This window comes from Pseudomonas sp. LBUM1646 (assembly GCF_059716165.1).
The window spans coordinates 5,992,271-6,049,020 of sequence record NZ_CP166810.1; the positions used below are offsets into that span (position 1 = coordinate 5,992,271).

The window sequence follows — 56,750 nt, forward strand, 5'->3', positions numbered from 1 at the left end:
GGCATTTCTGCCGCATTTGCCAAAGAACCTCGGCACGGCGCGAGTGGCCGATCTCGGTTGCGGTAACGGCGTATTGGCAATCGCCAGCGCCCTGCAAAACCCTGAAGCCCACTACACGCTAGTGGACGAGTCATTCATGGCCGTGCAATCGGCCAGCGAAAACTGGCGCGCGGCGTTGGGTGAACGCGAGGTGATTGTGCGAGCCGGCGACGGCCTGGCCGGCCAAGAACCGCAATCCCTGGACGTAGTGCTGTGCAATCCGCCGTTTCACCAGCAACAGGTGGTCGGCGATTTCCTGGCCTGGCGGATGTTCCAGCAAGCCCGGGAAGCGTTGGTGGTCGGCGGCGCGCTGTACATCGTCGGCAACCGCCACCTGGGTTATCACAGCAAGCTGGCGCGACTGTTTCGCGGCGTCGAGCAAGTGGCGGCCACACCGAAATTCGTCATTCTCAAAGCCCGCAAGTAATCACGGTCAAAAAAAACCCTCCGTCAGGAGGGTTACAAAACCGTGCCGCGAGGCAACGGGATGGGAATGGCGGGGTGTTTCAGTGGGTGCTCAGGCCGGCGGCATTCATGAACATGCGCATCAGGCTGGCCACGATAAACAGTGCCACGACGCTGCCGGTCCAGATCATCGCCAACCATCCGAGCCGCTGCCACAGCGGCTTTTTTTCGGCCTGTTCGATGTCGTGCAGGGTAGGTTTTGTGGACATGGCTTAATCCTCTCTTGAAGTTGATGGCGCCTGTGATGACGCCATCGCGAGCAAGCTTTGCTCCTACTAGTGGTAACCATCTTCATGGGTGACCTTGCCGCGGAACACGTAGTAGCTCCAGAAGGTGTAGCCCAGGATGAACGGGATGATGAACAGCGTGCCCACCAGCATGAAGCCCTGGCTTTGCGGCGGTGCGGCGGCGTCCCAGATCGAGATCGACGGCGGCACGATGTTCGGCCACAGGCTGATGCCCAGGCCGCTGTAACCGAGGAAGATCAGCACCAGGGTCAGCAGGAACGGTGTGTAGTTCGCATTGCGAGCTACCGCGCGGATAAGGCCGTACATGGTCACCAGCACCAGGATCGGCACCGGCAGGAACCAGAACAAGTTCGGCAGGGTGAACCAGCGTGATGCGATCTCGGGATGGGCCAGCGGCGTCCAGATACTGACGATACCGATCACCGCCAACACCACGAATGCCAATGGCCGCGCCAGGTTGTGCATTTGTTCCTGCAACTTGCCTTCGGTCTTCATGATCAGCCAGGTGCAACCGAGCAATGCGTAGGCAATCACCAGCGCCAAACCGCAGAACATCGTGAACGGCGTCAGCCAGTCCAGTGAACCACCGGCAAACTGGCGGTTAACCACCGGCAGCCCATCGATGAACGCCCCCAGCGCTACACCCTGGAAGAACGTCGCGGCGATCGAGCCACCGATAAAGGCCTTGTCCCACAGATGGCGCTTGTCGTCCTTGGCCTTGAAGCGGAACTCGAACGCCACGCCACGGAAAATCAGCCCGATCAGCATGAAAATCAGCGGCAGGTACAACGCCGACAGCACCACCGAATAGGCCAGCGGGAACGCGCCGAACAACGCCGCGCCGCCCAGTACCAGCCAGGTTTCGTTACCGTCCCAGACGGGCGCGACGGTGTTCATCATTACGTCACGGTCGGTCTTGCCTGGAATGAACGGGAAAAGAATCCCGATGCCCAGGTCGAAACCGTCCATGACCACGTACATCATGATGCCGAAGATGATGATCACGGCCCAGATCAGCGGAAGATCGATACCCATGATTCAAATCTCCTTGGTCAGGCTGTGGCTGTGGTCACTGTCGGCGTCATCATCGTCAGCCGCGGAGAGCGGACGGGACGGCGTGCGTTTCTTGCCAGGGCCACCCTCGTTGGTTTCCTTGCCTTCGTCGATCTTCGGCCCTTTACGCACCAGGCGCATCATGTAGCCAAGACCGGCGCCGAACAGCGCGAAATACACCACCACAAACAGCACCAACGTGATGCTCATCTGCATGAAGCTGTGATTGGAGGACGCGTCCGCCGTGCGCATCAAGCCATAGACCACCCACGGCTGACGGCCGATTTCAGTGGTGAACCAGCCGGCAAGGATCGCAATCAGGCCGGACGGGCCCATCCACAACGCCAGGTACAGGAACGGTCGCGAGGTATACAACTTGTCGCTCTTGCGCAGCCACAGGCTGCACAAACCAGTGAAGATCATCAGGAAGCCCAGCCCGACCATGACCCGGAACGACCAGAACACGATGGTCGAATTCGGTCGGTCTTCAGGCGGGAAGTCCTTGAGCGCCGGCACCTGTTTGTCCAGGGAGTGCGTGAGGATCAGGCTGCCGAGATACGGAATCTCGACGGCGAATTTGGTCTTCTCGGCTTTCATGTCCGGCCAGCCGAACAGGATCAGCGGAGTCGGTTCATCACCGACGTTTTCCCAGTGGCCTTCGATCGCGGCGATTTTCGCCGGTTGATGCTTAAGCGTATTGAGGCCGTGGAAGTCACCGATGACGGCCTGGATCGGCGCCACGATCAATGCCATCCACATGGCCATCGAGAGCATGGTGCGAATCGCCGGGTTGTCTTTACCACGCAGCAAGTGCCACGCCGCCGAGGAACCGACGAAGAATGCGGTCGCCACGAATGCCGCCGTCGCCATGTGCATCAAGCGGTACGGGAACGACGGGTTGAAGATCACCGCCAGCCAGTCCACCGGAATCACTCGGCCGTCGATGATTTCAAAGCCTTGTGGCGTCTGCATCCAGCTGTTGGACGCGAGAATCCAGAACGTCGAAATCAGCGTGCCAATGGCCACCATGACGGTGGAGAAAAAGTGCAGGTTGCGCCCGACCTTGTTCCAGCCGAACAGCATGACGCCGAGGAACCCGGCTTCGAGGAAGAAGGCTGTGAGCACTTCATAGGTCAGCAGCGGCCCGGTGACGGCACCGGCGAAGTCCGAGAAACGGCTCCAGTTCGTGCCGAACTGATAGGCCATGACGAGGCCGGAGACCACGCCCATGCCGAAGTTCACGGCAAAGATCTTCGACCAGAAGTGGTACAGATCGCGGTAGGTATCGTTGTTGGTTTTCAGCCACAGGCCTTCGAGTACCGCCAGGTAACTCGCCAGGCCAATGGTGATGGCCGGGAACAGGATGTGGAACGAGATGGTGAACGCGAACTGCATCCGGGCGAGATCAAGTGCCTCCAAACCGAACATAAGTCTTCCTCTGTCAGGTAATACCGGCTGTAGGGCTTATGACCCTGCACCCACTCTGCCCCCACGGATATGGAGTGTGGCGAATTCCAATTCGTTCTTTTTTTAAAAACATCACAACGTAGGGAGTCTGGCCGTCTGGCCGCCGGATCAATTCCTTGTGGGGTATTGATCTGGATCAAGCAACGTTGAAAGAGTAGTCCCATTTTAGACGATGGACGGTGTGGTCTTTTGCCGCGTGACAGGTTGCCTCACGACCCTTATGTCGCAGCCGCCGCCCTCCTGTAGCAGCTGGCGAAGCCTGCGTTCGGCTGTGCAGCAGTCGTTAGTCCTGCCACCTCGGTCTAGCAGACGTACCGTGTTGTCTGGTTTTACGACTGCTGCGCAGCCGAACGCAGGCTTCGCCAGCTGCTACAAGGAATAGCATGCACCGGTGTCTTGATCGATGCTTAGCTACCTAAAATTCTTGTCAGCGCAACTTCTTGTTACAGCTTGGTGATAATCTCGACCTTCACCTCGCTCAAGACCTGCCTTCAGATGCCCAGCCAAGCGCCCCTGCTGTTACGTCATCACCGCCCTTTCATCGCGTTCTGGCTGGCCCGGGTATTTACCGCCAGCGGTTTCCAGATGCTCACCGTGGCCATCGGCTGGAATCTGTACCAATTGACCGGCAACGTGCTGGACCTGGGCCTGGTGGGGTTGGTCGAGTTCGCCCCGCGAGTGCTGTTCATGCTGCACACCGGGCATGTCGCGGACCGTTACGACCGGCGCAAGATCGCGGCGATCTGCCAGTCCCTGCAAGCCTTGATCGCCCTTTCCCTGGCCATCGGCAGCGCCACCGATCACGTCACCCGGGAAATGATCTTCATCCTCGCGTTCCTGCTCGGTGCCGCGCGCTCGTTCGAGATGCCGACCACCCAGGCCCTGCTGCCGAGCATCGTGCCCAGTGCACTGTTCCCCCGCGCGGTGGCCGCTGCCCAATCGGCGCAGCAATCGGCCACTATCGTCGCTCCGGCACTCGGCGGTTTGCTTTACGCGTTCGGCAGCGTCTGGGTCTATGGCCCCACGGTCGTTCTGTACATCATCGCCTGCTCGCTGATGCTCAACCTGCCAGCCCGGCAAACGCCGCTGAACAAGGGCAAGGCGACCATGGATTCGCTGCTGGCCGGCATTCGTTTCATCCGCAGCCGCCCGGACATTCTCGGGGCGATTTCCCTGGATCTGTTCGCCGTGCTGCTGGGTGGCGCGACGGCGTTGCTGCCGGTATTCGCCAAGGACATTCTGCTGACCGGCCCCTGGGGCCTCGGCCTGCTGCGTTCGGCGCCAGCGGTGGGCGCGCTGCTGATGTCGCTGTTCCTGGCGCGATTTGCCGTGGAGCGCAAGGTCGGACGGGTGATGTTCACCGCTGTCGGCATCTTCGGCGTGGCCACCATCGCGTTCGGCTTGTCCACGTCGTTCTGGTTCTCGCTGGCGGTGCTGGTGGTACTGGGCGCGGCGGACATGATCAGCATGGTGATCCGCGCCTCCTTCGTGCAACTGGAAACCCCGGATGAAATGCGCGGCCGGGTCAGCGCCGTGAACGGACTGTTTATCGGCGCTTCGAACCAGTTGGGCGAGTTCGAATCCGGCCTGACCGCCCACTGGTTCGGCACCGTGCCGGCCGTGGTCATGGGCGGCATCGGCACACTGGTGGTGACCGGGACCTGGATCAAACTGTTCCCGACCCTGGCCAACCGCGACCGCATGCATGTGGCGGTCGAAGAGGCGAAGGTCTAGAGCAACTTGTCCAGGGTGACGGGAAAGTCCCGCACCCGTTTGCCGGTGGCGTGATAAATCGCATTGGCCACCGCCGCTGCCACGCCGACGATGCCGATCTCGCCGACGCCCTTGGAACCCAGGGCGTTGACGATCTCATCGTTTTCTTCGACGAACAGCACTTCAATGTCGCCGATATCAGCGTTTACCGGAATGTGGTACTCGGCGAGGCTGTGATTCATGTGACGGCCCAGTGCATGGTCGGTTTGCGTCTCTTCGTGCAACGCCATGCCGATGCCCCACACCACGCCGCCGAGAATCTGGCTGCGGGCCATTTTCGGATTGACCACCCGGCCCGCAGCGATTGCGCTGACCACTCGGTTGACCTTCACCGTGCCTAAATCTTCATCCACCAACACTTCGACGAATACCGCCGAGTGGGTGGCTGTGGCGTAGGCCTCGCGTTTTTTGTCGGGTTCGGCGTCTATCTGAACATCCAGGGTTTCTTCGCCGCTGTCTCTTGCAAGTTCGGCCAGCGATACCCGCGCGTCACCGAAGGACAACTGCCCTTCTTCGAACGTCGCCTGTTCCAGAGTGACACCGCCGAAAGCCGGATAGGTCTGGCGTGCCACCGCTAACAGTTTTTCCTTTAATGCTTCGCAAGCCTGCTGCACGGCGGTTCCGACCGACGACACGGTAAACGAACCACCTTGCAACGGCGCCGTTGGTAATGAAGAGTCACCGAGGACAAAGGTGACGTCCTTGTGCGAAACGCCTGACGCCTGGGCGGCGATTTGCGTCATCACGGTGTAGGTTCCGGTGCCGATATCCGTGGTCGCACTGCTGACCGTCAACTGACCGTTGTGATCGAGACTGGCCTTGGCGCTGGCCTTCATCTGCATCGCTTCCCAGACGCCGCCGGCCATGCCCCAGCCCACCAGTTGCCGGCCCTGGCGCATGCTGCGAGGTTCTGCATTACGCTTGTCCCAGCCAAAATGGCTGGCGCCCTGGGCATAGCATTCGCGCAGCTCTTTGCTGGAATACGGTTTGTCTTCGTTCTGATTGCGCTCGGCGTAGTTGATCAAACGCAGCTGAATCGGATCGATCGCCAGTGCGCAGGCCAGTTCGTCCATCGCACATTCGAGGCCAATCAACCCCAGCGCCGCACCCGGCGCACGCATGTCCAACGGCGTGAACACGTCGAGTGGCAACAGTTTGTAGGTCAGTTGCACGTTGTCGCAGTGGTAGAGCATGCCGCTCCACTCCACCACATGTTCGGTGAAGTCCTCGAAACGCGAGGTCTGGCCGATGGCCGTGTGCGCTACCGCGAGCAAACGCCCATTGGCTGCAGCGCCCAATTGCAGACGCTGCAAGGTGCGGGGGCGATAGCCGAAAGTGAACATCTGCTGGCGGGTCAATGTCACGCGCACTGAACGCTTGAGGTGCAGCGCCGCCATCACCGCCAGCGGCAGCTGATATTGCGGCCGCAGGCCGGAACCGAACGCACCACCGACATAGGCAGCGAAAATTCTGACCTGCTCTTTCTCCAGGCCAAAGACCTTCTGCACGTAGGACTGACAGTTCTGCGGACCTTGGGTCTTGTCATGGATGTGCAGACTGCCATCCGCCTGGAACAGCACCGTACTGGCGTGGGGTTCCATCGGGTTGTGGTGTTCGATGGGCGTGCTGTAGCTCAGATCCAGGCTCATGGCCGCACCGGCAAACTCGGCCTGAAAATTCCCACGGGGCTTGGGGACTTCGGCCGGCGCCGGATGGGCTTCGCCCTGCAAGATCAGCAGATCGGTCTGATGCGGCTCGGTTTCGTATTCAATCTTTACCAATGAGCCGGCATACCGCGCCAGTTCAAGATTATCCGCGACCACCAGTGCCAACGGCTGACCGCTGTACAGCACCCGATCGTTGTACAACGGGCGAAACGGCGAGCCCTCGGCCGAGTCGGCGTCTTCGTAGTCTTTGTCATAACTGGCGATCGTCGGGCGGTTGCGGTGATCGATCACCGCAACCACGCCAGGCAGCGCGAGCGCTTCAGACGCATCAATGCTGATCACTCGACCGCGGGCAATGCGACTGGACACCACGCTGCCATGCAGCAGGCCGTCCTCGGGAAACTCACCGGCATAGCGTGCCTGGCCGGTTACCTTGAGATGGCCGTCAACGCGATCCAGTGGCTGACCCATCGGCTTGGTGAAGGTATTCATCAGGCTTGCCCTCCCTGCGCGGCATCGCTCAGGGCGCGGACAATCGCGCGGCGTGCCAGGGTGACTTTGAAAGCGTTGTGTTCGAGGGGCTGCGCGTTTTGCAGTAAAGCGTCGGCAGCGGCGGCGAAGGTTTCGCGGCTGGCCGCTTTGCCCACCAACCAACGCTCTACAGCTTCGTCACGCCACGGTTTGTGGGCCACCCCACCGAGGACGAGACGTGCCTCGCGAATCACTGGCCCGGTCATTTCCAGCGCGGCAGCCACCGAAACCAGCGCGAATGCGTAGGACGCACGGTCGCGAATCTTCAGGTAACGACTGTGTTCGGCGAAACCGGCGGCGGGCAGTTCAATGGCGGTGATCAGTTCATCGTCGGCCAATTGGTTGTCGCGCTCGGGGTTGTCCCCAGGCAGGCGATGAAAGTCAGAAAATTCGATGGTTCTTGCGCCATTGCGACCTTGCACATGCACCACCGCCTCCAACGCAGCCAGTGCCACGCACATATCGGACGGATGCGTGGCCACGCAGTGCACGCTGGCGCCAAAGATCGCGTGAATCCGGTTCAATCCGTCCCGCGCCGGACAACCGCTGCCGGGCTCGCGTTTGTTGCACGGCACATTGGCGTCGTAGAAGTAGTAGCAACGCGTGCGTTGCAGCAGATTGCCGCCGGTGCTGGCCATGTTGCGCAATTGCGGCGAGGCCCCTGCCAGAATGGCTTGGGACAACAGTGGATAGCGTTGCTCGACCACCGGGTGCCAGGCCAGGTCGGCGTTGCTCACCAAAGCACCGATCATTAGCCCGCCCTTTTTCGTTTCAGTGACTTCACGCAACGGCAGCCCGGTGATGTCGATCAGATGTTCGGGGCGAGTGAGGTTTTCCTTCATCAAATCCAGCAGATTCGTACCGCCGGCAATGAAGCGCGATGCCGGGCCGGCGAGATGGACGGCGTCCTGCACCGAATCCGGTTTGCTGTAATGGAACGGATTCATTGGTCGCCTCCTTGCTGGCAGGCGGGCAACGCTTCTTCAATGGCATCGCGGATATTGCTGTAGGCGCCACAACGGCAGAGGTTGCCGCTCATCAGTTCCTTGATCTGTTCCGTGGTCTGCGCGCGCCCCTCATTCACCAGCCCCACCGCCGAACAAATCTGCCCTGGCGTGCAATAGCCACATTGAAAGGCGTCGTGCTTGATGAAGGCTTGCTGCATCGGGTGCAGTTGTTCGCCGTCGGCCAGGCCTTCGATGGTGGTCAGCTCGGCGCCGTCGCACATCACCGCCAGGGTCAGACAGGCATTCACCCGCTTACCGTTGAGCAATACCGTGCAGGCGCCGCACTGACCGTGATCGCAGCCCTTTTTGGTGCCGACCAGGTCCAGTTGCTCGCGCAGCAGATCCAGCAATGTGGTCCAGGGCAACACCTCAAGCTGCCGCGCCTGGCCGTTGAGCCTCAGGCGTAGCGGATGACGGGTGAATAACGACGGCGCAGCGTCGGGAGTGGTCGCGCTCATAAACACCTCACGGTTGGTCGTACGTTCGCGGCGTTTTGGCAAACCGCCGTCATTAAGGGGTACGACTTCGAGGGTGTGATGGGCGTTCAAAGGAATTGATCTGTGGTGCGGGAGTTTGGGCCTGCTTCGCAGGCCAGCGGGAGCAAGCTCCCTCGCCACAGGTTTACCGCTAAACCAACAACTCCCCCGCCACTGCCGCTCTAATGGCTTTACCGCAAAGCTGTTCCACCAGCGCCAGCGCAAACAGCAACGCGGCGCCCGAGCCTTGGGCAGTGATGCAATTGCCATCGACCACCACCGGTTGATCGACGAAGTTGCAGCCTGACAGTTGATTACTGACGGAAGGTAGGCAGGTCATGCGGCGCTGACGTAAGACACCAAAGGCTTGCAGCGCCAATGCCGGTGCTTCGGCGATGCCGGCGAACAGGCGCCCGGCTGCGGCCTGGTCCTTGATCAATTGTTCCAGCGGTTGATGCGCCGCCAGGTGTTGCGCGCCAACGGCACCGCCGGGCAGGGCAATCAGGTCGAACGGTTGGGCCAGCAAATCCACCAGCATCGCGTCGGCGGTCAGGCGAGTACCACGGGCGCAGGTGAGCATGCGCCGCCCTTCGATGCTGGCCACCACCACTTCGACTTGCGCGCGGCGCAGCACATCGACCAGGGTCACGCATTGCAGGTCATCGATGCCCTCGGCGAGGGTAATCAGAGCTCTAAAGGTCATGGGCACGGTCCACGGAATGATCCCTAAAGCGTAGACAGCTTTAGTGCCCCCTGTTCGCGCCTGCCGTTACTTGATGTAAAGCTGCGTCGAAATCGTGTTGCCCGGCGCGTTGATCGAGGTGTTGCTGAAGGTGAACGTTCCTTCCTGCTTGTCGCCCAGGTCATAGATGTACAACGTGCCGACGATCCTTGTCTCGGTTCGGGTGCATTCGGTCGGGTTGCCATTACCGAAGGCGCAGACCTTTTGCTGCGCCCCGGCGACGTTGAAACCGTCGAGCGCCACCCGGGGTGCGCGTCCGTAGCCCATTTCCAGCACGTAGACCTTGATGTTCGCTCCGCCGTGATCGCACGTCGTGCGCTCTTGTCCGGCAGAAATATTTTCAATCCCGCACGCCGCCGACTGGACCTTGAGTACCTGAACGTTGGTCAACGGCGGTGCCGACGCCGCCAAAACGGCGGGCACGCTGGCCATAAACGCGAAAAACAGCCCCAACGACCGAACGATGTTGCGCTTGATGCCCACCATGACCACTCCCCCAAAACAGGCGCGCAGTATGGCGCAGTTCAGCGAACGGCAAAACATCGCCGACGATCGCAGCCATTCCCCCACGCGGCTGGTATGATGCGCGGCTTTTTCCGACCCACAGAAAATTCCAGGTGCCTTGGGCAGTCTGTGCTTTGCTGTTGAGGTCGATACATTCACGGCGCTCTGCGCGCCACGGGGAGCAGACATGCTGGAAAGGCTGTTTCAACTCAAGGCACATAACACCAACGTGCGCACCGAGATTCTGGCGGGCGTCACGACCTTCCTGGCCATGGCCTACATTCTGTTCGTCAACCCGAGCATTCTCGGCGAGACCGGCATGGACAAGGGCGCGGTGTTTGTCGCCACCTGCCTGGCGGCCGCTATTGGCTCGACGGTGATGGGCCTGATCGCCAACTACCCGATCGCGCTCGCGCCGGGCATGGGCCTGAACGCGTTCTTCACTTATACCGTGGTCCTGCACATGGGCCATACCTGGCAAGTGGCGCTGGGTGCGGTGTTTATCTCGGCGGTGCTGTTCTTCCTGCTGTCGATCTTCCGCATTCGCGAATGGATCATCAACAGCATCCCGTTGCCGCTGCGTTCGGCGATTGCCGCCGGTATCGGTCTGTTCCTGGCCCTGATCGCCCTGCACAACGCCGGCATCGTGGTTAGCAACCCGGCGACCATGGTCGGCATCGGCGACTTGAAACAACCGGCTCCGATTCTCGCGACCCTGGGCTTTGCCCTGATCGTCGCCCTCGAAGCCCTGAAGGTTCGTGGTGCGGTACTGATCGGCATCCTGGTGGTAACCATCGCTTCCATCGCGCTGGGCTTCACCCCGTTCGGCGGCGTGATGTCGATGCCACCTTCGCTGGCCCCGACCTTCCTGCAACTGGACATCAAGGGCGCACTGGACATCGGTCTGGTCAGCGTGATTTTTGCCTTCCTGTTCGTCGACCTGTTCGACAACTCCGGCACCCTGATCGGCGTCGCCAAGCGCGCCGGCCTGATGGGCAAGGACGGCCACATGCCGAAAATGGGTCGTGCACTGATCGCCGACAGCACCGCGGCCATGGCCGGTTCGCTGTTGGGCACTTCGACCACCACCAGCTACATCGAATCCGCAGCCGGCGTCAGCGCCGGTGGCCGCACCGGTTTGACCGCCGTGGTGGTGGCGATTCTGTTCCTGCTGGCGCTGTTCTTCTCGCCACTGGCCGCCAGCGTCCCGCCGTTTGCCACCGCTCCGGCGCTGCTGTTCGTCGCCGTACTGATGACATCCGGCCTGGCCGAAATAGACTGGGACGACATCACCGTTGCCGCACCGGTCGTGGTCACCGCCCTGGCCATGCCGTTCACATATTCCATCGCCAACGGCATCGCCTTCGGTTTCATTTCCTGGACCGTGATCAAGTTGCTGTCCGGCCGCGCCCGTGAGCTGAACCCGGCGCTGGTGATTCTGTCGATTCTGTTTGTGATCAAGTTGGGTTGGTTCAACGCATGACTTTTGATTCCCAGGCCTACGCCGTACAGCTCGAAGAAAAGGTCACGCGCTTGCGTGACCTGCTGGCCCCGTTCGGTGCGCCAGAACCTGCCGTGTTCGACTCGCCACTGAAGAACTTTCGCCTGCGCGCAGAGTTTCGCCTGTGGCGCGAAGCCGGCGAGCGTCACTACGCGATGTTTTCCCAGGAAGACAAACGCACGCCGATCCTGATCGAAGCGTTCCCGATCGCCAGCCTGCGCATCAATGAATTGATGCCGCAGCTCAAAGCCGCGTGGCAAGCCAGTGCGGCCCTGAGCCACAAGCTGTTCCAGGTGGAGTTCCTGACCACGTTGGCCGGCGACGCGATGATCACCCTGTGCTATCACCGCCCGCTGGACGAGCACTGGCACACCGCCGCGTCGAAACTGGCGGCGGACCTCAACGTCAGCATCATAGGTCGCTCCAAGGGCAAGCGCGAAGTCATCGGCCACGATTACGTGGTCGAGCAGTTCGAAGTCGGCGGTCGCACCTTCAGCTACCGCCAACCGGAAGGCGCGTTCACCCAGCCCAACGGCACTGTGAACCAGAAGATGCTCAACTGGGCCTACGACGCCCTCGGTGATCGCACCGACGATTTGCTGGAGCTGTATTGCGGCAACGGCAACTTCACCCTGCCCCTCGCCACCCGCGCGCGTAAAGCGTTGGCCACTGAAATCAGCAAGAGCTCGGTCAACGCGGCGTTGAGCAACCTGAGCGAAAACGCTGTGGACAACGTTACCCTGGTGCGCCTGTCCGCCGAAGAACTGACCGAAGCCTTGAACGAAGTGCGGCCGTTCCGCCGCCTGCACGGCATCGACCTCAAGAGCTACGAGTTCGGCAGCGTGTTCGTCGACCCGCCGCGCGCCGGCATGGACCCGGACACCTGCGAACTGACTCGACGTTTCGACAACATCCTCTACATCTCTTGCAACCCGGAAACCCTGGCAGCCAACATCGCCCAACTGCACGACACCCACCGCATTACCCAATGCGCGATGTTCGACCAGTTCCCGTGGACCCATCACATGGAATCCGGGGTGTTGTTGACCCGGCGTTGATTGCAGGTGCCAGATACAAATCAGCCGTCTTGATGACGGCTTTTTTGTGGGCCGGCTTCGCTGCCCAGTGGGAGCAAGCTCCCTCGCCACAGGTTCGGTGTGATACATAAGAACCGGACATTTCATTCGATCCCCGGCGTAACCAATCATGCAACGACACTTCGACGATCTTCAGCTCGGCAGCATCGAACTGTTTTGCCTGGCTGCCGAGGCTGGCAGCTTTACCGCCGCGGCGTTGGTGGCCGGAGTCACGCCGGCGGCGGTGAGCCGTTCGGTGTCGCGCATGGAGGAACGCCTGGGCGTGCGGCTGTTCGCCCGTACCACCCGCAGCGTCAAGTTGACTGACAGTGGTCGTCGTTATTACGAGGAATGCCGTCAGGCGTTGGCGCAATTGGTGGAAGCGCAAAGGGAGGTCATGGGCCAGCAGCAGGAACCGTCCGGCACCTTGCGCATCAGTATTCCTACGACCTACGCCCATCACCGGATTCTGCCGCTGCTGCCTGAGTTTCGCGCGCGTTTTCCGGCGGTGAAGGTCGAGGCGCACATCAGTAATCGCAACATCGATTTTGTCGGCGAAGGTTATGACATGGCGATCCGTGTTCGGGCGATTCCGGATTCCGGTTTGATTGCGCGGCCGCTGGAAGACGCGGCGCTGGTGATGATCGCCAGTCCCGATTACCTGAAGCGCGCCGGCGTGCCGCAAACCCTCGACGATCTTCAGCAGCACGAATGCATCCAATACGAACTGCCCAGCAGCGGTCGGCGAATTGCCTGGTTGTTCAATGACAACGGCGTACCCCAGGAGATTCTCGCCGAGGGCAGTCTCAGTTGTTCCGACGATGTGTTGGGTGGCGTAACCCTGGCGAAGCATGGCGCCGGATTGTTTCAGACCTATCGCTTCATCGTCGAAAACGAGTTGGCCGATGGCTCGCTGGTGGAGGTGCTCAAGCCCTATGGCGGACGCTCGCGGCCCTTCACCCTGCTCTATCCGCAGAGTCGGCATGTGCCGTTGCGGTTGAGGGCATTCATTGATTTTCTGGTTGAGCATTTGCCTCGTTAAGAAACAACCGTCCGATCACCGAACACAAAAACCCGCCACTTCACCTCTTCAATTGACCAAAGTAACCAGCTAGTACAATTTATCTCCACAGGCTGGATCCTACAGCCAAAGCCAAAAACAATAAGTGGAGAGACCCCGATGCCCCCTATCGTTCTGGTGCTCAACGGCCCGAACCTGAACCTGCTCGGCACCCGTGAACCGGCGACCTACGGCCACGAAACCCTGGCCGATATTTCTGCGTTATGCGGGCGCTCTGCCGAAGAGTTCGGCCTGGCCGTGGAGTTTCGCCAGACCAACCACGAAGGCGAATTGCTCGACTGGATTCACGCCGCTCGCGGGCGTTGCGCCGGGATCGTCATCAACCCGGCGGCCTGGACCCACACCTCGGTGGCGATTCGCGACGCCTTGGTGGCCAGTGAACTGCCGGTGATCGAAGTTCACCTGTCCAACGTTCACGCACGCGAACCATTCCGCCACCACTCCTTTGTCTCGGCCATCGCCACCGCAGTGATGGCCGGTTTCGGTAGCCACGGCTATCGTTTGGCGCTGGAGCATTTCAGCCAACGCTTGAAGGGATGAGCGCCATGACACATAACACTGTCGTACTGGCCGGGCTGATCGGCGCCGGCATTCAGGCATCCCGCACGCCGGCGCTGCACGAGCATGAAGGCGATACCCAGGGGCTGCGTTATCTCTATCGCTTGATCGACCTCGACCTGTTGCAGCTCGACCTCAACGCCCTGCCCGATCTGCTGATGGCCGCCGAACGCATGAACTTCACCGGGCTGAACATCACCTTTCCGTGCAAGCAGGCAATCATCCCGCTGCTCGACGAATTGTCCCCGGAGGCTCGCGGCATTGGCGCAGTCAACACGGTGGTGCTCAAGAATGGAAAACGCATCGGCCACAACACCGACTGCCTGGGTTTTGCCGAAGGTTTTCGTCGGGGCTTGCAGGACGTTGCCCGTAAGCGTGTCGTCCAAATGGGCGCCGGTGGCGCGGGTGCCGCAGTGGCCCACGCGTTATTGAGCGAAGGCGTCCAGCAACTCAGCATTTTCGACGTGGATGAGGGCCGGGCACAGGCGCTGGCGAACAATCTCAATCAGCATTTTGGTGCGGGTCGGGCGGTGGCTGGCCATGATCTGGCGAGCACGCTGGCGGCGGCCGACGGTCTGGTGAACACCACGCCGATGGGCATGAAGAAGCTGCCGGGCACGCCGGTGCCGGTGACGTTACTGAGGGTTGAATTGTGGGTGGCGGAGATTGTGTATTTCCCGCTGGAGACCGAACTGCTGCGCAACGCCCGCGCCTTGGGATGCCGGACGCTGGATGGCGGCACCATGGCGGTGTTCCAGGCGGTGAAGGCATTTGAGTTGTTTAGTGGGGTGGTGCCGGATGCGCAGCGGATGCTGGCGCATTTTCAGAGCATGAATGGTTGAACGGTCGGAGGGGGCTGCTTCGCAGCCCAGCGGGAGCAAGCTCCCTCACCACAGGTCAGGCCTGCAAGTACCGCAAAACCGACTCGCAAATCATCGCCCGATGACGCTGCTTGATGCCTTCATCCGGCAAGTCGACCTGAAAAATCTCACCCAGCGTATGGCGGTTCGACACGCGATAGAAGCAGAACGAACTGATCAGCAAGTGCACGTCAAGCGGTTGAAGCCCCGCCCGGAATACACCCTCTTCAACGCCGCGACGCAGGATCTCGCCCAGCGAATCGAGGATGGTGTTGTTCATCGCCCTGATCGCATCGGAGCGCTTCACATACTCGGCGTTGTGGATGTTCTCAATGCTGACGATCCGCACGAAATCGACGTTGCGGTCATGGTGATCAAAGGTGAATTCCACCAGCCGCCGAATCGCTTCCACCGGCGCCAGTTCGGCCAGGTGCAGACGGTTTTCCGTGCTGCGGATATCGCCGTAGAGTTTCTCCAGCACCTCGACGTACAGCTGTTCCTTACTGCCGAAGTAGTAATAGATCATGCGCTTGGAGGTGTGGATACGCTCGGCGATCGCATCGACGCGAGCGCCGGAAAGCCCTTGCTGGACGAACTCGACAATCGCTTCTTGAAGGATGTTCTCGCGGGTCTTTTCCGGGTTGTTCTTGCGACTCTTGCGAGGCTCGACAAGCGGCTCGCCGGAGGCGATGGGGCGTTCTGAGATTATTGTCATTGCGGGCTCACGGCCATCACTGCACAGGCTGGCGATTATGGGCCGCGCCGCACAGTGAAGGAAGCCGCGCGGCCGCGGTTTAACCCCATGTTTACGATTTTCCTACAACTTTGCCTGACGTACGGCACCACTTCGGGACTTGGCCATGGCCGCCAGGCGCACCGCGACGTTGGCCGCGCCGTAACCGGCGTAACCGTTCTTGCGTTGGATGATCTCAAAGAAGAACCGCCCTTCGAACGGCTCGGTGTAGACGTGAAACAGCTCGCCACCCTGAGCATCGCGGTCGTAGAGCACGTTGAAGTAAGCCAGTTCACTGAGGAACTCGTCGTCGAAATCAAAACGCGCGGCGAGGTCATCGTAGTAGTTGAGCGGGATATCCAGCAGTGGCACACCCGCCTCTTTGGCCCGGCTGACTTCGGCAAAGATGTCGTCGCAATCGAAGGCGATGTGATGGACGCCAGAGCCGCGATAACTCGACAGCGCGTGTGAGATCGCGGTGTTGCGGTTCTCGGAAATGTTCAGCGGCAAGCGGATCGAACTGTCACGACTGCGCAATGCCCGGCTCTTCACCAGACCGTATGGATCGGGCAGCACCACTTCGTCATCGGCTTCGAAATCCAGCAGGCTTTTATAGAACAGCACCCAACTGTCGAGGCTGTCCGCCGGCAACGCCATGGCCATGTGGTCGATGCGCTTGAGGCCGCCGCTGGTGGTGGCGGCCGGTTGCAAATTGAAATCGGTGCCGTAGACATCGGCGTCCTGATCTACCAGATAAATCAGACTGCCGTCCGGCGCTCGCACAGCGGCGAGTTCCAGTTCGTTGGGGCCGACTAACCCGCGATAAGGCTGGCCCTTGTAGGCCACGGCACGCGCCAGGGCACTGGTGCTGTCCTTGACCCGCACGGCGGTGGCGCACAGCGAAGGGCCATGGGCCTCGAAAAAGCTGTGGGCGAAGGAGTACGGTTCGGAGTTGAGGATCAGGTTGATATCGCCCTGGCGCATCAGGCTGACACTCTTGGAGCGATGTTGCCCGGCCTTGACGAAACCCAATCGCTCGAGCCAGTGCGAAAGCTTGGCGCCGAGGCTTTCATCCACCGCGAACTCGAGAAACTCAATGCCGTTGTACTCGCTGGCCTTAGGGGTTTCAAAGAGGATGTCGACATTGGCGACAGGCCTGGTTTCCTGCGCCAGGCGCTGGCGAGTTTTCTCTTCCAGATACAGCAACGAGCGCAAACCGTCAGCGGCGTTGGCTCGTGGCGGCGCGGCGCGGAAGCCGTCGTTGAAGATTTCCAGTGACAACGGCCCGGTGTAGCCGCTCTTGATAATCGGAGCGAGGAACCCCGCCAGATCGAATTCCCCCTGACCGGGGAAGCAGCGGAAATGTCGACTCCACTCCAGCACATCCATGGCCAGGATCGGCGCATCGGCCATTTGCACGAAGAAGATTTTGTCGCCGGGAATCTCGGCGATAGCGCTTGGGTCGCCCTTGAGCGACAGCGTGTGGAAGCTGTCCAGCAACACGCCGAGGCTCGGGTGATCGGCTTGGCGGACGATGTTCCACACCTGTTGATAAGTGTTGACGTGACGGCCCCAGGCCAACGCTTCGTAACCGATTCGCAAGCTACGGGCGCCGGCCCGTTCGGCCAGCAGGCGCAAGTCATCGATCAGGATTTGCTCATCACCGATCGAGTCGGCCGCAGCGTTGCTGCACACCAGCACCAAATCGGTGCCCAGTTCCTGCATCAAATCGAACTTGCGCTCGGCCCGTTCCAGGTTGCGCGGCAGACGATCGCGGCGGCAGCCTTCGAAATCGCGGAAGGGTTGAAACAGCGTGATGGCGATTCCGAGATCGGCGCACATCTGTTTAATTTCGCGGGGACTGCCGTCGTAGTAAAGCAGGTCATTTTCGAAAATCTCCACCCCGTCAAACCCGGCGGCGGCGATGGCTTCAAGTTTTTCCGGCAGGGTACCGCTCAAGGAAACAGTGGCAATGGAACGCTGCATGGGTCGACTCCCGGTGGTGGGCGTTCCCTCTGTAGGCGCTGTCGAGTGAAACGAGGCTGCGATCTTTTGATGTTGGTTCTTAAGATCAAAAGATCGCAGCCTCGTTTCACTCGACAGCGCCTACGGGGATTGCGTTTTTCTTGGGGTAAATTATTGGCTTCAAGATCCCGCACAGCAATTCAAAGTGTACTAGCCAGTTAGTTTTATGTGCGATTATCGAACACAATGGCCCTTGGCGAATTGACGATTTTTTGTCCGCTGCCCAACATCCACTGCACATTGAGTCCCGGCATAAACCCCTCGGCTCGGTTACCCAAGATCCAGAACACCACATAAAAATAATCGGTGGCCTACATGACTCCTTCTCAAAGCTCTCCCATGGAGCGTCCCTCCATGACTCCTGCCAGCGGTGGCATCGCCGACAAGATCCGCGGCGCCATGGCGGTTGGCAAAACCCGCTGGGGCATGCTGGCGCTGGTGTTTTTCGCCACCACCCTGAATTACATCGACCGCGCCGCACTGGGCGTCATGCAGCCGATCCTGGCCAAGGAAATGAGCTGGACGGCGATGGACTACGCCAACATCAACTTCTGGTTCCAGGTCGGCTACGCCATCGGCTTCGTGCTGCAAGGCCGGTTGATCGACCGGGTCGGCGTCAAGCGTGTGTTCTTCTGCGCGGTGCTGCTCTGGAGCCTGGCTACCGGCGCCCATGGCCTGGCCACGTCGGCCGCAGGCTTCATGGTCTGTAGGTTTATTCTCGGTTTGACCGAAGCTGCGAACTACCCGGCGTGTGTGAAAACCACCCGGTTGTGGTTCCCGGCCGGCGAGCGTGCTGTGGCCACCGGCATTTTCAACGCCGGGACCAACGTCGGCGCGATGTTCACGCCAATGCTGTTGCCGCTGATCCTCCATGCGTGGGGCTGGCAGGCGGCCTTCCTGTGCATGTCGGCACTGGGCGGGATCTGGTTGGTGTTCTGGGGTTTGAAGTACTTCAATCCGGAAGATCATCCGAGCGTCAAACAGTCGGAACTGGACTACATCCAGGAGGAAGTCGAACCGGAACAATCCCGCGTGCCGTTCTCGAAAATCCTGCGCATGCGTGGCACCTGGGCCTTCGCCCTCGCCTACTCAATGACCGCGCCAGTGTTCTGGTTCTACCTTTACTGGCTGCCACCGTTCCTCAATCAGCAATACAACCTGGGCATCAACGTGACCCAGATGGGCATCCCGCTGATCATCATCTACCTGACGGCGGACTTCGGCAGTGTCGGCGGCGGGATTCTGTCCTCGTTCCTGATCGGCCGCGGGATCAACCCGATCAAGGCGCGACTGATGTCGATGTTCCTGTTCGCCTGCTGCATCATCGGCGTGATCATGGCCGCAGGGTCCAGCAACCTGTGGGTCGCGGTGTTCGCCATCTCCCTGGCGATCGGTGCGCACCAGGCGTGGACTGCAAACATCTGGAGCCTGGTGATGGACTACACGCCTAAACACATGATGAGCACAGTGTTTGGTTTTGGCGGGATGTGTGCGGCCATCGGCGGGATGTTCATGACGCAGTTGGTCGGGCACATTCTGACGGTGACCAATAACAACTACACCGTGCTGTTCACCATGATCCCGGCGATGTACTTCATTGCGCTGATCTGGATGTACTTCATGGCACCGCGCAAGATTCCTACCCTCACTGACTGAAACGCCCTACCCCGGCGGGCCTGACTCCAGGCCTGCCTCTATTGACGGCTCTGCTGCCACGCGGCCGCCAACCCGCTGCAACAAATCACCGCGATCCCGACCACTGTGGTCAGGGTCGGCGTGTGGGAAAACAGCAGCCAACCGAGCAGACCGGCAAACACAATCTGACAATAACCAAACGGCGCCAGCAACGCCGGGGCGGCGTAACGAAATGCCTGAGTCAGAAACAAGTGCGCCGTCATCCCGCAACTCCCCAGCGCCAGCATCAACACCCCATGACCAAAGCTCGGCACCTGCCAGAAGAACGGCACCAACGCGCTCATCACCAGGGTGTTGCACAGACCGGCGAAGAAGTTGCTGGTGGTCGGGCTGTCAATCTGGCTGAGCTTGCGGGTGAGCAATTGATAGAAGCAGAAAAACATCGCCGAGCAGAACGGCAGCAACACCGCCGGGGTGAACAGCTCGCCACCGGGGTGGACGATGATCAGCACGCCAACAAAGCCGCAAATCACCGCGATCCATTGGCCACGGGTGACGTGTTCCTTCAGTAGCGGCACTGACAACGCGGTCACCAGCACCGGCGCAAGAAAGTTGACCGCCGTGGCTTCGGCCAAGGGGATGTACAACAAACCGGTGGTGAAAAACAGACTGGTGCCCAGTAGGCACAATGCCCGCGCCAACTGCAGCAATGGTCGCTTGGTGCGTAGGACACGCAACCCGGATTGCGGCAGAAAAATCCCAGCCATCAACAAGGTGTGTACCAGGTAGCGGGCCCACACCACCATGACGATCGGGTAGAAACCGGAGAGGTATTTCGATATTGCGTCATGGCTGGAGAACAGGAATGTCGCGGCGACGATCAGCAAAATCCCTTTGAAGGGTTTGTTTACACCGGAGAGTGGGGTGCTGATGGTCATGGAAATCCTTTGGAATTTTAATTCCACCAATTTAGAACCTGGTTCCGAATTCTTACACAGGCGAACGAAAAAAGTGTGCGAACAACGCCCAGCCTTCCGTCCCAGGCACAAATAGCCGGCGACTGACGGAATTTGCCGGGCAATTCACGCTCAATACAACGCTGACGATTTCTCGGTCACGTCGAAATATGGACGACCGGACTGGCGCCACGCCTACCCAGCAGCAACACTCATCACCACGCGTCTTCACCCAGTAAAGAAAGAGGAATCCCACATGCTATGGAAAAAAGGCCGACGCAGCGACAACGTAGTCGATGCCCGGGGTGATGATGTCGGCGGTGGCGGCGGCGGGATGCGTTTCGGTGGCGGCAAGGGCCTGAGCCTCACGGCGATCCTGTTGATCGTCGGGATCGGCTGGATCACCGGCCAGGATCCGATGCAAATCCTTGGGCAACTGACCGGGCAAATGACCGAGCAATCTGCACCGGCCACAACGCAAACCCGCAAGGCGCCACCGGCCAATGATGAAGGCGCCGAATTCGTGCGCTCGATCCTCGGCGATACCGAAGACACCTGGGGCCAGATTTTCCAGCAGGCCGGCAAGCAATACCGCAACCCGACCCTGGTGCTGTTCAGCAATCGCGTGAACTCGGCGTGCGGCCTCGCCACCTCGGCGACCGGACCGTTTTACTGCCCGGCCGACCAGAAGGTTTACCTGGACATGGCGTTCTTCCAGGAAATGTCGCAACGCTTTTCCGCAGCGGGCGACTTCGCCCAGGCCTACGTGATCGCTCACGAAGTCGGACACCATGTTCAGACGTTGCTCGGCGTTTCCGCGAAAATTCAGACCGCTCGCCAGCAAGGCCGGCAGATGGAAGGCGATGGTGGTTTACTGGTGCGTCAGGAACTTCAAGCCGATTGCCTTGCCGGAGTCTGGGCCAACAACGCGCAGAAGCGTTTGAACTGGCTGGAACCCGGTGACATCGAGGAAGCCTTGAACGCCGCCAACGCCATTGGCGACGATCGCTTGCAGCAGCAAGGCCAGGGCCGGGTCGTGCCGGACTCCTTCACCCATGGAACGTCAGCGCAAAGGGTGCGCTGGTTTAAAACCGGTTTTGCCCAGGGCCAGGTCGGCCAGTGCGATACCTTTGCGGCGAAAAATCTGTAAATGCATAGATGGCTGTTGGTTCTGTTGATCGCCTGCGCAACTGCCCAGGCTGACGAGCACGGGGTGAAAGAGATCAGCCCCGGGCGCCTGCTGTTGAATGAAGGTGAGATGGCGGTGGGCCTCGGCCCGGCGCCGGCCAAAATCGAACGGGTGCTGATCGTCATCCATGGTCGATTGCGTAACGCCGAAACCTACCGTCGCAGCGCCGAGCAAGCCGCCGAACAGGCTGGGCAGAGTGCGAACACCTTGGTGATCGCCCCGCAGTTCCTCAATGAAACCGACGTGGTGCGCCAGCCCGTGGCGGACACGGTGTTGCGCTGGAAGGGCAATGACTGGATGGCCGGTGGTTTATCCACCGCGCCGTTTGCGCTGAGTTCCTTCGCGGCCCTCGACCAGATCATCGAGCGACTCGCCGACCGCCGACAATTTCCGGACGTGAAGCAAATCGTCATTGCCGGTCACTCCGGTGGCGGCCAGGTGGTTCAGCGCTACGCACTGCTGGCGCACGATCAACCGGCGCTCACGGCCGCCGGGGTGAAAATCCGTTATGTGGTGGCCAACCCGTCCTCCTACGCCTACTTCAATGAACAGCGGCCGGTGGCTTTCGATCACGCGCGGTGCTCCGGTTTTAACCGCTGGAAATATGGTCTGACGGACATGCCCATCTATGCCGGTGGGCAAACGGCCTCGCAGATTGAAGGCAATTACATCAAGCGCGACGTGACGTATCTGCTGGGCCAGCAGGACACTGACCCGCAGCATCCGGCGCTCGACAAGGGCTGCGAAGCCGAGGCCCAAGGGGCTTATCGCCTGGTTCGTGGGCATAACTATTTTGATTATTTGCTGCGTCGTAACCCGCGCGGGGTGAATCAGCGTTTGGTCGAAGTGCCTGGGGTCGGGCATAACGGGGATGGGATGTTTACATCGCCGGAAGGGCAGAAGGTTTTGTTTCAATAAAAGCAAAAAGATCGCAGCCTTCGGCAGCGCCTACAGTGGGATCTTGTACACCTGTAGGCGCTGCCGATGGCTGCGATCTTTTGATCTTAAAGAATCAAGCCAACAACATCTGCCGCAACTCAACACAATCCGCCGCATGCCAATCCGCCAACTCCGGCCACGGATTCTCCGGCAAATTCACCAGCACCGTCCGCGCCCCCGCCGCTCGACCGCAATCCAGATCAAAGCGGTAATCACCGACCATCACCAACTCGCTCGCCGGCACGTTCCAGGCCTCAGCCAATTTCAGCAAACCACCGGGATGCGGCTTGGGCGGCGCTTCGTCACGGCCCAAAACATCTTCCACCGCGAAGCAGTCAGCCAGGCCGATCGCCTCCAGCGTCACATGCGCCAGTTCCCGCGCATTGCGGGTGAGGATGCCGAGGCGATAACCGCGCCCGGCCAGTTCACGCACCAGTTCCACCGCGCCCGGTGCCGGCTTCGAGCCCAACGCCAGGTCTCGCTCATGCTCCAGCAACCACGCATGTTTGGCCGCCGCTTCATCGGCTGGCAATGCAGCGAGGTGGGTCAGGATGTCGTCTTCGGCCGGGATCGCCAGCGCCACGCGGATCGCCGCGAAGTCATGCACCGCCACCGTCAGGGTGCCGTCCATGTCGAACACCCAGTGCCGCACCTCGGCCAGGCTCATGCCCAATCCTTGCGATGGCGAATCAGGCCTTCCTGGGTGACCGACGCCACCAGTTGCCCGGCGCGGTTGAACACGCTGCCACGGGAGAACCCGCGCGAGTTGCCAGCCCATGGGCTGTCCATCGCGTAGAGCAACCAATCATCGGCGCGCAGGTCCGAATGGAACCACAACGCGTGGTCGAGGCTGGCGACCTGCATGTCTTTCTGCCACACCGATTTACCGTGGGGCAGCAGCGAAGTGGTCAGCAACCCGAAATCCGAGGCGTAGGCCAGCAGGTATTTGTGCAGCGCTGGCGAATCGGCCAAGGCACCGTCGGCCCGAAACCACACGTACTTGATCGGGTCAGTCGCTTGCGGGTTATAGGGATCTGTCTCGGTCACCGGGCGGAATTCGATCGGTTTCGGGCAGAGCAATTTCTCGCGCATGTGTTCCGGAATCAAATGTGCGCGTTGCTGGGCGAGTTCCAGTTCCGAAGGCAGGTTTTCCGGGCCGACCACTTGCGGCATTTCGGTCTGGTGCTGGAAGCCTTCTTCGTCGTACTGGAAGGAGGCGCTGCAGGTGAAAATCGGATTGCCTTTCTGGATCGCCGTCACCCGGCGGGTGCTGAAACTGCCGCCATCGCGCACCCGATCCACCTGATACACCACCGGCAACTTGGCGTCACCCGGACGCAGGAAATAGCCGTGCATCGAATGCACATGCCGCGTCTCTTCAACGGTCTGACTGGCCGCCGACAGGGACTGGCCGAGCACCTGGCCGCCGAACAACTGACGGAAACCCAGGTCCTGGCTGCGACCGCGAAACAGGTTTTCTTCAATCGGTTCCAGGGTCAGCAGGTCTACCAGATCTTCCAACACTTGGCTCATTCAGGCTCTCCTCACACAAAGCAATGCCGCGCAGTCGTGGCTGCGGCGGTCGATTCAGTTAATGGCCCAAGCCAACATGGGGGCCATTGTAAACGTCCGTGCCTGCTTATCCATGCAAGGTTTGCAGCCATTGTTCACGGGTGATGCGGTACAGCACATGGTGACGCAGCGGATGATCGGCCGCGAGCTTCGGGTGGTCAAAGTCGTCGGCTGAATCATGGTGCATGCCGATCGCCTGCATGACTTTCTCCGACGGCAGATTGGTTTGCGTGGTGAAGGCCACGACCTCTTTCAAAGCCAACCGGTCAAAGCCGCAGCGCAGAGCGGTCCACGCCGCTTCACTGGCATAACCCAGGCCCCAGTGTTCGCGGGCCAGGCGCCAGCCGATCTCGGTGGCCGGGACGAAAGGCGCGTCGAAGTTGACCACCGCCAACCCGGTAAAACCGATGAATTGGCCGGTGTCCTTGCGCTCCAGCGCCCAGAAGCCGAAACCGTGCTCGGCAAAATGCCCGCGAATCCGCCCGATCAGCGAAGCACATTCCAGTCGGCTCAACGCTGCCGGGAAATAACGCATCACTTGTGGATCGGCACACATCGCCGCAAATTCCGGCAAATCCTCATCGCTCCACTGCCGCAATAGCAGCCGCGCGCTTTCGAGTTCCAGTATCGGCTCCATCGTGCCCCTCCGTTTCCATCCTTTGAGTCTACATCGCTGGTAGGATCGTTCACTCATTCCTACCCGTCGTCGTTGATAATTCTGACAATGCCCCTGCCGCTGATCTACCACGAAGACTACAGCCCCGAGTTCCCGGCGGATCACCGCTTTCCCATGGACAAATTCCGCCTGCTGCGCGATCACCTGGTGGACAGTGGCCTGGTCCGGGACGCCGATCTGCTGCGCCCGGAACTCTGCCCGTCGGAGATTCTCGCCCTCGCACATGACCCTGCGTATATCGAACGTTATATGAGTGGCGAGTTGTCCCGCGAAGACCAGCGGCGCCTCGGCTTGCCATGGAACGAAGCCCTGGCCCGGCGCACGGTGCGGGCAGTCGGCGGCTCGTTACTGGCGGCCGAGCAAGCCTTGGAACATGGGCTGGCCTGTCACTTGGCGGGTGGCACCCATCACGCCCACTACGACTACCCCGCCGGGTTCTGCATTTTCAATGACCTGGCGGTGATCAGCCATTACCTGTTGGAAAGCGGTCGTGTGAATCGGGTGTTGATCTTCGATTGCGATGTGCATCAAGGCGACGGGACTGCACGGATTCTGCACAACACCCCGGACGCGGTGACTGTTTCCCTGCATTGCGAAAAGAATTTTCCTGCACGCAAGGCCGAAAGCGACTGGGACATTCCGCTGCCCAAGGGCATGGGCGATGCCGATTATTTGAAGGTGGTGGACGACGCGCTCAACTATTTGCTGCCGCTCTACCAACCGGACCTGGTGCTGTATGACGCCGGGGTCGATGTGCATAAGGATGACGCGTTGGGTTACCTGAAGCTGACAGACGAAGGCGTCGCCGCACGCGATGAAAGCGTGATGCGTCATTGCCTGGGCCGCGACATTCCGGTGGTCGGGGTAATCGGCGGCGGCTACAGCAAGGACCGCCAGGCCCTGGCCCGCCGTCACGGCATCCTCCATCACAGCGCGCAACGGGTCTGGCAGTCATCAGGTTGTCATTGATCTGTGAATCTTTACCCACAATGCCTGTGGAACTGCCTGTGGATAACCTGAGTGAAAGGGCCTACAGGCCCTATCCCCCATAGCTTACAAAGGACTGGTTGTTTTTTGACCAGCCTTTACCAGCACTCCCCCGTTGATAGGTGCTGATAGAATGCGCGGCTTATTCCGCCACGCCGCAGCTCTCGCCATGACCCCATCCGCCCCAGCCCTCCCCCCTCGCGTCGCCATCATCGGTGGTGGCCCCGCAGGCCTGATGGCCGCCGAAGTGTTGAGCCAGTCTGGGATCAAAGTCGATCTGTATGACGGCATGCCTTCGGTGGGGCGAAAATTCCTGCTGGCCGGCGTCGGCGGCATGAACATCACCCACTCCGAAGCCTACCCGGCCTTCCTCTCGCGCTACGCCGAACGGGCGCCACAGATGGCACCGCTGCTGCGGTCATTCGGTGCCGATGCGTTGTGCCAGTGGATTCATGAGCTGGGCATCGAAACCTTTGTCGGCAGCTCCGGCCGGGTTTTTCCTACAGACATGAAAGCCGCGCCCCTACTCCGCGCCTGGCTCAAACGCTTGCGCGACGCCGGGGTAGTTATCCACACCCGCCATCGCTGGCTCGGTTGGGATGAACACGGTGATTTGCGGATCAATAGTCCCGAAGGCGAAATCACCGTTAAACCCGACGCCACCCTGCTCGCCCTCGGCGGCGGCAGTTGGTCGCGACTGGGTTCGGACGGCGCCTGGATGTTGCCGCTGGAACAACGCGGTGTAGGACTGGCGCCTTTGCAGCCGAGTAATTGCGGCTTCGAGGTGCAGGCATGGAGCGAATTGATGGTCAGCAAATTCGCCGGTGCACCGCTGAAAAATATCGCAATCGGGTTGAATGATGACGTCCCGCGCCTCGGCGAGTGTGTGATTACCGCCACGGGGATTGAAGGCAGTTTGATCTACGCGTTGTCGGCGCCGATCCGCGAGGCCATCAACCTGCACGGCTCGGCGACTATTCATATCGACCTCTTGCCGGGCCGGCCTGTGGATAAAGTGCAGGCGGCGCTGAACAAACCGCGCGGTTCGCGCTCCATGTCCAAACACCTGCACAGCCAGCTCGGGATCGATGGCGTTAAAGCCGCATTGCTGCGCGAACTGGCAGGCGCCGAGTGTTTTGCCGAGCCGGCATTGCTGGCCAAAGCGATCAAGGCATTGCCGCTGACGCTGGTAAAAACCCGGCCACTGGACGAAGCCATCAGCAGTGCCGGCGGTGTGAAGTTCGAGTCGATGGATGAGCGCTTGATGCTCAAGCAACTGCCTGGGGTGTTTTGCGCGGGGGAAATGCTGGATTGGGAAGCGCCGACGGGAGGCTATTTGCTGACGGGGTGTTTCGCCAGTGGGCGGGCGGCGGGGTTGGGAATGGTGGAGTGGTTACGGCGAGGCGTTTGATGACTGATCGTTCCCACGCTCCGCGTGGGAATGCAGCCCGGGACGCTCCGCGTCCCACCAACCGCGGACGCAGAGCGTCCATTGAGGCATTCCCACGCAGAGCGTGGGAACGATCAACATCACTATAGGATCAAGGCTTTTTCTTACGCGGCCCAGTGTTAAACACCGGCACTTTTCTTACAGGCTTGATCGAAGGTTCCACCGCCGAAGCATCCCCGCTCTCAACCCACTTGCCCAGGTTGCGCTTGCCGCCACCGGAGGTCTTTGGCTTCTTCGGTTTTTTCGGCTTCTTGACGACCTGGCCAGTGGAATCGGTATCCGGCACTCGATGCTCAGGCTCGAAATCCTGCTCGGTCTGGCGGGTCAGTGTCTGACGGGTCAACGTCTCGATGGCTGACAGCGGATTCACTTCATCAGCGCACACCAGGGAAATCGCCTCACCGGTGGCACCCGCACGACCGGTACGCCCGATGCGGTGGATGTAGTCCTCGGCCACGATCGGCAGGTCGAAGTTGACCACCAGCGGCAGATCTTCGATATCCAGACCACGGGCAGCGACGTCAGTGGCGACCAGAATCTGCACTTCACTGGCCTTGAAACGATCCAGCGCCCGCTGACGGGTCGCCTGGGGTTTGTCGCCGTGGATGCCGTCGGCGTTAATGCCCAGGCCCTGGAGTTTTTCCACCAGCGCGTCCACGCCATTGCGGGTCTTGGCGAACACCAGCACTTGTTTCCACTTGCCCTTGCGCAGCAAATGAATGAACAGTTCCGGCTTGCGCTTCTTGTCCACCACCACAACCCATTGCTTGACGGTGTTGGCGGCGACGTTGCGCGGGCTGACTTCGATGCTCAGCGGGTCGTTGAGCATTTGCCCGGCCAGCAAGCGGATCGCGTCGGAGAAAGTCGCGGAGAACAACAGCGTCTGACGTTGCTTCGGCAACACGCGGTAAATGTTGCCCAGCTCTTCGGAGAAGCCCAGATCGAGCATGCGATCGGCTTCGTCGAGGATCAGGGTTTGCAGCTGATTGAACTTGAGGGCTTTCTGACGATACAGGTCGAGCAAACGACCCGGGGTCGCCACCAGCACGTCGACGCCTTTGCGCAGCTTCATCATCTGCGGGTTGATGCTGACGCCGCCGTACACCGCGTACGTGCTCAACGGCAGGTTCTCGGCGTACTGACGCACGGCTTCGTGAACCTGTTCGGCCAGTTCGCGGGTCGGCACCAGAATCAGCGCGCGTACCGAGTTGGACGCGACTTTCGGCCCTTCCATGGCCAGCAACTGCAGCAGTGGCAGCGCGAAACCGGCAGTCTTGCCGGTGCCGGTCTGGGCCGCAGCCATCAGGTCACGACCGGCCAGCACCGCCGGAATGGCTTGCGCCTGAACCGGCGTAGGAGTCTGGTAGCCGAGCGTCTCGAGAGAGCGCAGCAAGGGTTCGATCAGGCCAAGGGAGGCGAAAGTCATGGGATTACCGTAGGAAAATTCAGCGCGGTTGTGCAAAACGAGTGTGCAATGGCGCGCAGTTTACCCTAATTCACACTCGATTCTGTCGGCGCCACCGCCGCAGGTCGCACCGGAGCCCGTCTCCACTGTGGCAAACCGATCAAGACCACGGCGCTGATGATCACCGCCATCGCAATCGCCTCCTCGATGCCGATGGTCTCGCCGACAAACACAATCCCCAACAACACCGCCACCGCCGGGTTGACGTAGGCATAACTGGTGGCCGCCGCCGGACGTACGTTTTTCAGCAGGTACATGTAGGCGTTGAAGGCAATGATCGAACCGAAGCCGATCAAATAGGCCAACGCGGCCCAACCTTCCATCGGCGGAATGCTATCCAGATGCTCGCCGCTGACCGCGCTGCCGATCAGCAACACAACGCCGCCCACGAGCATTTCCACGGCACTGGCCATCGCGCCTTGAGGCAGCGGCAAGTGTTTGCTCCACACCGAACCGAAAGCCCAGGACGCGGCGGCGAACACCAGCAACGCCGCACCCAGCGGACTCGATTGCAGGTTGGAGCCCAGGTTAAGCATGGCGATGCCGATCAGTCCGAGCACAATCCCGGCCCATTCGAGACGAGTATTACGCGCGCCCCAGAAATAGCCGCAGAGCAAGGTAAACAGCGGCACCGTCGCCACCGCCAGCGCCGCAACACCGGAGGCCACGCCCGTGTGCTCGGCCACGCTCACCGCGCCGTTACCGAAACTGAGCAGCAAAATGCCGATGATCCCCGCCGCTTTCCACTGCGCCCAGGTCGGCGCCGGCGCCCCGCGCCAGCGCAGGAACGCATACATCAGCGTCCCGGCAATCACAAAGCGAATGCCGCCGAGCATCAACGGCGGCCAGTACTGCACGCCGATGCGAATGACCAGATAGGTCGAGCCCCAAATCACGTACAACGCGAAAAAAGCGGCGATCAACGGTAAGGGAAAGCGACGTAAGCCAGGCATTGGGCAGCTCGAAGGCAGGACAAGGAGATTGGATATTCTAGAAAGGCCAGGCAGTAAAAATAAGTTACAAAACCTGTTTATCGCACCCGTACACTTTTCAAAGCACGGAGATCTGCGCGATAAACCGTGTTTTCGAAAGTCATGTCATTTTCAGGAATACCGACGATGGACAAGTACGACCGCATGCTCCTCAGCGCCCTGTTGGAAAACGGTCGCGCGTCCTACGCCGAACTGGCGCGCAAAGTGAACCTCTCCGCCCCGGCCGTGGCCGAGCGCGTGGCCAAACTAGAAGCGTCCGGGGTTATCACCGGTTACCAGGCGAAAGTCGATATGTCGAAAATCGGCCTGCCGATCCAGTGCGTCATCGAACTGCGTCTTAACCAGCACGGTAATCAGAAGGCCTACGACGACCTGATCAAAATCCCGCAACTGACCGAATGCCATCGGGTGACGGGTGATCCGTGCGTGATCATGCAAGCGGCAGTGGGGTCGATGCCGGAATTGGAAGAGTTGATTAATCGCGTGGCCAAGTTTGGGTTTAGCAAGACGTCGATTGTGTTGTCGAGTGCGATAGAGAAACGGGTGCCGTTGGGGCAGTTGGAAGGGAATGGTAAATAGCGATCCCGTAGGAGCTGTCGAGTGAAACGAGGCTGCGATCTTTTGATTTTGCTCTTTAAAAACAAGATCAAAAGATCGCAGCCTCGTTTCACTCGACAGCTCCTACAGGGGTTCAGCGGTGTCGTCAGAATCCGCGAACGCCGCTATATCCGGCGCCCAGCAAACACGGCATATCTTTCAGACGAACCCAAGGTTCTGTCCGCCAGTGCAGCAGGCTCAACGTTCCACCCGCCCATTCCATCAAACGCAAACTTGGCGCTTGATTCGAGCCGACTCCAGCGCCGTCACGCAACATCGGCACCACATGATGGGTCAGCCAACGCCGCAAATTCCGGTTCTCCGGGCAGTAGTGATAGACCAACATCGCGTACACGCCGGACTCGCTCAGCATCAATGTTTCCTGGGGCTCGTCGCTTCCCGATAAACACATCATCCGGCGCTGGTCGGCGTCGAGCTTGAGGGCGTGTCTGCCGTTGATGTCCACACCCATAAGCCGGCCGATATCTCGGGCGCAGAACCAGGCTTCTGCGTGCAGCAAAAAGGCTCGCAATTGGATGTGATGGCGGATGAAGGTTTGGGGGGCGAAGTGAGCAGAGTGTTCAGGGGGATTAGGTGTAATTTTGACCATGTCGATTTCCCTAACAAGAGTTGGAGCTACCGGCATCACTTGCAGATGATGGGTGGCGGCTGTGTGCAGGCCTGCAAGACCGAGTTGTTAGGACCTCGGTAGACCCGAAGGTCTCCCGCACACAGCCACCATAAATCGATGGTCGCCAAATAAAGCGACGCGATTATAGGGGCGCCTGTATGCGCCTAACAAACTATTGGCGGGCTTGCAGACCCGATCGCTACATTGGCAGCGACGCTCAAAAGGTTATCGATGCCCCGGATGAGGGGCAAGACAGACATTCCCTAAAATTCGGTAGGACCGATCATCGAATCGGAGGCGTCGTTAAACACACCAATTAGATCGTTCCCACGCTCCGCGTGGGAATGCAGCCGGGGACGCTCCGCGTCCCAAGAGCGGACGCAGAGCGTCCGGTGAGGCATTCCCACGCGGAGCGTGGGAACGATCATTACAGGGGGATTTGTGGGGTGTCAGTAAGAACCCGTGATGGCGCTTGAGGTTTTAGATCGTTCCCACGCTCCGCGTGGGAATGCAGCCGGGGACGCTCCGCGTCCCAAGAGCGGACGCAGAGCGTCCGGTGAGGCATTCCCACGCGGAGCGTGGGAACGATCATTACAGGGGGATTTGTGGGGTGTCAGTAAGAACCCGTGATGGCGCTTGAGGTTTTAGATCGTTCCCACGCTCCGCGTGGGAATGCAGCCGGGGACGCTCCGCGTCCCAAGAGCGGACGCAGAGCGTCCGGTGAGGCATTCCCACGCGGAGCGTGGGAACGATCATTACAGGGGGATTTTGGGGTGTCAGTAAGAACCCGTGATGGCGCTTGAGGTTGTAGATCGTTCCCACGCTCTGCGTGGGAATGCAGCCAGGGACGCTCCGCGTCCCAAGAGCGGAAGCAGAGCGTCCGGTGAGGCATTCCCACGCGGAGCGTGGGAACGATCATTACAGGGGGATTTGTGGGGTGTCAGTAAGAACCCACGATGGCGCTTGAGGTTGTAGATCGTTCCCACGCTCTGCGTGGGAATGCAGCCAGGGACGCTCCGCGTCCCAAGAGCGGACGCAGAGCGTCCGGTGAGGCATTCCCACGCGGAGCGTGGGAACGATCATTAGGGGGTGTCAGTCAGAAGCCGCGGTGGCGCTTGAGGTGTTCGTTGATCTTCGCCGCCGGCACTTTCTGCAGGCTGATCAGCAGATCATGCGACAACTCGCGCAACCCATGCTTTTGCCGCAGCTCTTCAGCAAGGTGCGTCGTCAGGTTGGCGGCCATCTCGGCATCCGCCATCGCCCGGTGAGCCTTGCCGGTGTTGGGCAGGCAGGCAAACGTGGTGAGCGTACCAAGCTTGTGATTCGGCGCAGCCGGCATCAGGCGCCGAGCCAGCAGCAGCGAGCAGGCAAAGTTCTGCAACCGCGTACGTTTGATCCGCCCCAGTTCAAAATCCCAGAACTTCTGGTCGAACGCCGCGTTATGCGCCAGCAACGGTGTAATACCGACGAATTCATTGACTTCGTTCATCACCTGCTCGGCCGAGGGCGCGGTGCGCAGCATGGCGTTGCTGATGCCGGTCAGTTGTTCGATGAAGGCTGGTACGCGTACGCCGGCGTTCATCAGGCTTTGGTAACGCTCGACGATGCGCCCCTGTTCAAGGATCACCACGGCAATTTCCGTGGCCCGGCAGCTGCTGCTCGGGGAGATCCCGGTGGTTTCAAAGTCGATGACTGCTATGCGTTCCAAACCTGTTTCAACTCCGTAAAAATCAATTCTTGAGCAGCAGTGCGCCTTCGATCGGCACGTAGCGGCTGGCGGCGCGGATCAGCGAGTTGGCGGTCAGGCCCGGTACGCCGTAAGCCACGGCTTGCACGCCATGTTTGCTGATGATGCGCTCCAGCAGCATGTCGAAATCACCGTCGCCGGAGGCCAGCACCACTTCGTCGACGTGATCGGCGGCGTCCATGATGTCGAGGGTGATGCCCACGTCCCAGTCGCCCTTGGCCGAGCCGTCGCTGCGCTGGATGTAGGGCTTGAGCTTCACGACGAAACCGAGGTTGCGCAGGATCTGCTGGAACTGCTGTTGTTTGCTGTCGCCACGATCGATGGCGTAGGCATAGGCCTCGACGATCTCGCCCTGTTTGCTGATGTCAGCCCACAGCGCGGCATAGTTGAAGTGGCAACCATAGGCCTGACGCACGGTGTAATAGAGGTTTTGGACGTCGGCGAACACTGCGATTTTCTTCATCGCATCTCCCTCATGGCGCACAGGCGCAGGCTTGAATCCGGCACTAGGCCCGAAAAGTCGCCCAGTATGCCAGCCTGAAGGATTGTTCCGCGAATAATCGGCCCGGGGCATTTGCACGCCCCGGACGAGTGGTGGGTCAGACGAAGGAATCGTCGTCATCGCCGCCAAAGAACGATGAGCTGTCATCGCTGTAATCGGCGTCGGTGAAATTGCCCTGGTCGTTGGAGTCGTTGCCAGCCGTACGCTGGTCGTTGCCCCAGTCGTTGCTGCTTTGGTCGTTGACCTGGGCCGGCTCTTCCTTGATGACTTCGACGACTTCCTGCGGTTGCTGATTACTGTGGAACAGGCTGCTGATGCCTTGCGCCAGCATCACGCCACCGGCCACGCCGGCCGCGGTTTTCAGCGCACCGCCGAGGAAGCCGCTGCCGACCGGCGCCTGCTGTTGCGGCGCATAGTTTTGCTGCGGAGCGCCGTAGTTCTGTTGCGGCTGTTGCGGTGCACCGAAGTTCTGCTGTGGCGGTTGCGAGTTGAACGATGGCCGTGCCGGTTCACGCCAGCCACCGGTCGATGGCGGCGCGCTTTGCGTCGGCGCAGGCTGCTGATCGCGGGAACCGCCGCCGAAGATGCTCGACAGGAAACCACCGCTGCTCGGGGCCGGCGTCGAAACTTTGGCCTGTTGCAATTCAGCCTGCAATTGCTGGATTTGCTGGGCCTGTTGCTTGTTCTGTTCATCGAGGCTTTTGATCGCAGCCTCTTGCACCAGAATCGCCTGGGTCATGAAATAACCCGCGGCGGGCTGGCGAGTCAGGTGCTCCTTGATCCGCGTCTCGGCCTGGGCGTCGCGCGGGGCTGAGTCCGTTTCGGCCTGTTGCAGCCGGGAAAACAGTCCATCGATCAGGGTTTGTTCTTCGCTGTTCATGGCGACCTCGTAGATTGCCGGGAATATCGTCACCCTCATCCACTGTGGATAAGGTGCCTGACAGTTATGGGGCTGCAACAGGATGTTTCAATGTCCTTTACCTAACGTTTACGTTTGCGCCCCCCGGCGTGTCATCGGTTAAAGTGTGGGACTGCTTTTAACCTGCGATACCGACTGATGAATCCGTTCGAAGTGCTGCGTGACTCCTTGTATTTCTTCAAGCGCAATCTGGGCCAGATCGTGCAACTGTGCCTGCCGCTGGTGATTTTCGAGGCGTTCCTGCAACAAATCGTCGACAACACCACCGAACCGGACAGTTTCCCTGGGTACAGCGTGATCGTCGGTTTGCTGGTGTATCCGCTGTACACCGCCGCGCTGATCCTGTTTCTCGACGCCCGCAGCCGTGGCGAATCGCCGCGCATCCGCGACCTGCTGGCCATGTCCGCGACCCTGTGGCCGCGCTTCGCCCTGCTCACCGCGCTCAATACGCTGCTGATCCTGATTGGCCTGTCGCTGTATTTCCTGCCCGGCATCTGGCTGATGGTGACCCTGGCATTCGCCGAGTATTTGCTGGTGCTGCGCGGCCTGGCGCCATTGGCGGCGATGAAGGAAAGCCTGCGCCTGACCCGCGGCCATTTCCTGCGCATCCTGGTGTGCATCCTGGCGGTGATGGCGCCGTTATGGCTGCTCAAGGGTGCCAGCCTGGAGGTCTACCCGGAGCCACAAAACCCGGTGCTCGGCTTGCTGATCGACAGCGCCCACAGCTTCCTGCAACTGTTCACCAGCGTGGTCCTGTTCCGCCTGTTCATGTTGATCGGCGAAGCGCCTGACAAAAACGACGGAACGGTCTGACCGCTCTACCCTTGGGCGCGGGCACTGCTCTCGGGTATGCTCGGGGTCATCTTTGTAACGCTATAAGCCGAGCCAATGACCCGTCTACTGCGCTACACCCTGTTGAGCCTGCTGCTGCTCGTCGGCTTGATCGGCCTGTTGATCTACAGCGTGACCTGGCGACCCGAAGCCAAGGAAGTGTTGCCAGTCAGTTGCAACGCCAAGGCGCCGACCCTGGTGCCCGGTCAGGCCTTGAAGGTGATGACCTGGAACGTCCAGTACCTGGCGGGCAAACGGTACGTGTTCTGGAATGACCTGGCCCAGGGCGATGACGAAAACCCCACGCTCGAAGACATGGCGTTCAGCCTCGATGAAGTGGCGCGGGTAATTCGTGATGAGCAACCGGACATCGTGTTGCTGCAGGAACTCGATAACGGCGCCAAGGCCAGCGACTATCAGGATCAGTTCAAACTGTTGCAGGAACGAGTCGCCGACCTGTTCCCATGCAGTGCTCACACCTTCGACTGGAAAGCCGACTTCGTCCCTGAGCCGCATATCTTCGGCAGCGTCGGTCGACAACTGGCAACCCTGAGCCGCTACCAGATCGAACATGCCGAGCGCCTGCAATTGCCTGTGATGCAGGCCAACTTCATCAGCCGTCAGTTCAAACCGAAAAATGCTTTGCTGGTGACGTACCTGCCGTTGAGCGATGGCGGGCAGATCGCAGTGTTCAACACCCATCTGGACCGCATCCTCCAGCCTGATGACACCCTGCAGCCGCAGGTGACAGCCGTGGCCAAGGTCCTCGACAAGTACGAAAGCCGTGGCACGCCGTGGCTGATCGGTGGGGATTTCAATCTCTTGCCGCTGGGCCAATACCGACGCCTGCCCGCCGAGCAACGCACGCCCTACTCCGCCGACAGTGCACTGCATGTGCTGTGGGACAAATACCCGATGATTCCTACCAACAACGAAGCCAGCGGTATCGATCGGGCGCAATGGCTGACCCATTACCCGAACGACCCCGGTTTGAATGGCCCGGACCGGACAGTTGATTACCTGTTCTACAGTCCGCGGATCAAGCGGGTCGAGGCTACGGTGCGGCAGGACGATACGTTGCGGATTTCCGATCATTTGCCGGTGATTGCGCGGTTTTTGTTGCCGACAGCACCTTAAAAGATCGCATTCCAATGTAGGAGCTGGCGAAGCCTGCGATCTTTTGATCTTCAGCTTTTACGCGGCTTGATCCGCGCCGTCGCCTCGGCCACCAGCGGATCATCCGGCCAGTAATGTTTCGGATAGCGCCCCTTCAAATCCTTCTTCACCTCGGCATAGGTGCTGCGCCAGAAGTTCGCCAGATCCTGGGTCACCTGCACCGGCCGTCGCGCCGGGGACAGCAGGTGCAGCTTGACCACTTGCCGGCCGCCAGCGATGCGTGGGGTCTCGGCCAGACCGAACAGTTCCTGCAAACGCACCGCCAGAATCGGCGGCTGCTCGCTGTAATCGAGCCGAATCGATGAACCGGACGGCACGCTCAAATGATGCGGCGCCAGTTCATCCAGCCGTTGCGGCAATGGCCACGGCAGCAGGTTATGGACGATGCTCGACAGGTCCAGATTGGCGAAGTGACTGAGCCGCGAGACTTTCCCCAGATACGGCATCAACCAGTGTTCAAGGCTTTTGAGCAGCGCGGCGTCGCTGACATCCGGCCATTCACTTTCACCCTTCGCGCCAAGGTCCAGTTGCCGTAACAACGCCACCCGCGCCTGCCACTGACGCAGCTCCGGGGTCCACGGCAACAGCTCCAGTCCTTTGCGCCGCACCAGATTGACCAGCGCCTGACTGCGGGCGGTTTCGTCGAGGCCGGTCAAGGGTTCGCGGCTGAGGATCAACTCGCCAACCTTGCGCTGGCGCTCGGCCCGCAGCACGCCTTCACGCTCGTCCCAATCCAACTGATCAACGCAGCGCACCTGTTCGGCCAATACCGAATCGAACAACGCCGGATCGAAATCCGCCGCCAGATAAATCCGCTCTTCACGCTGGCCCTGGCGACTGCCGAGATCGGCAATCACCAGCCACGGTTGCTTCATCAAACTGTCGGCCTCGGCGAACAACGCCGCCCGGCCGTTGGCCAAACGATACTCAGCGCCACCGGCCCGCCGCTGTTGCGCGACCCGATCCGGGTAGGCCAACGCCAGCAGCGCGCCAAGCCAACGCGGATGATCCGGGTCGCTGACTGGCTCAGAGGCTTTCCCGCGCAAGTAGCCGCGATACTGCCGTGCCAATTGCCGAGCCCGTTGCACGCCACCCTGAGCACCGCGAGCGGCGCGCTCTTCGCCGGACAACAGCACCAAGCGACTGTGCAGATCGGCGCCGGCACCGCGCAAGATATCCCGCTCACCCAGCAGGGCCGCGACATCGCACGCCATGTCCGCCAGCCCCAACGCCTGACCGCGCAACAGCAAGTGGCCGATACGCGGATGCGCCGGCAGTTCGGCCATTGCCTGGCCGTGCCGGGTCAACGCTTCGCCGTCCAGTGCGCCGAGGCGATCGAGCAAATCCTGAGCCTGTGCATAAGCGGCCGCAGGCGGCACGTCGAGCCAGACCAATTGACCCGGTGACACGCCCCAGCGACCGAGCTGCAACGCCAACCCGGCAAGGTCCGCCGAGAGAATTTCGGCACTGGCGTACGCCGCCAGTTGTTCGTGCTGATCCTGCGACCACAACCGATAACACACCCCCGGTTCCAGGCGCCCGGCCCGGCCTGCACGCTGAGTGGCGCTGGCGCGCGAGATGCGCTGAGTGTCGAGGCGGGTCATGCCGCTGCCGGGGTCGAAACGCGGGACCCGCGCCAACCCGGCATCGATCACCACGCGCACGCCGTCGATGGTCAGGCTGGTCTCGGCAATGTTGGTGGCCAGCACCACTTTGCGCTTACCAGCAGGCGCCGGATCGATCGCGGCACGTTGCGCGGCCAGATCGAGCTCACCGTGCAACGGACAGAGCAAAACCTGCGTGCTTTCACCCAGCGCATCGGCCAGCTGTTGATGCACCCGACGGATCTCCGCCTGCCCCGGCAGGAACACCAGCACACTGCCGGTTTCATCATTCAAGGCTTCGAGGATGGTTTGCACCAACCGTGGCTCGATGAATTCACCGGGCTGGAACGGCCGCCCCCAGCGCATCGCCACCGGGTACATGCGCCCTTCGCTGCGCAGGATCGGCGCGTCATCGAGCAACCCGGCCAGGCGTTCGCCTTCCAGAGTGGCCGACATCAGCAGGATTTTCAGCGGTTGGTCTTCGCGAAAGAGCTCCCGGCCATTCAGGCTCAGGGCCAGCGCCAGGTCTGCGTCGAGGCTGCGCTCGTGGAATTCGTCGAAGATCAGCAGGCCCACGCCATCCAGCGCCGGATCATCCTGCAAACGCCGGGTGAGAATGCCTTCGGTGACCACTTCGATGCGGGTGTTGGGGCCGACTTTGCTGTCGAGGCGAATGCGATAGCCGACGGTTTCGCCGACCTTCTCGCCCAACTCACTGGCCAAACGCTCCGCCGCCGCCCGTGCCGCAAGGCGACGCGGTTCGAGCATCAGAATCGTCTGCCCAGCCAGCCACGGCTCGTGGAGCAAGGCCAATGGCACGCGGGTAGTTTTACCGGCGCCGGGCGGTGCTTCGAGCACGGCTTCGTGGCGTGTCGCCAAGGCTTCACGCAGGGCGGGTAAAACTTCATCAATCGGCAAAGAAATCATGCTGGCTCCCGGACAAGCCGGAAAGTATAACGGCGAAGCCCCACTCCCGATGCGGTCGCATGTTCAGAAACTAGACGTTGAAAGCTGTCCGTATGCGTTCTGCTATTTCAAGCAAGGTAACCCCACGCATCCCCATCGCTTTCATGTCGACGGTCAACGAAGGCATAACCTCCAGAAATTGCCGCAAATCGTCTGCGATGCTTGCTGGCAGCTCAAAGTCAGCATCCGCGGAAAGAAGACCCGACAAAATAACAATGTCTTTCAGGTGTTTATTGCTCTTGCGGCCCGCGTTTGGCTCTGCACATTCAGGGCGACTGAGGTTAGTCCAAGCCTGTGCTTTAAGCGGAATCAGTCGATCGACACCGATATAGGAAAGATCCTCCGTGTCACTGCGACCCGCGACGATAAATGCGTAATAGGCCTCGTCGAGCAGGATTGCAGACAGGTCGGAAATTTCTCCGTCTACAGGTACCGGAGTCAGATGAGCACCTTCTGGCAGTAACAAGCCTTCCGGAGCTCGTGAAAATAACTCCAGAAGTACGGGGTAGCTGTCATCGGTGGGATTGCCGAATCTGTAGCGCCTTGTCGGTCCATCAAGCGCCTGACGTTCCGTGTAACCTCCACGCCTTACAAACTCCCAGAATTCAGCACCGAACACGTCATCCAAAGCCTCAACGATAAGGACGATGTCCAGATCACGTGTCGCTCGGAACGTGATGCCGGCTTCTTCAAGTGTCAGGCTGGCCGCAACGCCGCCGATGAGTACATATCGATCAACATAGCCGGCGAAGGCTGCGCGAAAGGTATCCAACCCTTTTACCATTCGATTTTCTCCATCATTTCATCAAGGCTGATCTGGACTCTTTCATCAGCAGCAAGCCTCAGGCTGAGAAAGAGAGAGAGGGGATCAACGCTCTCGCTCGACACTGGAACACAGGTTTCGCCGCGAATGTGGTCGGGTGAGTAACTCCAGATTTCAATCTCAAAATGTGCGTTATCGAGCTGGCCGATTTCTTTACGGCCCGAACGCAGAACCTCCCGGTCCCACCCTTCTTTGGTGAACGCGATGACTGGAATCAACGGTTCCTCAAGCAAGGAAGCTTTGCTGAGCGCCGACAGACCGGCTGCTCGCTGTATCAAGGGAGGCCAGTCAGAAAAAACCACACGTTTCACCGGGCTCTGCATCACCGGCAGGGCTTTTTCCCAGATGATTTTTGGAGACGCGACAAAGCGCCAGCGCGGCGACTTTTCATTGATGGCGGGCTCTATCAATCCGAACGATTGAAATTCTTTCATCGCCCTCGAAGTGGTCATTTTGGAGTACTGGTCGAGATCAGCCAGGTCTACACCTCGAAACAAATAATCCTCATCCCAGCCACGGATAATGGCAGCGATGAGTAACGCTTGGCTCGCAGGGCTCATGGCGTTTTTTTCGAGCAGTCTGCTGCGATAGAACTCACGTAGATCCAGTCCAAGCTGTGGAGCAAAGAGCTGATTGCCGGGTACAACGAACTCGACGCCGGACTCGATAAGACGTTTACGCTCAAATGATTTAAGGGCGCCGGTCGCATAGAGAATCGGCTGATCTACAGTTTTTTTCAGAATATCGAGGTGCTTGCGAATCTTCACCGCATTTTCAAAAGGTTCTTGGGCGAGCAGTACAAGGATCTCGCGACCATAAAGCGTCACGGTATCGAAGGCGTATTCATCCAAGAGGTAGAAGGGTAATTGCTTGGACTTTGTCCAACGTTTGATTTCGGGCCTGGCCCCGAAAATCGACTCGAAGTAATTTTGAATCTCTTGCCGGCTGGTTTTCATTTCAGCGCCCGGTAACGTGTTTTCCGCACAGTAACAGCGAGGATGTTACTGTGCAATTATTGCGTTACCAAAAACAGCATCAATGCATATCACCAAGGCTTCACGCAGAGCGGGTAAAACTTCATCAATCGGCAAAGAAATCATGCTGGCTCCCAAACAGAGCGGCGAGTATAACGGCGAACTGCTTGGCATTAATCACAGTCCTAATTCATATAGATGCCCATTCGTTTTCAAATGACCCAGGAGATTTCCTATGCGTATTCCCTTTCGCCTGATTGGCGGTGTTCTGGTCGCCACCCTGCTGACCCAGGTGACTGCCTGCGGATCGATTTTCTACCCGGACCGTCGCGGCCAGATCGACGGCAAGATCGACCCGGCCATCGCAGTTCTCGATGCCGTCGGCCTGCTGTTCTACATCGTCCCTGGCCTGATCGCTTTCGCCGTGGACTTCGCCACCGGTGCGATTTATTACGAACCGGGCAAGACTGCCCAGGTTGCGCCGGAAAAACTCAAGGAAGCGATCGGCCCGGACGGCCAGGTCGATAACCGCAAGTTGCAGACTATTCTTGAAACCGAACTGGGCCGCAGCTTCCCGCTCGACGACCCACGCCTGATCCAGCACAAGGGCAGCACTCAGCAACTGGCCATGTTCGGGCTGCAACCTGCTGCGTAATCCGTGCACTTAAAGGAAAAGCCGTACCCATGACCACCAGCCTCGAACACGCTCGCCTTCTGCGGTTGGCGACCCGCGCCTCCGTGGCGGTGGCCTGTATGTTGATCATTGCCAAATCCATCGCCTGGTGGCTGAGCGGTTCGGTGAGCATGCTCGCCGGGTTGACGGACTCGGCACTCGACGGCATCACCTCGCTGCTCAACCTGCTGGCGGTGCATTACGCCTTGCGGCCGGCCGATGACGATCATCGTTACGGCCATGGCAAGGCTGAATCGCTGTCGGGCATGGCTCAGGCGCTGTTCATTGGCGGCAGTGCGGTGTTGATTGCCTTCCAGGCCTTCGAGCGGTTGAAACATCCGGAACCGGTGGGCGCGCCGTGGATCAGCATCGGCGTGATCATTTTTTCCCTCGCGCTGACCGTGGCCTTGCTGATGCTGCAACATCGGGTCATCAAGGCCACCGGCTCCAATGCCGTGCGCGCCGACTCCCTGCATTACCGTTCAGATCTGTTGCTCAACGGCAGCATTCTGGTCGCGCTGGTGCTGGCCGGGTTCGGCTGGCACCAACTGGACGCCTGGTTCGGTCTGGGGATTGCCGTGTACATCCTCTGGAGCGCAGTGCAGATCGCCCGGGAAAGTTTTGCAGTGCTGATGGATGAAGAACTGCCGGCGGATGTCAGTCAGCACATGCTGGAACTGGCGTGCGGCGTACCAGGAGTACTGGGCGCGCATGACTTGCGCACGCGGATTTCCGGTAACCACTGGTTTGTACAGTTGCATCTGGAATTGCCGGGAGAGTTGACGTTGTCAGTCGCTCACGGCATCAGCGATCAAGCCGCCGATGCCATTCACGCCGCCTACCCGCGAGCCGAAGTGCTGGTGCACGCCGACCCGCAGGAAGTGGTGCTGGCGGCCAAGGCTTAGAAAGTCACCTGATAACCGCGGCTGCTCAGGCAGTTGCCCTGGGCCTGGCGGTAGGCTTGCACCACCGACGGGTCGGGTTGGTAGGTCGCGGTTTGCGGATTGAAGCCGCTTTGCTGCACCGCGTATTGCGAGCACTCATAACCGTCCTGGGCGACCTGTTCCGGCGACTGGCCGTTGGCCGGATACGCCGTCACGTCAATGCCGTTGCTGGTCGGTTGCGGTTGCGGGGCGCCTACCGGCGGTTCGACCACCACGTAATCCTGAGTGCTTTGTTCGTAGGCGTAGTAAGAACCGGCCGCGAGGAACAACAGCGCCCCGCCAATCCACACCTCACGGGCGTAGTCGGGCATGTAGTGCACGCGAATCCCGCGCGGCGGCTGAACTACTACGTAGCGCGGACCTTGCGGGCGATACCAGTAGCCGCCGGAGTAGAAGTAATCCTGGCCACGGTACGGCACACGGAAGTTGCGATCCGGGAAGCGATCGATCACATGACCCGGACGATATTGCGGACCGGAGCCCCAACCGTTGCCATGTCCGCTCGGACGACCTTCCCAGCGATGGTCATCGGGACGCGGGCCCTGATTGCCGTTCTGCCAATGCTGGTTGTTATCGTTGCGGCGCGGCACGTCCTGATAGTTACCGTAGCGAGGTTGTTGGGTCTGGCGCACGGTATCGGGCCGGCCCTGGATCGGCAGGCTATTGGCCGGTAGTTGTGGCGGCGGCGGTGCAGGTCGAACCTGGGTGCTGGCATCGTGAGGCTGACGGTTCTGCCATTGGCCGTCGTTCCGGTTCTGGCCGTTGTGCTCGAACTGGCGACTGTTCTCGCCACGAATGATTTCGTTGTTCTGCTGACGCGGTTGATTCTGCTGCGGATTGTTCTGCGGCCGCGGCTGATTTTGTTGTGGGTTATTTTGCGGGCGCGGCTGATTCTGATTATCGCCGCCATGCCCCTGATTATTACCCTGATGCTCCGGCCCGCGCTGCCCGCCATGGGGGCTGCGGCTTTCCTGATCATCAGCGAGCGATTGCGCGCTGACACTTACACACAGCAAACCAACACCGGCCAAACGCCAGATGCGCGACTTCATGCTCTTCCTCACTGCGGGTTAGGGCTTGTACTTAAGACTGGGAAAGCACAGACCGGTTCTGCAACAGGTTATCAGTCACGCAACTTATTTATTGAGCGGCGACGACAATTTGCACGCAATCGGCATAGGAGGCGGCCTTCTCAGGCCGCTCCCCTGCCACACCACCCGGCATGCGGGTCCGCACCGGGCGGTTCGAGAGATTGAGGTTATGAGAGACGTACCAATCCCAGCCTGTCGAACCATGCAATATTCAGCACACGGTTTAACTCAAAACGGCTATTACGCCACCAGCGATGAGAGTTGCTGGCCACCCTGACTGCCACCTGTTGACTCGCCCCCAGCGTTCGAAGCTCGCGATATATCTTAGGGCCCCGTTTCCACTGCCTGAGTTGGATTGCTCTTAATCGATGTCGTATCCACTCATCCAGCTTGCGCCAGACCGCAGGTGTTTGCGACAACGTGAAGTAAGCTTTCCAACCCAGAAGATAGGGCCGAAGATTATCTGCGATCTGTTGCAAGCTGCGACCGCACGATCGTCGAGTGAGCCAGCGGATACGCTGCTTGAACTGCTTTTGCGCCTTGTAAGAGACTGCGCGCCTGACTTCGCCTCGGACCGTCCATAACTCATAGCCCAAGAACTTACGACCAAGCGCACTCGTCACTGCACTCTTGCTCTCGTTGACGCTCAAGTGCAGCTTTTCGTACAACCGCCTCAGCAGGGCCATCACTCGCTGCCCGGCCTTCTGGCTACGAACATACACATTCGCATCGTCGGCATAGCGCACGAAACAATGACCTCGACGCTCAAGCTCTCGATCCACTTCATCCAGCAGCACGTTCGCCAGTAACGGCGACAGCGGGCCGCCTTGCGGCGCCCCGCAGCGGCTTTTCTCGATCACTCCATTGATCAGCGTCCCCGCGTCCAGATAAGTCCGAATCAGTCGGATAACCGCCCGATCCGTGATCCGTTTGCGTAAACGATCAATCAAAATGTCGTGATCAACCCGGTCGAAGAACTTTTCCAGGTCTACATCCACGACCACTTTTCGGCCTGAGGATACGTAACGCTGAGCCGCCAAAACGGCGTCCTGCCCACGACGCCCCGGACGAAAGCCGTAGCTGTGTTCACTGAAAGTTGGATCAAGTAATGGCTGCAAGACTTGCAGCAACGCTTGTTGAATCAGCCGATCGGTAACCGTCGGGATACCCAACTCGCGTTCACCGCCGTCAGGTTTGGGAATGACTACGCGCTTTACCGGGCTGGGCCGGTAGGCGCCTGAAAGAAGCTGCTCACAAATCCTCGGCCATTGGCTCAACAAATATTCGGCGGTCTGTTCAATATCCAGACCATCGATACCTGCTGCCCCTTTGTTGGCTTTGACCCGCTTCCACGCCCGTTTCAAGTTCTCTTTCGCAAAGGCCCGCTTCAGCAGCCCTTGCCCTGCGTTGTCGGTTTCATTTTGCGGGCGATTGACCTCGTCGCTGACGGAGCTTCTCACGGCTTCACCGTTCGCAGTCTCCATCCGCCCCGCGTTTGGCAGGCATCTGACTTCCGGTTTCTCGCATCAACATGGCCTATAACGCTTTCTCTCGTTTGGCCCTTCGTCAAAAAAAAGATGACTACTACGACCTCTGCTGACTTCTCGCTCCGATTCGCACCGTCGCCCTTTCAGGCGCAAGGCGAGATCTCCCCAGGTAAGGACGCAATCCTTCACCACACAACCGCCGGATTTACGCAGCCTGATCCTTGACCACAAGAGCTTCGCGGTTTTATGCCCGCTCGCCCTGATCGGCTTCGCCTTGTATCCGATTCTTGTCCATCGGCTCATGGCTTCGATTCACGCTTCCTCCCCACACTCGGTCGCCCTCATGCAGTTGCGCTTCACTTCGTTCGCTGTGGTCAGCTTACGGCGGGACTTTCACCCACAAGATTGCGCCCATGCTGGGCGCACATAAAAAAGGGAGACCCGTCGGCCTCCCTTTGAGAACTTCGTCCGTGCTCGACGCTTATGACGTCGGCTCACCTCACGCCGTCTTCTGGACAGTGTGTAGCTCGGGGGCCGGCACATCCCCGGTGGGGGTGGCGGCCGCAGCTGGCCTGATTGGGCGAGCCGCTGTGGACTGTTTGTCCGAGCAGTGATTCTGGTAATAAGAATAGGCCTGGGGCGCTGGTACAGGATTGCGAAGATTGCTCAAATAAACATCACTTGCGCAATTTTTAACCCTGGATAGATAATCCTCCGCAATAGTTACGACAAAGGATTGATTGATGAGCAAACTCGACCGTTACGACCTGAGCATTTTGGCGGAATTGCAGCGTGACGCGCGCATCTCCAACCAGGAGCTGGCCGAACGCATCGGCCTGTCGCCTTCGCCTTGCTCGCGCCGCGTCAAACAGCTGGAAGACGACGGCTACATCTCCCGCCAGGTGGCTTTGCTGGACCGCAAGATGCTCGGCCTGAGCCTCACGGCTTACGTGCTGATCGGCATGGATCGCCATACACCCGAACGTTTTGAAAACTTCGAAGCGGCGATTCGGACCTTGCCGCAAGTGCTGGAATGCAGCCTGGTGACCGGAATGGATGCCGACTATCAGCTCAAGGTGGTGGTGCCGGACATGGATCACTACCAGAAACTGCTGCTGGGGCATTTGACCCGGATTGAAGGGGTGACAAGTGTGCGGTCGAGTTTTGTGTTGAATCAGGTGTTGAACAGCACCGAGTTGCCGCTGACGCATCTGCGCAGCTGAGGACGCCTTCGCGGGCAAGCCTCGCTCCTACAGATTATGCGCGATGATCGTTCCCACGCTCCGCGTGGGAATGCTGCCTCGGACGCTCCGCGTCCGGCGTGAATCGTGACGCAGAGCGTCACAAGATGCATTCCCACGCAGAGCGTGGGAACGATCACTCTCCAGAGCGACCAATGACCGCGACACACCGACGCAGGTCAATGCCCCGCCATTCCCCATAGGCGTATACTCGCCCCCGCCCTTTTAGCCCCGCCCGCGCTGGAGATGTACGATGGATCCTGCAGTATTTGAAGAGTGGATGATGACTGGCCTGGTCAGCATCCTGATCATTTTCATGGGTTTCATCGTCTGGGACCTGGCGAAGAAATCGAAGGCCGGCAAGTTCGGCACCATGATTCTGTTCTTCGTGCTGGGCCTGGGAATCTTTGCGTTCATCATCAAAAGCGTGGTCATCGCTTACATCGAAAACCATTCATAACCGCGCCGGCACTTCCTTCCACTGGCCCTGATCGAGCCCTTCGATCGACCAGTCGCCGATTCTGACCCGCACCAAACGCAACGTCGGCAAACCGACCGCCGCAGTCATGCGCCGCACCTGACGGTTACGCCCTTCACGAATCACCAGCTCCAGCCAAGTGGTCGGCACGCTTTTGCGAAAACGCACCGGCGGATTGCGCGGCCACAGCTCTGGCTCTGCAAGCTGTCGCGCCTCGGCGGGCAAGGTCATGCCGTCGTTCAGCTCGACGCCATCGCGCAAGCGCTGCAACTGCTCGGCGCTCGGCTCGCCTTCCACTTGCACCCAATAGGTCTTGGCCAGTTTGTGTTTCGGGTCGGCGATCCGCGCCTGAAGCTGGCCGTCGTTGGTCAGCAGCAGCAAACCTTCGCTGTCGCGGTCCAGCCGGCCAGCCGGGTAGATGCCGGGAATATCGATGAAATCCTTGAGCGTCGCCCGCCCTTCACCGTCGCTGAATTGCGTCAGCACATCGAACGGTTTATTGAACAGAATCAGCTTCGGCTCGGCCGGCGGCGCTTTGGCGACACGGCGCGGGGCTGATTGTGGGCTATTCGCGCCTGGGCGGCGGGAAACGGGACGTGGAGGACGAGACATGGGAAAAGGAACATCTAACGGTCAGGGCTGACAATGCTAGTGCCCCGACCGTCAAATGACCATGACTGTTAGCGGAACGGCGGCTCGTCGAAGCTGCGCAGTTTGCGCGAGTGCAACGAGTTGAGCTCGGTGCGCAACAGATCCACCGCCTCGATACCGATCTTCAAGTGCTGGCTGACCGCGCGCTCATAGAAGGCGTTGGCCGAACCCGGCAGCTTGATTTCGCTGTGCAACGGTTTGTCCGAGACACAGAGCAACGTGCCGTACGGCACCCGCAAGCGATAACCCTGAGCGGCGATGGTGCCGCTTTCCATGTCCACGGCTACAGCGCGGGACAGGTTGATCAACGGTCGCTCCTGAGCCCAGCGCAGCTCCCAGTTACGGTCGTCGTAGGTCAGCACGGTGCCGGTGCGCAGGCGTTTTTTCAGCTCGTCGCCCTTCTCGCCGGTGATGTTGGCCGCCGCTTGCTGCAACGCCATCTGCACTTCGGCCAGGGCCGGGATCGGAATATTCGGCGGCACGACCCGGTCGAGAATCCCGTCGCGGCGCATGTAGGCGTGAGCCAGCACGTAGTCGCCAATGGTCTGGGACTGACGCAAGCCGCCGCAGTGGCCGATCATCAGCCAGCAATGTGGACGCAGCACGGCCAGGTGGTCGGTGATGTTCTTGGCGTTGGACGGGCCGACGCCGATGTTTACCAATGTCACACCGTGGCCATCGCTGGCGATCAGGTGATAGGCCGGCATCTGGTATCGGTGCCAGACCACGCCCGCGGCAATCGCCGAGGCTTCGCCGTGGTCCATGCTCTTTTCGATGATCACGTTGCCCGGCAAGACCATGCGCACAAAACGCGGATCACTGCGCAGTTGCTCCAGGCCATGGACGATGAACTGGTCAACGTAGCGGTGGTAGTTGGTCAGCAGGATCCACGGCTGTACATGACGCCAGTCGCTGCCGGTGTAATGCACCAGCCGGCGCAGGGAGAAATCCACCCGTGCCGCATCGAACAGCGCCAGGGGCAGCGGATCGGTGTTTTCCCAGTCGTACAAGCCATCGGCGATGCCGTCGGTGGCGGCGGACAGGTCGGTACTCGGGAACACCCGCGCCAGCGTGGCCGCGGTGACGCCGGAACCGGCCAGTTCATCGCCCTGCTCGACCACGTACGGATAAGGAATGTTCTGCTTGCTCACGCCGACTTCCACCGTGACGGTGAAGTCGTGCATCAAGGGAACCAGTTGTTCCAGCAGGTATTTACGAAAAGCTGCCGGGTGGGTGACGGTGACGCTGTAGGTCCCGGGCAACTGAACCTTGGCGTAAGCGCGGGTGGTTTGTGGGACTTCGCCCTGACAGAGGTAGGTCAGGCGTAGTTCGGGATAACGAAACATCGCACGCTGTTCAGCGTCCGGTTCGACACGATCCTTGAGGTAACGCTTGAGCGCCTGATTCAGCGCAGAGGTTGCCTGCTCATGCAGGGCGGCGAGCCGGTCTACGGCTTGTTCGGCGGTTTGAACAACAATAAACGCTTCGGTCACGATCAGCTTCCTGTGTTCTGACTTGCAGACCTTCATCTTGCCTGCATCGTCGTCTGACGGGAACCGCGAAAAAAGATCGCAGCCTTCGGCAGCTCCGACAGGGATTCATCGAGCACCTGCAGGAGCTGCTGAAGGCTGCGATCTTTTCGTCCTTCAAAAACCTTGCGGAGTTGAACGAGCGACAATCGCTTCAACATCCAGCCCACGCGGCAACGCGCCATACACCCTTCCAGCCGAACCGAGCCGGCTGGCGATAAACCCGTCACTGACCGCCGCATTCCCCGCTTCCAGCAACAACTTCGCCTGCAAGCCCAGCGCAATGTCCTCAGTCAGTTGCCGAGCGCGATACTGAATGTCGCTGGTGTCCTTGAACGCTGCCTGCAATTGAGTGATGTGCGCGGCCAGGCGTTTGTCGCCGTGACCATCGCCCAGCTCGCTGAACAGCACATCCAGCACACCCGGCTCTTTCGACAAGGCCCGCAGCACGTCGAGGCATTGCACGTTGCCGGAACCTTCCCACGTCGAGTTCACCGGTGCCTCACGGTACAGACGCGGCAGGATGCTTTCTTCGACATAACCGGCGCCGCCCATGCATTCGGCGGCTTCGTTGATCATTCCCGGCGCGCGTTTGCAGATCCAGTACTTGCCCACCGCCGTCACCAACCGGGCGAATTTGGCTTCATGGCTGTCATCCAGATGATCCAGCGCCTTGCCCATACGCAGGCTGAGCGCCAGGGCGGCTTCGCTTTCCAGGGCCAGGTCGGCCAGTACGTTCTGCATTAACGGTTGTTCGCTGAGCAGCTTGCCGCCGACCGTGCGGTGAGCGCAATGATGGCTGGCCTGGGTCAGGGCCTGGCGCATCAGCGCGCTGGAACCGACCATGCAATCGAAGCGGGTCATGGCGACCATTTCGATGATGGTCGGCACACCCCGGCCTTCTTCGCCGATCATCCACGCCAGCGCGCCACGGAATTCCACTTCGCTGGAGGCGTTGGAGCAATTGCCGAGTTTGTTTTTCAGGCGCTGGATGTAGAACTGATTGCGCGTGTCGTCCGGGCGATGGCGCGGCAGCAGGAAACAGGTCAGGCCCTTGTCGGTCTGGGCCAGGGTCAGGAAGGCATCGCACATCGGCGCCGAACAGAACCACTTGTGCCCTACCAGCTCATAGGCCTGGCCCGGACCGCTGGCGCCGACCGGGTACGCCTTGGTGGTGTTGGCCCGCACGTCGGTGCCGCCCTGTTTCTCGGTCATGGCCATGCCGATGGTAACGCCGGCCTTGTGGGCCATGCCGACATTGCGCGGGTCGTATTCGGTGGCGAGGATTTTCGGCAGCCATTGCTCGGCCAGATCCGGTTGCAGGCGCATCGCCGGGACGCTGGCGAACGTCATGGTCAGCGGGCAACCGCTGCCGGCCTCGGCCTGACTGTGCAGGTAACTCATGGAGGCCCGTGCAACGTGGGCGCCGGGCTGCGGATGCGCCCAAGGCAACGAGGTCAGGCCGTGCTCGACGGCGGTGCGCATCAGTTCGTGATAGGCCGGGTGAAACTCCACCAAGTCGATGCGATGACCATAACGGTCGTGACTGACAAACACCGGTTTGTTCTGATTGGCCAGGAACCCGGCTTCCATCAGCGGCCCGCCGGCCAGTGCGCCGTACGCGTCAATCCGCGACTCGGCCCAACCGGCGCCAAACCGTCGCGACCACTCCTGCAACGGCAGGTCGATGCGATACAGGTTAGTGCCGTCGAGCGACGGCGGCTGGTTGGTGACTTCGTGGGTTTCGGCGAACTGATGCAGGTTCATGACGGGGCTCCTTTGGTCAGCCAGGAATTCAGTTAAGCACCGCCCCTTGGCTGAACAAAGTGTCATACCTGCCTAAATGTCGGCGCTTTCACCTTGTTCTGGACAAAGCACCCGACGGTAAAGCGCCGCCTGCAAATCTTCGAATTTCACCGGTTTGCTCAGGTAGTCGATCAGCGCGCCATTTGGGCAACGTTCCCGATCAACGCCCAAGGCGACCATGAACACCGGCACTTCCGAACACCCCGGCAAGCCACGGATCTGGCAGCAGAGGGACGCGCCGTCCTGAGCCGGCAACTGACAATCGAGCACCACCGCATCGAAGGTTTCCCGCTGCAAATGATCAAGCGCGGCCGCGCTGCTGTCGGCGGATCGCACCCGGAACCCGAGTTTGAGCAACATCCCGCGCATCACTAATTGATTGATGCTGTTGTCATCGACCAGCAACACCGTGCAGTCCTGCGGCAGCCGCAGACGCAGGGTCTCACGGGTCATCAAGGGCGTTGGCGTGCGCTCGACCACCGGCAACTCAACTTCGACATCGAGCTGGAAGCGACTGCCGCGTCCCGGTTCGGAGCGATGGGTCAGGCGCCCACCGAGCAATTCGACCAGTTGTCGGCAGATTGCCAGGCCAACCCCCAGGCCACCGTATTCGCGGGTCATCGAGCCGTCGAGCTGGAAGAAACGCTGATACATCGTCGCCTCCCCCAGATCGGTAAAACCAATGCCAGTATCGATCACCGCAAAAGTCAGGGCCAGGCGCCCCTCCTCAGTCGTCTTGCCTGTCACCCGCAGCGCGACGCCGCCGACCCGGGTGAACTTGATGGCGTTATCCAGCAGACATTCCAGGCATTGAGCCATTTTGCTGCCGTCGCCGATCAGCCGATCCGGCAACCCCGGGGTCACCTCGACCTTGAAGTCCAGGGATTTGCTCGACGCATTACCCTCGAACTGTGTGCGCAAAGTCTCGACCACACCGCGCAAGCTGAAGGTATCCGGGTAAGCCTTGAGCTTGCCGGCCTGCAACTCGGTCAGGGTAAGGATGCCGTTGACCATCCGCATCATGTCCCGCGCTGAACTGGCGGCGGTTTGCTGGTATTGCTCCAGCTCCGGGTCCATCTCGACGGTCTGCATCAATTCCAGCGAACCGATCACCCCGTTCATCGGTGTGCGCAATTCGTGGGTCAGGGTCGCGAGGAATTCATCCTTGAGCTTGTTACTGCGGGCCAGTTGCTGGTTGAGCACTTCCAGCTTTTGCCCGGCATCGAACAGGGTTTGTGCTTGCTGCTCGCGCATGGCATTGATGCGATCGGCCAGCGCCAGGGACAGCAACGCCACTTCAATCGCCGAGCCGATCTGGCTCGCGTACATGGTCAGGAACACATTCGGCAGGTAACCCAGCACCATCATGGTATTGACGACGCCGCCGAGCAAAAACGCCGACCAGGCGATGATGAAATAACGCGCCACCCGCAGGCCGCGTGCCCAGGCGAAGATCCCGGCGGCAAAAATTACCACGGTAAAGAGCAACGCCAGGGTCGTTGCCAGGCGCAAGGCCAGTGCATAACTGGTCATCAACGACAACCCGACCACTACCGCGCCAAACGCAATCAGCGCCAACAGCACGCGATCGAGCCAGCGGCTGTGTTGCGCGGTTTGCAGGAAGCTGCGGGCGAACTGGCTGCCGAACAGTCCTGCGCAACCGATGAAGAACGGCGTCGCGGCGTTGGCCCACCAGGGATCGTTTGGCCAGAAGTACTCCACCGCCGCGCCATTCACCGACAGCTGATACAAGCCGAACGAGGCGATATAGAAGATGTAATAGAGGTAACTGGTGTCGCGCACGCTGAGGAAGATGAACAGGTTGTAAACCACCATCCCCAGCAACACGCCGTAAATCAGCCCCAGCACATACAGGCGCACTGGCTGTTCTTCGAGGTAAGCGGTGCTCGACCACAAGGTGACCGGCGCCTGGATCGAGCCTTCGCTTTGCAGGCGCAGGTACACAGTTCGCGCCTGATCAGGCTGGAAATTCAGATTGAACAGGTAGTTGTTCTGGCGGATCTCGCGACTGGCGAACGGCAGGGCATCGCCGGTGCGGCGGGTCAACTGATAGTCGCCACTGGCATCAGGCAGGTACAGATCAAGGTGATCGAGGGGCGGATAGGCCAGTTCCAGCAGCCAGGTCCGTTGCGCGTTCGGGTTGCTCGGACGGTACTGCAGGTCGATTTTCAGCCAGAACACTGAACGCGAATAACCGGCGTTGAGCGTAGCTTTATCGTGGGTCTTGAAGTTTCCGGCAGCGGCTTGCGCACGGACATCGGCGATGGTCGCCTGACCGCCCGCGTCTTCGTACACCTGCAGGGTTCGACCCAGGGGAAGGCTCTGGGTGAATTCGTCAAATTCAACGGCGCTCGCCAGGAGGGGCAAGCACAACAGCAACATCAGCAAATAGCGCATTTAAGCCCCAGCGTGGCCTGTCCGGTCGTGTCAGGAAGCCCCCCATTCCTTTTGAGTAGACGTAAAACCGGTATTACCTGTTATTGGTTTGGATCCACTCTAGCATAGCCGTTGATGGCCATTGAGCACCATTGAAATTTTTCCTGTAGAGGCTCTAGAACGGGCGTTCCAGCGCAGCGTATTGAGATAGAGCTGTTGGCCCGTAGCAGCTGCCGAGGCACGAGGCTGCGTTCGGCTGCGAAGCAGTCGCCAAACCTGCGCACGCGGTCTTCCTGAAACACCGCGGTGTCTGATTTCACGACTGCTTCGCAGCCGAACGCAGCCTCGTGCCTCGGCAGCTGCTACATGAGCCGAACTCGGGCTTCGGCGTTTGCGACAGGGGGCGTCATGACTCGCTGGTCGACTGGTGGTAAGCTCGCGCACCATGAATATCTACAGCTCTCGCCCCGTTGTCCTCTGTCTCTCCGGCCACGACCCAAGTGGTGGCGCCGGCTTGCAGGCAGATATCGAAGCCCTGCTCGCCCAGGGTTGTCATGCGGCCCCGGCCGTCACTGCCCTGACCGTGCAAGACACGGTCAACGTCACTGACTTCCGCGTCCTCGACCGTGAATGGGTGTTGGCCCAGGCCAACGCCGTGCTCAACGACTCCGAAGTCGCGGCCGTGAAACTGGGCATGCTCGGTTCCCTGGAAATGGTCGACACCGTGGTCGAACTGCTCTCGGCGCACCCGCACTTGCCGGTGGTCTGCGACCCGGTGCTGCGCGCCGGTGGCGGCGGACGCCTGGGTAAAGACGAAGTCGGCTACGCCATGCGCGAGCGCCTGCTGCCGCTCTCGATCATCGCCACCCCGAACCTTCCCGAAGCCCGGATCCTCGCCGAACTGCCCGACGGCACCGCGGACGAGTGCGCTGAAAAACTCCTGCCGTTCGTCAAACACCTGCTGATCACCGGCGGCCATGGCGACGAACACGAAATCCACAATCGCCTGTACAGCCGCGACGGTCGCCGCGAAACCTTTACTTGCCAGCGCTTGCCCGGCAGTTATCACGGTTCCGGGTGCACCCTGGCCAGCGCTTTGGCCGGTCGTCTGGCCCAGGGCGAAAACCTCGCCAGTGCCGTGCAGACCGCGCTTAACTACACGTGGCGCACCCTGCGTGATGCCGAGCAACTGGGTAAAGGCCAGTTTGTACCGCGCCGCCTGCCGCTGGATTTCTGTTCGTAACTTTTGATGCGTAAAGCGCCGAGGCTTGTCCGATGAAACTACGTGGCCTGTACGCCATTACCGATAGCCAGTTGCTGGCCGGTAAATTTCTTTCGTACGTGGAGGCGGCGCTGGAAGGCGGCGTCATCCTGCTGCAATACCGCGACAAGAGCAGCGACGAGGCTCGCCGCTTGCGTGAGGCCGAAGCCCTGCGCGACTTGTGTGATCGCTACAAGACTCAACTGATCATCAACGACGACGCCGAGCTGGCCGCACGCCTGAACGTCGGCGTACACCTGGGCCAGACCGACGGCCCGCTGACCCCGGCCCGCGCGCTGCTCGGTCGCCAGGCGATCATCGGTTCGACTTGCCACGCGCAACTCGAACTCGCCGAACAAGCGGCTAAAGAAGGCGCCAGTTACGTCGCGTTCGGCCGCTTCTTCAATTCCAACACCAAACCCGGCGCACCAACCTGCAGCCTCGACCTGCTCGACCAAGCCCGCAGCAAACTGCACCTGCCGATCTGTGCGATCGGTGGCATCACCCTGGACAACGCCGCGCCACTGGTGGCCCACGGCGTCGATCTGTTGGCGGTGGTGCATGGCCTGTTTGGTGCCGAGAGCACGGCTGAAGTGACCCGCCGCGCTCGCGCCTTCAACGAACTGCTTTCTATTTAAGTAGCTTAAAATCCGATTTGAGAGCCCGATCATGTCTCGTTCCGAAACCCTGTTTGCCAATGCCCAGAAACACATTCCCGGTGGCGTGAACTCGCCGGTTCGCGCGTTCAAGAGCGTTGGCGGCACGCCGTTGTTCTTCAAACACGCCGAAGGCGCCTACGTCACCGACGAAGACGACAAGCGTTATGTGGATTACGTCGGTTCCTGGGGCCCGATGATCCTCGGCCACAGCCACCCGGACGTGCTCGACGCGGTGCGTAAACAGCTGGAACACGGTTTGTCCTACGGCGCGCCGACCGCGATGGAAACCGAGATGGCCGACCTGGTCTGCTCGATCGTGCCGTCGATGGAAATGGTGCGCATGGTCAGCTCCGGCACCGAAGCAACCATGAGCGCGATTCGCCTGGCCCGTGGTTTCACTGGCCGCGACGCCATCATCAAGTTTGAAGGTTGCTACCACGGTCACTCCGACAGCCTGCTGGTCAAGGCCGGTTCCGGTCTGCTGACCCAAGGCGTACCGAGTTCGGCGGGTGTCCCTGCTGACTTCGCCAAACACACCCTGACCCTGCCGTTCAACGACATCGATGCCGTGGAAGTCATGCTTGCCGAAGTCGGCCAGACCGTGGCGTGCATCATCGTCGAGCCAGTCGCCGGTAACATGAACTGCGTGCCACCGGCACCGGGTTTCCTCGAAGGCCTGCGGACCCTGTGCGACAAGCACGGCGTGGTGCTGATCTTCGACGAAGTGATGACCGGTTTCCGCGTGGCTCTCGGCGGCGCACAAGCGCACTTCGGCGTGACGCCGGACCTGAGCACCTTCGGCAAGATCATCGGCGGCGGCATGCCGGTTGGCTGCTTCGGTGGCAAGCGCGAAATCATGTCGCACATCGCGCCACTGGGCCCGGTGTACCAGGCGGGCACCTTGTCGGGTAACCCGCTGGCCATGGCTGCCGGCCTGACCACCCTGCGCCTGATCAGCCGTCCGGGCTTCCACGCCGAACTGAGCGACTACACCAGCCGCCTGCTCGACGGCCTGCAACAACGTGCCGATGCGGCCGGGATTCCGTTCGTGACCACACAAGCGGGTGGCATGTTCGGTCTGTATTTCAGCGGCGCCGACGACATCGTGACTTTTGATGACGTGATGTCCAGCGACGCCAACCTGTTCAAGCGCTTCTTCCACCTGATGCTGGAAGGTGGCGTGTACCTGGCGCCGAGCGCTTTCGAAGCCGGCTTCACCTCGATCGCCCACGGCGAAACTGAGCTGAAACTGACGTTGGACGCTGCCGAGCGCGCATTCGCCGCCCTGAAATAACGCTGCGCCGCTGACGTTGGCGATTGCCGGCGTCAGCTTTCACCTACATTCCTGCCTCTTTTCCTGCCCTTGTGCCAATAATCTCCCGCAAAGTGGGTGATATATTCCCCGCGCAGCAGAAAAACGAGTAAAGACTTTGTAAGGTTGGCCCTGCTTATTTCATAATGCGCGCTTATTGGATCCCTCGATGGGTCCGCGCGCCCTTCAGAGGTAAGTCGATTCCCATGAACCGCACCGGCCGCGCCCTTGCACTGGGCTGCCTGTTGCTCCTTCAGCCCCTGCTCGCGCTCGCACAAGCAGGCGGCAACTCGTTGTTAATCCCAGCGATGGGTCGTTGCACCCTCAATACTCAGCCGCAAGACCTGACGCAAGCGCTTGCCGCCTGCCAGAAAGCGTCGGATGAAGGGGATGCGCAAGCGCAATACGAGTTGGGTGAGTTCTACTACGACGGCAAAAACACGCCGCGCGACCTCGATAAAGCCTTGAAATTCTTCGAAAAGGCCTCGCTGCAGGGCCACGCCCAGGCGCAATTCAAACTCGGCACCATGTTCTTCCACGGCGAAGGCGTGCAGGCCAATAACGTTCAGGCATACATCGTGCTGAAAATGGCCGCGGTCAACGGCGCAGAAGATGCGTTGGACACCGCCGACGAAGTCGCCGAGAAAATGCCCCGCGAAGATCTGGAAGTTGCCACGCAGGTGTTGGGGCAAATCTTCCGTAAATATCTGATGGAATTGCAAAGCGCGGATGGGCGTACACCGTTTTCGCCGTTGCCCTGATCTCTGTATCGACCTTACTGACG

Annotated in this window: 52 protein-coding genes (1 of these 52 cut by a window edge); 23 read left to right on the top strand and 29 right to left on the bottom strand. The window is 60.2% G+C overall.

Features of this window, described 5'->3' with window-relative positions; translation table 11 throughout:
• On the top strand, positions 1 to 466 hold the final stretch of the coding sequence (locus ACA071_RS27340; protein WP_497641919.1) for a methyltransferase. It extends 659 nt beyond the left edge of the window; 466 of the gene's 1,125 nt are visible here — the last part of the coding sequence; its start codon lies beyond the left edge, outside the window; it ends in the stop codon at positions 464 to 466.
• A 79-nt stretch (positions 467 to 545) separates the two neighbouring features.
• Here ACA071_RS27340 and ACA071_RS27345 read toward each other — a convergent pair whose 3' ends face one another.
• The 3 genes from ACA071_RS27345 to ACA071_RS27355 form a co-directional block, all read right to left on the bottom strand.
• Positions 546 to 713: a DUF2474 domain-containing protein gene (locus ACA071_RS27345; protein ID WP_497641920.1), complete on the bottom strand. Its 168-nt coding sequence runs from the start codon at positions 711 to 713 to the stop codon at positions 546 to 548.
• A 66-nt stretch (positions 714 to 779) separates the two neighbouring features.
• Positions 780 to 1,787 carry a cytochrome d ubiquinol oxidase subunit II gene (cydB, locus tag ACA071_RS27350; RefSeq protein WP_497641921.1) on the bottom strand — a complete coding sequence of 336 codons (1,008 nt, stop codon included), beginning with the start codon at positions 1,785 to 1,787 and terminating at the stop codon, positions 780 to 782.
• Positions 1,788 to 1,790: 3 nt separating this feature from the next.
• A complete protein-coding gene (locus tag ACA071_RS27355) occupies positions 1,791 to 3,233 on the bottom strand; it encodes a cytochrome ubiquinol oxidase subunit I (protein WP_497641922.1) in 1,443 nt (480 codons plus the stop codon).
• 534 nt (positions 3,234 to 3,767) lie between these two features.
• On the opposite strand from ACA071_RS27355, the gene ACA071_RS27360 reads away from it, so the two are divergent.
• Entirely contained in the window at positions 3,768 to 5,006 is a 1,239-nt protein-coding gene (locus tag ACA071_RS27360; protein WP_497641923.1) for an MFS transporter, read from the top strand.
• Here ACA071_RS27360 and ACA071_RS27365 read toward each other — a convergent pair.
• The 5 genes from ACA071_RS27365 to ACA071_RS27385 all read right to left on the bottom strand — a co-directional run bounded on the left by ACA071_RS27365 (position 5,003) and on the right by ACA071_RS27385 (position 9,900).
• Positions 5,003 to 7,204: a xanthine dehydrogenase family protein molybdopterin-binding subunit gene (locus ACA071_RS27365; RefSeq protein ID WP_497641924.1), complete on the bottom strand. Its 2,202-nt coding sequence runs from the start codon at positions 7,202 to 7,204 to the stop codon at positions 5,003 to 5,005. The two genes, ACA071_RS27360 and ACA071_RS27365, sit on opposite strands and share 4 nt — an antisense overlap.
• Positions 7,204 to 8,190, bottom strand: a complete 987-nt coding sequence (locus tag ACA071_RS27370) for an FAD binding domain-containing protein (RefSeq protein ID WP_497641925.1) — start codon at positions 8,188 to 8,190, stop codon at positions 7,204 to 7,206. The genes ACA071_RS27365 and ACA071_RS27370 overlap by 1 nt, the downstream gene beginning before the upstream one ends.
• On the bottom strand, positions 8,187 to 8,708 hold the full coding sequence (locus ACA071_RS27375) for a (2Fe-2S)-binding protein (protein ID WP_497645396.1): 522 nt from the start codon (positions 8,706 to 8,708) through the stop codon (positions 8,187 to 8,189). Before ACA071_RS27375 ends, ACA071_RS27370 begins: the two co-directional genes overlap by 4 nt.
• A 169-nt stretch (positions 8,709 to 8,877) precedes the next feature.
• On the bottom strand, positions 8,878 to 9,429 hold the full coding sequence (locus ACA071_RS27380; protein ID WP_497641926.1) for a DJ-1 family glyoxalase III: 552 nt from the start codon (positions 9,427 to 9,429) through the stop codon (positions 8,878 to 8,880).
• Positions 9,430 to 9,495: 66 nt separating this feature from the next.
• Positions 9,496 to 9,900 carry a DUF4879 domain-containing protein gene (locus ACA071_RS27385; RefSeq protein ID WP_497645397.1) on the bottom strand — a complete coding sequence of 135 codons (405 nt, stop codon included), beginning with the start codon at positions 9,898 to 9,900 and terminating at the stop codon, positions 9,496 to 9,498.
• Between the two features lie 259 nt (positions 9,901 to 10,159).
• On the opposite strand from ACA071_RS27385, the gene ACA071_RS27390 reads away from it, so the two are divergent.
• The 5 genes from ACA071_RS27390 to ACA071_RS27410 all read left to right on the top strand — a co-directional run bounded on the left by ACA071_RS27390 (position 10,160) and on the right by ACA071_RS27410 (position 15,030).
• A complete protein-coding gene (locus ACA071_RS27390) occupies positions 10,160 to 11,455 on the top strand; it encodes an NCS2 family permease (RefSeq protein ID WP_497641927.1) in 1,296 nt (431 codons plus the stop codon).
• The gene (gene trmA, locus ACA071_RS27395) at positions 11,452 to 12,531 is read left to right on the top strand and encodes a tRNA (uridine(54)-C5)-methyltransferase TrmA (protein WP_497641928.1); all 1,080 of its coding nucleotides are present in this window, start codon (positions 11,452 to 11,454) and stop codon (positions 12,529 to 12,531) included. Before ACA071_RS27390 ends, trmA begins: the two co-directional genes overlap by 4 nt.
• A gap of 148 nt (positions 12,532 to 12,679) precedes the next feature.
• Positions 12,680 to 13,591, top strand: a complete 912-nt coding sequence (locus ACA071_RS27400) for a LysR family transcriptional regulator (RefSeq protein WP_169372965.1) — start codon at positions 12,680 to 12,682, stop codon at positions 13,589 to 13,591.
• 138 nt (positions 13,592 to 13,729) lie between these two features.
• The gene (aroQ, locus tag ACA071_RS27405) at positions 13,730 to 14,170 is read left to right on the top strand and encodes a type II 3-dehydroquinate dehydratase (RefSeq protein WP_497268510.1); all 441 of its coding nucleotides are present in this window, start codon (positions 13,730 to 13,732) and stop codon (positions 14,168 to 14,170) included.
• A 5-nt stretch (positions 14,171 to 14,175) separates the two neighbouring features.
• Complete coding sequence (locus tag ACA071_RS27410) at positions 14,176 to 15,030, top strand: shikimate dehydrogenase (protein ID WP_497641929.1); 855 nt, start codon at positions 14,176 to 14,178, stop codon at positions 15,028 to 15,030.
• Between the two features lie 55 nt (positions 15,031 to 15,085).
• On the opposite strand, the gene ACA071_RS27415 is transcribed toward ACA071_RS27410, so the two are convergent.
• Both ACA071_RS27415 and quiC read right to left on the bottom strand, forming a co-directional pair.
• Entirely contained in the window at positions 15,086 to 15,763 is a 678-nt protein-coding gene (locus ACA071_RS27415) for a TetR/AcrR family transcriptional regulator (protein ID WP_497641930.1), read from the bottom strand.
• Between the two features lie 102 nt (positions 15,764 to 15,865).
• Positions 15,866 to 17,767: a 3-dehydroshikimate dehydratase QuiC gene (gene quiC / locus ACA071_RS27420; protein ID WP_497641931.1), complete on the bottom strand. Its 1,902-nt coding sequence runs from the start codon at positions 17,765 to 17,767 to the stop codon at positions 15,866 to 15,868.
• A gap of 378 nt (positions 17,768 to 18,145) precedes the next feature.
• Here quiC and ACA071_RS27425 point away from each other — a divergent pair, with 378 nt between their 5' ends.
• Positions 18,146 to 19,462, top strand: coding sequence for an MFS transporter (locus ACA071_RS27425; protein ID WP_497641932.1), 1,317 nt, complete (start codon positions 18,146 to 18,148; stop codon positions 19,460 to 19,462).
• A 38-nt stretch (positions 19,463 to 19,500) separates the two neighbouring features.
• Here the strand turns inward: ACA071_RS27425 and ACA071_RS27430 are convergent, their stop codons facing one another.
• On the bottom strand, positions 19,501 to 20,379 hold the full coding sequence (locus ACA071_RS27430; protein ID WP_497641933.1) for a DMT family transporter: 879 nt from the start codon (positions 20,377 to 20,379) through the stop codon (positions 19,501 to 19,503).
• A gap of 274 nt (positions 20,380 to 20,653) precedes the next feature.
• Here ACA071_RS27430 and ypfJ point away from each other — a divergent pair, with 274 nt between their 5' ends.
• Complete coding sequence (gene ypfJ / locus ACA071_RS27435) at positions 20,654 to 21,547, top strand: KPN_02809 family neutral zinc metallopeptidase (RefSeq protein WP_497641934.1); 894 nt, start codon at positions 20,654 to 20,656, stop codon at positions 21,545 to 21,547.
• Positions 21,548 to 22,504, top strand: a complete 957-nt coding sequence (locus ACA071_RS27440) for an alpha/beta fold hydrolase (protein ID WP_497641935.1) — start codon at positions 21,548 to 21,550, stop codon at positions 22,502 to 22,504.
• A gap of 94 nt (positions 22,505 to 22,598) precedes the next feature.
• Here the strand turns inward: ACA071_RS27440 and ACA071_RS27445 are convergent, their stop codons facing one another.
• The 3 genes from ACA071_RS27445 to ACA071_RS27455 form a co-directional block, all read right to left on the bottom strand.
• On the bottom strand, positions 22,599 to 23,192 hold the full coding sequence (locus ACA071_RS27445; protein ID WP_169372955.1) for an HAD family hydrolase: 594 nt from the start codon (positions 23,190 to 23,192) through the stop codon (positions 22,599 to 22,601).
• A complete protein-coding gene (tesB, locus tag ACA071_RS27450) occupies positions 23,189 to 24,058 on the bottom strand; it encodes an acyl-CoA thioesterase II (RefSeq protein ID WP_497641936.1) in 870 nt (289 codons plus the stop codon). The genes ACA071_RS27445 and tesB overlap by 4 nt, the downstream gene beginning before the upstream one ends.
• Before the next feature lie 106 nt (positions 24,059 to 24,164).
• Entirely contained in the window at positions 24,165 to 24,734 is a 570-nt protein-coding gene (locus ACA071_RS27455; RefSeq protein WP_123404763.1) for a GNAT family N-acetyltransferase, read from the bottom strand.
• Between the two features lie 87 nt (positions 24,735 to 24,821).
• Here ACA071_RS27455 and ACA071_RS27460 point away from each other — a divergent pair, with 87 nt between their 5' ends.
• Together ACA071_RS27460 and ACA071_RS27465 are read left to right on the top strand one after the other, a co-directional pair.
• Positions 24,822 to 25,742: a histone deacetylase family protein gene (locus ACA071_RS27460; RefSeq protein ID WP_497641937.1), complete on the top strand. Its 921-nt coding sequence runs from the start codon at positions 24,822 to 24,824 to the stop codon at positions 25,740 to 25,742.
• A gap of 187 nt (positions 25,743 to 25,929) precedes the next feature.
• Positions 25,930 to 27,171, top strand: coding sequence for a TIGR03862 family flavoprotein (locus ACA071_RS27465; protein WP_497641938.1), 1,242 nt, complete (start codon positions 25,930 to 25,932; stop codon positions 27,169 to 27,171).
• A 130-nt stretch (positions 27,172 to 27,301) separates the two neighbouring features.
• Here ACA071_RS27465 and rhlE1 read toward each other — a convergent pair whose 3' ends face one another.
• Together rhlE1 and yedA are read right to left on the bottom strand one after the other, a co-directional pair.
• Positions 27,302 to 28,636, bottom strand: coding sequence for an RNA helicase RhlE1 (rhlE1, locus tag ACA071_RS27470; RefSeq protein ID WP_497641939.1), 1,335 nt, complete (start codon positions 28,634 to 28,636; stop codon positions 27,302 to 27,304).
• A 65-nt stretch (positions 28,637 to 28,701) separates the two neighbouring features.
• Positions 28,702 to 29,628, bottom strand: coding sequence for a drug/metabolite exporter YedA (gene yedA / locus ACA071_RS27475; RefSeq protein WP_497641940.1), 927 nt, complete (start codon positions 29,626 to 29,628; stop codon positions 28,702 to 28,704).
• A gap of 165 nt (positions 29,629 to 29,793) precedes the next feature.
• On the opposite strand from yedA, the gene ACA071_RS27480 reads away from it, so the two are divergent.
• Complete coding sequence (locus tag ACA071_RS27480; protein WP_497641941.1) at positions 29,794 to 30,246, top strand: Lrp/AsnC family transcriptional regulator; 453 nt, start codon at positions 29,794 to 29,796, stop codon at positions 30,244 to 30,246.
• 124 nt (positions 30,247 to 30,370) lie between these two features.
• Here the strand turns inward: ACA071_RS27480 and ACA071_RS27485 are convergent, their stop codons facing one another.
• From ACA071_RS27485 to ACA071_RS27500, 4 genes are all read right to left on the bottom strand, one after another.
• On the bottom strand, positions 30,371 to 30,874 hold the full coding sequence (locus ACA071_RS27485) for a BRO-N domain-containing protein (protein ID WP_497641942.1): 504 nt from the start codon (positions 30,872 to 30,874) through the stop codon (positions 30,371 to 30,373).
• Positions 30,875 to 31,991: 1,117 nt separating this feature from the next.
• Complete coding sequence (locus ACA071_RS27490) at positions 31,992 to 32,603, bottom strand: 3'-5' exonuclease (RefSeq protein WP_497641943.1); 612 nt, start codon at positions 32,601 to 32,603, stop codon at positions 31,992 to 31,994.
• Between the two features lie 22 nt (positions 32,604 to 32,625).
• Entirely contained in the window at positions 32,626 to 33,105 is a 480-nt protein-coding gene (locus ACA071_RS27495; protein WP_054616703.1) for a LabA-like NYN domain-containing protein, read from the bottom strand.
• A gap of 136 nt (positions 33,106 to 33,241) precedes the next feature.
• Positions 33,242 to 34,024 (bottom strand): DUF2076 domain-containing protein, encoded by a 783-nt coding sequence (locus ACA071_RS27500; protein ID WP_497641944.1) that lies wholly within the window; start codon positions 34,022 to 34,024, stop codon positions 33,242 to 33,244.
• 177 nt (positions 34,025 to 34,201) lie between these two features.
• Between ACA071_RS27500 and ACA071_RS27505 the strand changes: the two genes are divergently transcribed.
• Entirely contained in the window at positions 34,202 to 34,876 is a 675-nt protein-coding gene (locus ACA071_RS27505) for a YciC family protein (protein WP_169372946.1), read from the top strand.
• A gap of 75 nt (positions 34,877 to 34,951) precedes the next feature.
• Entirely contained in the window at positions 34,952 to 36,031 is a 1,080-nt protein-coding gene (locus tag ACA071_RS27510; protein WP_497641945.1) for an endonuclease/exonuclease/phosphatase family protein, read from the top strand.
• Positions 36,032 to 36,081: 50 nt separating this feature from the next.
• Here ACA071_RS27510 and hrpB read toward each other — a convergent pair whose 3' ends face one another.
• From hrpB to ACA071_RS27525, 3 genes are all read right to left on the bottom strand, one after another.
• Entirely contained in the window at positions 36,082 to 38,601 is a 2,520-nt protein-coding gene (hrpB, locus tag ACA071_RS27515) for an ATP-dependent helicase HrpB (RefSeq protein WP_497641946.1), read from the bottom strand.
• Between the two features lie 70 nt (positions 38,602 to 38,671).
• Entirely contained in the window at positions 38,672 to 39,424 is a 753-nt protein-coding gene (locus tag ACA071_RS27520; protein WP_497641947.1) for a hypothetical protein, read from the bottom strand.
• Entirely contained in the window at positions 39,418 to 40,419 is a 1,002-nt protein-coding gene (locus ACA071_RS27525) for a hypothetical protein (protein WP_497641948.1), read from the bottom strand. Before ACA071_RS27525 ends, ACA071_RS27520 begins: the two co-directional genes overlap by 7 nt.
• A gap of 253 nt (positions 40,420 to 40,672) precedes the next feature.
• Between ACA071_RS27525 and pmcY the strand changes: the two genes are divergently transcribed.
• Both pmcY and ACA071_RS27535 read left to right on the top strand, forming a co-directional pair.
• Positions 40,673 to 41,092: a periplasmic Zn2+ metallochaperone PmcY gene (gene pmcY / locus ACA071_RS27530; protein ID WP_497641949.1), complete on the top strand. Its 420-nt coding sequence runs from the start codon at positions 40,673 to 40,675 to the stop codon at positions 41,090 to 41,092.
• Positions 41,093 to 41,121: 29 nt separating this feature from the next.
• Positions 41,122 to 42,015 carry a cation diffusion facilitator family transporter gene (locus ACA071_RS27535; protein WP_497641950.1) on the top strand — a complete coding sequence of 298 codons (894 nt, stop codon included), beginning with the start codon at positions 41,122 to 41,124 and terminating at the stop codon, positions 42,013 to 42,015.
• On the opposite strand, the gene ACA071_RS27540 is transcribed toward ACA071_RS27535, so the two are convergent.
• Together ACA071_RS27540 and ltrA are read right to left on the bottom strand one after the other, a co-directional pair.
• The gene (locus ACA071_RS27540) at positions 42,012 to 43,106 is read right to left on the bottom strand and encodes a DUF6515 family protein (protein ID WP_497641951.1); all 1,095 of its coding nucleotides are present in this window, start codon (positions 43,104 to 43,106) and stop codon (positions 42,012 to 42,014) included. The two genes, ACA071_RS27535 and ACA071_RS27540, sit on opposite strands and share 4 nt — an antisense overlap.
• Positions 43,107 to 43,312: 206 nt before the next feature.
• Positions 43,313 to 44,629: a group II intron reverse transcriptase/maturase gene (gene ltrA / locus ACA071_RS27545; RefSeq protein WP_497641952.1), complete on the bottom strand. Its 1,317-nt coding sequence runs from the start codon at positions 44,627 to 44,629 to the stop codon at positions 43,313 to 43,315.
• Between the two features lie 746 nt (positions 44,630 to 45,375).
• On the opposite strand from ltrA, the gene ACA071_RS27550 reads away from it, so the two are divergent.
• Positions 45,376 to 45,855 carry an Lrp/AsnC family transcriptional regulator gene (locus ACA071_RS27550; protein ID WP_007937367.1) on the top strand — a complete coding sequence of 160 codons (480 nt, stop codon included), beginning with the start codon at positions 45,376 to 45,378 and terminating at the stop codon, positions 45,853 to 45,855.
• Between the two features lie 271 nt (positions 45,856 to 46,126).
• Positions 46,127 to 46,333: a DUF2788 domain-containing protein gene (locus ACA071_RS27555; RefSeq protein WP_054052468.1), complete on the top strand. Its 207-nt coding sequence runs from the start codon at positions 46,127 to 46,129 to the stop codon at positions 46,331 to 46,333.
• Here the strand turns inward: ACA071_RS27555 and ACA071_RS27560 are convergent.
• The 4 genes from ACA071_RS27560 to ACA071_RS27575 form a co-directional block, all read right to left on the bottom strand.
• Positions 46,328 to 46,963, bottom strand: a complete 636-nt coding sequence (locus ACA071_RS27560; RefSeq protein WP_497641953.1) for a pseudouridine synthase — start codon at positions 46,961 to 46,963, stop codon at positions 46,328 to 46,330. The genes ACA071_RS27555 and ACA071_RS27560 overlap by 6 nt on opposite strands.
• 68 nt (positions 46,964 to 47,031) lie before the next feature.
• The gene (gene amn / locus ACA071_RS27565; protein ID WP_177332738.1) at positions 47,032 to 48,531 is read right to left on the bottom strand and encodes an AMP nucleosidase; all 1,500 of its coding nucleotides are present in this window, start codon (positions 48,529 to 48,531) and stop codon (positions 47,032 to 47,034) included.
• Positions 48,532 to 48,648: 117 nt separating this feature from the next.
• Positions 48,649 to 50,298, bottom strand: coding sequence for an acyl-CoA dehydrogenase family protein (locus ACA071_RS27570; RefSeq protein ID WP_497641954.1), 1,650 nt, complete (start codon positions 50,296 to 50,298; stop codon positions 48,649 to 48,651).
• A gap of 72 nt (positions 50,299 to 50,370) precedes the next feature.
• Positions 50,371 to 52,755, bottom strand: a complete 2,385-nt coding sequence (locus ACA071_RS27575) for a hybrid sensor histidine kinase/response regulator (protein ID WP_497641955.1) — start codon at positions 52,753 to 52,755, stop codon at positions 50,371 to 50,373.
• Between the two features lie 424 nt (positions 52,756 to 53,179).
• On the opposite strand from ACA071_RS27575, the gene ACA071_RS27580 reads away from it, so the two are divergent.
• The 4 genes from ACA071_RS27580 to ACA071_RS27595 all read left to right on the top strand — a co-directional run bounded on the left by ACA071_RS27580 (position 53,180) and on the right by ACA071_RS27595 (position 56,727).
• Positions 53,180 to 53,977, top strand: coding sequence for a hydroxymethylpyrimidine/phosphomethylpyrimidine kinase (locus tag ACA071_RS27580; protein WP_054052463.1), 798 nt, complete (start codon positions 53,180 to 53,182; stop codon positions 53,975 to 53,977).
• A 32-nt stretch (positions 53,978 to 54,009) separates the two neighbouring features.
• Complete coding sequence (thiE, locus tag ACA071_RS27585) at positions 54,010 to 54,633, top strand: thiamine phosphate synthase (protein ID WP_497641956.1); 624 nt, start codon at positions 54,010 to 54,012, stop codon at positions 54,631 to 54,633.
• A gap of 31 nt (positions 54,634 to 54,664) precedes the next feature.
• On the top strand, positions 54,665 to 55,948 hold the full coding sequence (gene hemL, locus ACA071_RS27590) for a glutamate-1-semialdehyde 2,1-aminomutase (RefSeq protein ID WP_497641957.1): 1,284 nt from the start codon (positions 54,665 to 54,667) through the stop codon (positions 55,946 to 55,948).
• Positions 55,949 to 56,172: 224 nt separating this feature from the next.
• Positions 56,173 to 56,727 (top strand): tetratricopeptide repeat protein, encoded by a 555-nt coding sequence (locus ACA071_RS27595; protein ID WP_497641958.1) that lies wholly within the window; start codon positions 56,173 to 56,175, stop codon positions 56,725 to 56,727.
• The last annotated feature ends 23 nt before the right edge of the window (positions 56,728 to 56,750 follow it).

Bases quoted from the DNA above. Each gene is read 5' to 3' on its own strand.
- ACA071_RS27425 (WP_497641932.1), top strand. From the start codon at position 18,146: ATGGAGCGTCCCTCCATGACTCCTGCCAGCGGTGGCATCGCCGACAAG.
- amn (WP_177332738.1), bottom strand. From the start codon at position 48,531: ATGAAGGTCTGCAAGTCAGAACACAGGAAGCTGATCGTGACCGAAGCG.
- quiC (WP_497641931.1), bottom strand. From the start codon at position 17,767: ATGCAGCGTTCCATTGCCACTGTTTCCTTGAGCGGTACCCTGCCGGAA.
- ACA071_RS27430 (WP_497641933.1), bottom strand. From the start codon at position 20,379: ATGACCATCAGCACCCCACTCTCCGGTGTAAACAAACCCTTCAAAGGG.
- ACA071_RS27440 (WP_497641935.1), top strand. From the start codon at position 21,548: ATGCATAGATGGCTGTTGGTTCTGTTGATCGCCTGCGCAACTGCCCAG.
- ACA071_RS27595 (WP_497641958.1), top strand. From the start codon at position 56,173: ATGAACCGCACCGGCCGCGCCCTTGCACTGGGCTGCCTGTTGCTCCTT.
- ACA071_RS27500 (WP_497641944.1), bottom strand. From the start codon at position 34,024: ATGAACAGCGAAGAACAAACCCTGATCGATGGACTGTTTTCCCGGCTG.
- ACA071_RS27345 (WP_497641920.1), bottom strand. From the start codon at position 713: ATGTCCACAAAACCTACCCTGCACGACATCGAACAGGCCGAAAAAAAG.
- aroQ (WP_497268510.1), top strand. From the start codon at position 13,730: ATGCCCCCTATCGTTCTGGTGCTCAACGGCCCGAACCTGAACCTGCTC.
- hemL (WP_497641957.1), top strand. From the start codon at position 54,665: ATGTCTCGTTCCGAAACCCTGTTTGCCAATGCCCAGAAACACATTCCC.
- ACA071_RS27520 (WP_497641947.1), bottom strand. From the start codon at position 39,424: ATGGTAAAAGGGTTGGATACCTTTCGCGCAGCCTTCGCCGGCTATGTT.
- ltrA (WP_497641952.1), bottom strand. From the start codon at position 44,629: ATGGAGACTGCGAACGGTGAAGCCGTGAGAAGCTCCGTCAGCGACGAG.
- ACA071_RS27560 (WP_497641953.1), bottom strand. From the start codon at position 46,963: ATGTCTCGTCCTCCACGTCCCGTTTCCCGCCGCCCAGGCGCGAATAGC.
- ACA071_RS27540 (WP_497641951.1), bottom strand. From the start codon at position 43,106: ATGAAGTCGCGCATCTGGCGTTTGGCCGGTGTTGGTTTGCTGTGTGTA.
- ACA071_RS27505 (WP_169372946.1), top strand. From the start codon at position 34,202: ATGAATCCGTTCGAAGTGCTGCGTGACTCCTTGTATTTCTTCAAGCGC.
- ACA071_RS27460 (WP_497641937.1), top strand. From the start codon at position 24,822: ATGCCCCTGCCGCTGATCTACCACGAAGACTACAGCCCCGAGTTCCCG.
- ACA071_RS27445 (WP_169372955.1), bottom strand. From the start codon at position 23,192: ATGAGCCTGGCCGAGGTGCGGCACTGGGTGTTCGACATGGACGGCACC.
- rhlE1 (WP_497641939.1), bottom strand. From the start codon at position 28,636: ATGACTTTCGCCTCCCTTGGCCTGATCGAACCCTTGCTGCGCTCTCTC.
- ACA071_RS27355 (WP_497641922.1), bottom strand. From the start codon at position 3,233: ATGTTCGGTTTGGAGGCACTTGATCTCGCCCGGATGCAGTTCGCGTTC.
- tesB (WP_497641936.1), bottom strand. From the start codon at position 24,058: ATGAGCCAAGTGTTGGAAGATCTGGTAGACCTGCTGACCCTGGAACCG.
- ACA071_RS27510 (WP_497641945.1), top strand. From the start codon at position 34,952: ATGACCCGTCTACTGCGCTACACCCTGTTGAGCCTGCTGCTGCTCGTC.
- ACA071_RS27370 (WP_497641925.1), bottom strand. From the start codon at position 8,190: ATGAATCCGTTCCATTACAGCAAACCGGATTCGGTGCAGGACGCCGTC.
- yedA (WP_497641940.1), bottom strand. From the start codon at position 29,628: ATGCCTGGCTTACGTCGCTTTCCCTTACCGTTGATCGCCGCTTTTTTC.
- ACA071_RS27380 (WP_497641926.1), bottom strand. From the start codon at position 9,429: ATGACCTTTAGAGCTCTGATTACCCTCGCCGAGGGCATCGATGACCTG.
- hrpB (WP_497641946.1), bottom strand. From the start codon at position 38,601: ATGATTTCTTTGCCGATTGATGAAGTTTTACCCGCCCTGCGTGAAGCC.
- ACA071_RS27400 (WP_169372965.1), top strand. From the start codon at position 12,680: ATGCAACGACACTTCGACGATCTTCAGCTCGGCAGCATCGAACTGTTT.
- ACA071_RS27535 (WP_497641950.1), top strand. From the start codon at position 41,122: ATGACCACCAGCCTCGAACACGCTCGCCTTCTGCGGTTGGCGACCCGC.
- ACA071_RS27575 (WP_497641955.1), bottom strand. From the start codon at position 52,755: ATGCGCTATTTGCTGATGTTGCTGTTGTGCTTGCCCCTCCTGGCGAGC.
- ACA071_RS27570 (WP_497641954.1), bottom strand. From the start codon at position 50,298: ATGAACCTGCATCAGTTCGCCGAAACCCACGAAGTCACCAACCAGCCG.
- ACA071_RS27360 (WP_497641923.1), top strand. From the start codon at position 3,768: ATGCCCAGCCAAGCGCCCCTGCTGTTACGTCATCACCGCCCTTTCATC.
- trmA (WP_497641928.1), top strand. From the start codon at position 11,452: ATGACTTTTGATTCCCAGGCCTACGCCGTACAGCTCGAAGAAAAGGTC.
- ACA071_RS27555 (WP_054052468.1), top strand. From the start codon at position 46,127: ATGGATCCTGCAGTATTTGAAGAGTGGATGATGACTGGCCTGGTCAGC.
- ACA071_RS27550 (WP_007937367.1), top strand. From the start codon at position 45,376: ATGAGCAAACTCGACCGTTACGACCTGAGCATTTTGGCGGAATTGCAG.
- ACA071_RS27485 (WP_497641942.1), bottom strand. From the start codon at position 30,874: ATGGTCAAAATTACACCTAATCCCCCTGAACACTCTGCTCACTTCGCC.
- ACA071_RS27495 (WP_054616703.1), bottom strand. From the start codon at position 33,105: ATGAAGAAAATCGCAGTGTTCGCCGACGTCCAAAACCTCTATTACACC.
- ypfJ (WP_497641934.1), top strand. From the start codon at position 20,654: ATGCTATGGAAAAAAGGCCGACGCAGCGACAACGTAGTCGATGCCCGG.
- ACA071_RS27410 (WP_497641929.1), top strand. From the start codon at position 14,176: ATGACACATAACACTGTCGTACTGGCCGGGCTGATCGGCGCCGGCATT.
- pmcY (WP_497641949.1), top strand. From the start codon at position 40,673: ATGCGTATTCCCTTTCGCCTGATTGGCGGTGTTCTGGTCGCCACCCTG.
- thiE (WP_497641956.1), top strand. From the start codon at position 54,010: ATGAAACTACGTGGCCTGTACGCCATTACCGATAGCCAGTTGCTGGCC.
- ACA071_RS27525 (WP_497641948.1), bottom strand. From the start codon at position 40,419: ATGAAAACCAGCCGGCAAGAGATTCAAAATTACTTCGAGTCGATTTTC.
- cydB (WP_497641921.1), bottom strand. From the start codon at position 1,787: ATGGGTATCGATCTTCCGCTGATCTGGGCCGTGATCATCATCTTCGGC.
- ACA071_RS27480 (WP_497641941.1), top strand. From the start codon at position 29,794: ATGGACAAGTACGACCGCATGCTCCTCAGCGCCCTGTTGGAAAACGGT.
- ACA071_RS27580 (WP_054052463.1), top strand. From the start codon at position 53,180: ATGAATATCTACAGCTCTCGCCCCGTTGTCCTCTGTCTCTCCGGCCAC.
- ACA071_RS27415 (WP_497641930.1), bottom strand. From the start codon at position 15,763: ATGACAATAATCTCAGAACGCCCCATCGCCTCCGGCGAGCCGCTTGTC.
- ACA071_RS27390 (WP_497641927.1), top strand. From the start codon at position 10,160: ATGCTGGAAAGGCTGTTTCAACTCAAGGCACATAACACCAACGTGCGC.
- ACA071_RS27365 (WP_497641924.1), bottom strand. From the start codon at position 7,204: ATGAATACCTTCACCAAGCCGATGGGTCAGCCACTGGATCGCGTTGAC.
- ACA071_RS27455 (WP_123404763.1), bottom strand. From the start codon at position 24,734: ATGGAGCCGATACTGGAACTCGAAAGCGCGCGGCTGCTATTGCGGCAG.
- ACA071_RS27385 (WP_497645397.1), bottom strand. From the start codon at position 9,900: ATGGCCAGCGTGCCCGCCGTTTTGGCGGCGTCGGCACCGCCGTTGACC.
- ACA071_RS27465 (WP_497641938.1), top strand. From the start codon at position 25,930: ATGACCCCATCCGCCCCAGCCCTCCCCCCTCGCGTCGCCATCATCGGT.
- ACA071_RS27375 (WP_497645396.1), bottom strand. From the start codon at position 8,708: ATGAGCGCGACCACTCCCGACGCTGCGCCGTCGTTATTCACCCGTCAT.